44 protein-coding genes and 1 riboswitch (2 of these 45 running past the window's edge) are annotated in these 50,596 nt (G+C 42.1%); of the genes, 43 read left to right on the forward strand and 1 reads right to left on the reverse strand.

Annotated features, from left to right (window positions below; translation table 11 throughout):
- From bhn_RS03070 to bhn_RS03230, 33 genes are all read left to right on the forward strand, one after another.
- Window positions 1–1,089, forward strand: partial view of a DUF6077 domain-containing protein gene (locus tag bhn_RS03070; RefSeq protein WP_257786647.1) — the 3' portion only. The gene continues 207 nt to the left of window position 1, outside the view; the window shows 1,089 of its 1,296 coding nt (coding positions 208–1,296); the start codon falls outside the window, past its left edge; the stop codon is at window positions 1,087–1,089.
- A 21-nt stretch (window positions 1,090–1,110) separates the two neighbouring features.
- The gene (locus bhn_RS03075) at window positions 1,111–1,902 is read left to right on the forward strand and encodes a hypothetical protein (RefSeq protein ID WP_071175320.1); all 792 of its coding nucleotides are present in this window, start codon (window positions 1,111–1,113) and stop codon (window positions 1,900–1,902) included.
- 182 nt (window positions 1,903–2,084) lie between these two features.
- A complete protein-coding gene (locus tag bhn_RS03080; RefSeq protein ID WP_071175321.1) occupies window positions 2,085–2,927 on the forward strand; it encodes a LicD family protein in 843 nt (280 codons plus the stop codon).
- A gap of 19 nt (window positions 2,928–2,946) precedes the next feature.
- Entirely contained in the window at window positions 2,947–3,660 is a 714-nt protein-coding gene (locus tag bhn_RS03085) for an IspD/TarI family cytidylyltransferase (RefSeq protein ID WP_071175322.1), read from the forward strand.
- Between the two features lie 26 nt (window positions 3,661–3,686).
- Entirely contained in the window at window positions 3,687–5,222 is a 1,536-nt protein-coding gene (locus bhn_RS03090) for an MBOAT family O-acyltransferase (protein WP_161487288.1), read from the forward strand.
- Window positions 5,223–5,287: 65 nt separating this feature from the next.
- The gene (locus bhn_RS03095) at window positions 5,288–6,370 is read left to right on the forward strand and encodes a hypothetical protein (protein ID WP_193399763.1); all 1,083 of its coding nucleotides are present in this window, start codon (window positions 5,288–5,290) and stop codon (window positions 6,368–6,370) included.
- A 15-nt stretch (window positions 6,371–6,385) separates the two neighbouring features.
- Entirely contained in the window at window positions 6,386–7,357 is a 972-nt protein-coding gene (locus tag bhn_RS03100) for an SGNH/GDSL hydrolase family protein (protein ID WP_071175325.1), read from the forward strand.
- A gap of 5 nt (window positions 7,358–7,362) precedes the next feature.
- The gene (locus bhn_RS03105; RefSeq protein WP_071175326.1) at window positions 7,363–7,746 is read left to right on the forward strand and encodes a transporter; all 384 of its coding nucleotides are present in this window, start codon (window positions 7,363–7,365) and stop codon (window positions 7,744–7,746) included.
- Window positions 7,743–8,087 carry a DMT family transporter gene (locus bhn_RS03110; protein WP_071175327.1) on the forward strand — a complete coding sequence of 115 codons (345 nt, stop codon included), beginning with the start codon at window positions 7,743–7,745 and terminating at the stop codon, window positions 8,085–8,087. The genes bhn_RS03105 and bhn_RS03110 overlap by 4 nt, the downstream gene beginning before the upstream one ends.
- 3 nt (window positions 8,088–8,090) lie before the next feature.
- Complete coding sequence (locus bhn_RS03115) at window positions 8,091–9,614, forward strand: hypothetical protein (RefSeq protein WP_071175328.1); 1,524 nt, start codon at window positions 8,091–8,093, stop codon at window positions 9,612–9,614.
- Window positions 9,615–9,647: 33 nt separating this feature from the next.
- A complete protein-coding gene (locus bhn_RS03120) occupies window positions 9,648–11,153 on the forward strand; it encodes a hypothetical protein (protein WP_071175329.1) in 1,506 nt (501 codons plus the stop codon).
- Between the two features lie 125 nt (window positions 11,154–11,278).
- Entirely contained in the window at window positions 11,279–14,920 is a 3,642-nt protein-coding gene (locus bhn_RS03125) for a glycoside hydrolase family 25 protein (RefSeq protein ID WP_071175330.1), read from the forward strand.
- 21 nt (window positions 14,921–14,941) lie between these two features.
- Window positions 14,942–16,393, forward strand: a complete 1,452-nt coding sequence (locus bhn_RS03130; RefSeq protein WP_071175331.1) for a hypothetical protein — start codon at window positions 14,942–14,944, stop codon at window positions 16,391–16,393.
- A gap of 32 nt (window positions 16,394–16,425) precedes the next feature.
- Window positions 16,426–17,511 carry a dTDP-glucose 4,6-dehydratase gene (gene rfbB / locus bhn_RS03135; RefSeq protein WP_071175332.1) on the forward strand — a complete coding sequence of 362 codons (1,086 nt, stop codon included), beginning with the start codon at window positions 16,426–16,428 and terminating at the stop codon, window positions 17,509–17,511.
- A 21-nt stretch (window positions 17,512–17,532) separates the two neighbouring features.
- Window positions 17,533–18,402 carry a glucose-1-phosphate thymidylyltransferase RfbA gene (rfbA, locus tag bhn_RS03140; RefSeq protein ID WP_071175333.1) on the forward strand — a complete coding sequence of 290 codons (870 nt, stop codon included), beginning with the start codon at window positions 17,533–17,535 and terminating at the stop codon, window positions 18,400–18,402.
- Window positions 18,403–18,436: 34 nt separating this feature from the next.
- A complete protein-coding gene (locus bhn_RS03145) occupies window positions 18,437–18,919 on the forward strand; it encodes a hypothetical protein (RefSeq protein WP_071175334.1) in 483 nt (160 codons plus the stop codon).
- A 27-nt stretch (window positions 18,920–18,946) separates the two neighbouring features.
- Entirely contained in the window at window positions 18,947–19,492 is a 546-nt protein-coding gene (gene rfbC, locus bhn_RS03150) for a dTDP-4-dehydrorhamnose 3,5-epimerase (protein WP_071175335.1), read from the forward strand.
- On the forward strand, window positions 19,489–20,490 hold the full coding sequence (locus bhn_RS03155; RefSeq protein ID WP_236845958.1) for an ABC transporter permease: 1,002 nt from the start codon (window positions 19,489–19,491) through the stop codon (window positions 20,488–20,490). Before rfbC ends, bhn_RS03155 begins: the two co-directional genes overlap by 4 nt.
- Window positions 20,491–20,563: 73 nt before the next feature.
- On the forward strand, window positions 20,564–21,889 hold the full coding sequence (locus bhn_RS03160) for an ABC transporter ATP-binding protein (RefSeq protein WP_071175336.1): 1,326 nt from the start codon (window positions 20,564–20,566) through the stop codon (window positions 21,887–21,889).
- Window positions 21,890–21,908: 19 nt separating this feature from the next.
- On the forward strand, window positions 21,909–23,156 hold the full coding sequence (locus bhn_RS03165; protein WP_071175337.1) for a class I SAM-dependent methyltransferase: 1,248 nt from the start codon (window positions 21,909–21,911) through the stop codon (window positions 23,154–23,156).
- On the forward strand, window positions 23,132–24,067 hold the full coding sequence (locus tag bhn_RS03170) for a hypothetical protein (RefSeq protein ID WP_071175338.1): 936 nt from the start codon (window positions 23,132–23,134) through the stop codon (window positions 24,065–24,067). The genes bhn_RS03165 and bhn_RS03170 overlap by 25 nt, the downstream gene beginning before the upstream one ends.
- 11 nt (window positions 24,068–24,078) lie before the next feature.
- Complete coding sequence (locus bhn_RS03175; RefSeq protein WP_071175339.1) at window positions 24,079–26,190, forward strand: glycosyltransferase family 2 protein; 2,112 nt, start codon at window positions 24,079–24,081, stop codon at window positions 26,188–26,190.
- Window positions 26,191–26,205: 15 nt separating this feature from the next.
- Entirely contained in the window at window positions 26,206–28,260 is a 2,055-nt protein-coding gene (locus bhn_RS03180) for a glycosyltransferase family 2 protein (protein ID WP_071175340.1), read from the forward strand.
- 78 nt (window positions 28,261–28,338) lie between these two features.
- Window positions 28,339–30,078 (forward strand): phospho-sugar mutase, encoded by a 1,740-nt coding sequence (locus bhn_RS03185; protein WP_071175341.1) that lies wholly within the window; start codon window positions 28,339–28,341, stop codon window positions 30,076–30,078.
- A gap of 27 nt (window positions 30,079–30,105) precedes the next feature.
- On the forward strand, window positions 30,106–31,509 hold the full coding sequence (locus bhn_RS03190; RefSeq protein ID WP_071175342.1) for a glycosyltransferase family 2 protein: 1,404 nt from the start codon (window positions 30,106–30,108) through the stop codon (window positions 31,507–31,509).
- Window positions 31,510–31,512: 3 nt separating this feature from the next.
- Window positions 31,513–32,484 carry a glycosyltransferase family 2 protein gene (locus bhn_RS03195; protein ID WP_071175343.1) on the forward strand — a complete coding sequence of 324 codons (972 nt, stop codon included), beginning with the start codon at window positions 31,513–31,515 and terminating at the stop codon, window positions 32,482–32,484.
- Window positions 32,481–33,887 carry an undecaprenyl-phosphate glucose phosphotransferase gene (locus bhn_RS03200; protein WP_071175344.1) on the forward strand — a complete coding sequence of 469 codons (1,407 nt, stop codon included), beginning with the start codon at window positions 32,481–32,483 and terminating at the stop codon, window positions 33,885–33,887. The genes bhn_RS03195 and bhn_RS03200 overlap by 4 nt, the downstream gene beginning before the upstream one ends.
- Window positions 33,888–33,968: 81 nt before the next feature.
- The gene (locus bhn_RS03205) at window positions 33,969–35,312 is read left to right on the forward strand and encodes an LCP family protein (protein WP_071175345.1); all 1,344 of its coding nucleotides are present in this window, start codon (window positions 33,969–33,971) and stop codon (window positions 35,310–35,312) included.
- Between the two features lie 95 nt (window positions 35,313–35,407).
- Window positions 35,408–36,337, forward strand: a complete 930-nt coding sequence (locus bhn_RS03210) for a glycosyltransferase family 2 protein (RefSeq protein WP_071175346.1) — start codon at window positions 35,408–35,410, stop codon at window positions 36,335–36,337.
- Between the two features lie 10 nt (window positions 36,338–36,347).
- The gene (locus bhn_RS03215) at window positions 36,348–37,001 is read left to right on the forward strand and encodes a GTP pyrophosphokinase (RefSeq protein ID WP_071175347.1); all 654 of its coding nucleotides are present in this window, start codon (window positions 36,348–36,350) and stop codon (window positions 36,999–37,001) included.
- Between the two features lie 313 nt (window positions 37,002–37,314).
- Window positions 37,315–37,737, forward strand: a complete 423-nt coding sequence (locus bhn_RS03220; RefSeq protein ID WP_148661906.1) for a hypothetical protein — start codon at window positions 37,315–37,317, stop codon at window positions 37,735–37,737.
- A gap of 23 nt (window positions 37,738–37,760) precedes the next feature.
- Complete coding sequence (locus bhn_RS03225; protein ID WP_071175349.1) at window positions 37,761–39,350, forward strand: LysM peptidoglycan-binding domain-containing M23 family metallopeptidase; 1,590 nt, start codon at window positions 37,761–37,763, stop codon at window positions 39,348–39,350.
- 88 nt (window positions 39,351–39,438) lie between these two features.
- Window positions 39,439–40,728: a UDP-N-acetylglucosamine 1-carboxyvinyltransferase gene (locus tag bhn_RS03230; protein ID WP_071175350.1), complete on the forward strand. Its 1,290-nt coding sequence runs from the start codon at window positions 39,439–39,441 to the stop codon at window positions 40,726–40,728.
- Window positions 40,729–40,764: 36 nt separating this feature from the next.
- Here the strand turns inward: bhn_RS03230 and bhn_RS03235 are convergent, their stop codons facing one another.
- The gene (locus tag bhn_RS03235; RefSeq protein WP_071175351.1) at window positions 40,765–41,859 is read right to left on the reverse strand and encodes an HD-GYP domain-containing protein; all 1,095 of its coding nucleotides are present in this window, start codon (window positions 41,857–41,859) and stop codon (window positions 40,765–40,767) included.
- A gap of 172 nt (window positions 41,860–42,031) precedes the next feature.
- Window positions 42,032–42,149, forward strand: a riboswitch (FMN riboswitch).
- Window positions 42,150–42,262: 113 nt separating this feature from the next.
- On the opposite strand from bhn_RS03235, the gene bhn_RS03240 reads away from it, so the two are divergent.
- The 10 genes from bhn_RS03240 to bhn_RS03285 all read left to right on the forward strand — a co-directional run.
- On the forward strand, window positions 42,263–43,048 hold the full coding sequence (locus bhn_RS03240) for an ECF transporter S component (RefSeq protein ID WP_083385671.1): 786 nt from the start codon (window positions 42,263–42,265) through the stop codon (window positions 43,046–43,048).
- 108 nt (window positions 43,049–43,156) lie between these two features.
- Window positions 43,157–43,594, forward strand: a complete 438-nt coding sequence (tsaE, locus tag bhn_RS03245; protein WP_071175352.1) for a tRNA (adenosine(37)-N6)-threonylcarbamoyltransferase complex ATPase subunit type 1 TsaE — start codon at window positions 43,157–43,159, stop codon at window positions 43,592–43,594.
- A 12-nt stretch (window positions 43,595–43,606) separates the two neighbouring features.
- Entirely contained in the window at window positions 43,607–44,821 is a 1,215-nt protein-coding gene (gene tsaB, locus bhn_RS15665) for a tRNA (adenosine(37)-N6)-threonylcarbamoyltransferase complex dimerization subunit type 1 TsaB (protein WP_071175353.1), read from the forward strand.
- 3 nt (window positions 44,822–44,824) lie between these two features.
- Entirely contained in the window at window positions 44,825–45,751 is a 927-nt protein-coding gene (locus tag bhn_RS03255; RefSeq protein WP_071175354.1) for a ribonuclease Z, read from the forward strand.
- A gap of 14 nt (window positions 45,752–45,765) precedes the next feature.
- Window positions 45,766–46,347 carry a DUF6715 family protein gene (locus bhn_RS03260; protein ID WP_071175355.1) on the forward strand — a complete coding sequence of 194 codons (582 nt, stop codon included), beginning with the start codon at window positions 45,766–45,768 and terminating at the stop codon, window positions 46,345–46,347.
- A gap of 6 nt (window positions 46,348–46,353) precedes the next feature.
- A complete protein-coding gene (locus tag bhn_RS03265) occupies window positions 46,354–47,244 on the forward strand; it encodes a ChbG/HpnK family deacetylase (RefSeq protein WP_071175356.1) in 891 nt (296 codons plus the stop codon).
- Window positions 47,245–47,296: 52 nt separating this feature from the next.
- Entirely contained in the window at window positions 47,297–48,397 is a 1,101-nt protein-coding gene (gene tsaD / locus bhn_RS03270) for a tRNA (adenosine(37)-N6)-threonylcarbamoyltransferase complex transferase subunit TsaD (protein ID WP_071177413.1), read from the forward strand.
- A gap of 281 nt (window positions 48,398–48,678) precedes the next feature.
- Entirely contained in the window at window positions 48,679–49,386 is a 708-nt protein-coding gene (gene ispD / locus bhn_RS03275; RefSeq protein ID WP_071175357.1) for a 2-C-methyl-D-erythritol 4-phosphate cytidylyltransferase, read from the forward strand.
- Between the two features lie 19 nt (window positions 49,387–49,405).
- Window positions 49,406–50,512, forward strand: coding sequence for a glycosyltransferase family 4 protein (locus bhn_RS03280; protein WP_071177414.1), 1,107 nt, complete (start codon window positions 49,406–49,408; stop codon window positions 50,510–50,512).
- A gap of 17 nt (window positions 50,513–50,529) precedes the next feature.
- Window positions 50,530–50,596, forward strand: the 5' portion of a protein-coding gene (locus bhn_RS03285) for an acyltransferase (protein WP_071175358.1). Its footprint extends 440 nt past the window's final position; 67 of the gene's 507 nt are visible here — the first part of the coding sequence; the start codon lies at window positions 50,530–50,532; its stop codon lies off the right edge, out of view.

The following is a 50,596-nucleotide window of genomic DNA, read 5'->3' on the forward strand; positions in this document are numbered from 1 at the left end:
TACAATGCGTTCAGTTACTGCGTGAAGTATTATGTAATCTTGGCATGGGTATTGATGATTCCAGGAATCATTAAGACAGCACTGGCGGTATTTAAAGACAAAAACTTGAACAAGCTTTTCTACGTAAGGAAAGCAGATGAGAGAATAAATGATACAAAGAACAATGGAATGAATGTAGCATCTAGAAGTAGCGTAAGTAGTGATGAATTTGAAGCTGCAGATCCAGAAGTAGCTAAGAAACATAAGCTTGAAACCTACATTTACTGGGGAATTTTCTTTGCACTTCTTGCATTCCAGATGGTGATGGCAGTGCTAATGGCGAGTTTTGATGGGGATGACGCTTACTACGTTGTTGAGTCACTTCTTGCACAGCAGGCAGATGTTATGAACACTATCCTGCCATACACAGGAATATCTACATCTCTTGATATTAGGCATGCGCTGGCGGTTATTACAATGTGGATCGCGTTCATTGCCAAAGTTTCAGGCGTTCATGCAACGATCGTGTCACATACGGTTATTCCGCTGATAGTGATACCACTTGTTTATCTTGTTTATGTAGAGATTGGCAAGAGCTTATTTAGAAAAAAGCAAGAGTTTGTACCTGTTTTCATGATTATCGTAAGTTTTCTTTTGATGTTCGGAAATGTGTCAATCCACACACCAGCTACGTTCTTCCTTATGAGAACATGGCAGGGCAAGGCTATAGTATGCAACCTGGTATTTCCCCTTATCTTCTGGATCTTCCTGGAAATGATGGAAAAGAAGGAAGACAAGACAGATGAAAAGAAGGAAGAAAAGACAGACAGTGCTGGTGTAGAACATACTACAGAGAAGGTAGTAGCCAAGGCTGGAATCAGGCAGAAAATATCTACATTTTCCTTCGGTTGGATAATGCTGATATTTGTAAACATGCTAGCTGGAATGTGCACAGCAATGGGTGTAATATTTGCAACAGGACTTATTGGACTTCTTACGCTGATACTTCTTTTCATCAAAAAAGACTGGAAAGTCCTGATTGGAGCATTTATCTGCGTGATACCTAATTTTGTTTATCTGGCGCTGTACCTTTCAATCTGGAGTAGTTAATTACAATTACGGAGCATTTATATGTACGGAATATTTATGGAATGCTGGGTCGATCTTAAGTTATATGGTGGAAATGGCGCGATACTGGCGCTTTTGATCATATCATCCATATACCTCATCGCCTCAGAAAAAGACCTGAAAAAGAAAATATTGTTTGGAATCCTGCCGCTGGTGATCCTTGCGGGGTTCCTGTTACCGATCACCAAGATTGTTTATGTGGCGGCTTTTGAAGATGGTAAGGATACTTACTACCGCATTATGTGGCTGATACCAACCTATGTGACTATTGGTTATGCCGCAACAAGAGCTCTTTCTCGTGTGAAAAGAGATACTGTAAGGAGGTGTCTTCTTCCGGTAATCCTGCTGATCATCGTTGTCACAGGATCTTTTGTCTATACAAATCAGTACATGCAAAGAGCGGAGAATGCCTATCACATTCCACAGAACGTTATCGACATTGTGGATGAGATTGCACCTGCAGAGGGCGAACCTAGAGTAAGAGCAGCATTTCCTTCAGAGCTGGTGCACTTTGTAAGACAGTACAACACTGATATCTTGATGCCTTTTGGCCGCGAGATGGTGGTAACTCAGTGGGATTACTACAATGCAGTTTATGAGGCTATGGAAAAGCCCAAGGTTATCGATGCTAAGGCTCTTGTGGAAGCTACAAGGCAGACCAAGTGCACATATATCGTGATGCCAGACAATAGAACGATAAAAGGAAGCCTAACTGACGAAGGGCTGACAATAAGAGCCAACATTGATGGCTACACAATCTACGAAGATCCGCAGGTTGAAGCATTTAATGGATAATAAAGTCCAAGAACCGGAACATTAAAAAGCAACATAGACGGATATACAATCTATGAAGATCCACAAGTAGAAGCGTATAATGGATGATCATCCGAAGCAAAAAGCATATAATGACCTGGTGATAATGGCAAAAGCTAGTACACAGGCTTTATAGATATAAGTTTTACGAAAGAAGTAGTTTTATGGAAAAAGAAGTACAAGAATATTTAGACAGAGTGCATGACTCGGACTTTGCCATGCTCTCAGAGGTTGACAGGATCTGTAAAAAGCACGGCATTCAGTATTTTTTACATGGAGGCACATTCCTTGGTGCAGTAAGACATCAGGATTTTATTCCATGGGATGATGACGTTGACATCCTGTTTTTGAGAAAAGACTATGAGAAGTTCCTTGAGGTCTTTGAATCAGAGGCAGACAAGAGATTTAAGCTCCTTAGATTTGAGAAGTACCCACAGTTCTTTGATTTTATCACTAAGATTGCTGATCAGGACCTTACATACGAAGGCACAAGCTTTGGTGCAGAGGACTTTTACGAGAACAGATACTCTCATCCAACACTGGACCTTTTCGTGTTTGATATCGAGGCTGGGCACCACAAGTGGCAGCTTACAAGGATGAAATTTCTCTACGCCCTTGCCATGGGCCACAGACCATATATTGATTACAGCAAGTTTGACGGCGCTATGAAGACTGTAGCCAAGGTTCTTGCTGGAATCGGACGCGTGATTCCATTTAAGGTAATCGCAAGACAGTACATTAAACTTCAGACTCTTGGCGGACTTGCGGAAGTTCACGGGGAAAAGAAGACTCTTTTCATATCAAATGAACAGCCAGATCCAAGGTATTGGGGCCTTGATTTTGGACCAGAGCATTTGATCGATGGACCAGACACAGGAATTATCAGGGGAAAAGAGTTCCCTATTCCAAAGCTTCACGACAAGTGGCTTACAAAGACATATGGCAACTTTATGGCGCTTCCACCAGAGGACAAGAGAGTGCCAATGCACGTAAATATTATCAAGTAATTTTATAAGGAATTAAGTTATGAAAACAATCGCACTTATTATCGCAGGTGGAACTGGTGCAAGAATGCATCAGGATATTCCAAAGCAGTTTTTAACAGTAAATGAAAAACCAGTAATCGTCTATACTCTTGAGGCGTTCCAGAATCATCCGGAGATAGACTCTATCGCTGTTGTATGCGTTGAGGGCTGGGAGCAGATGCTCTCTGCTTATGCAAGACAGTTCAATATTACTAAGCTTGAGCACATCGTACCTGGCGGAGAAAATGGCCAGGGCTCTATCAGAAACGGAGTATACGAGCTGGAGAAGTTTTTTGAAAAGGACGATATCGTGCTGATTCACGACGCCATCAGACCTATGGTTTCAGCCGAGATCATTTCTGATTGCATCATGAAGACCAAGCAGTACGGTAACGCCATCACTGCAATCCCTTGCGCAGAGGCTATGCTCACAACTGAGGATGGCGCAAGCTCAGAGGAGACCTATTCTAGAGACAAACTTAAGAGAACTCAGACTCCACAGGGCTTTAAGCTGGGTGAGATCTGCGAGCTTCACAGAGAAGCCCTCAAGAAGGGCATTACAGGATCAGTTGCTTCATGTACACTGATGATCGAAATGGGTAAAAAAGTCTTCTTTTCCGAAGGCTCTGAAAAGAACATAAAGCTTACAACTGTTGATGATATCGATATTTTTAAGGCACTTCTTATCAGTAAGAGAAGTGAGTGGCTCAAATAAAAATGCTTTTTAATTCTTACAGTTTTATGCTGGCCTTTTTGCCGGTATTTATAATTGGATACTACCTCATAAAGAGGAACTTTAGAGATGATGAGAAACTAATGAAACTGCTGCAGGGCTGGACCGTGGCAGGTTCGTTAGTTTTTTATGCTTTTTTCGGCTACCAGAATGCAGTGGTGTTTGCAATCAGCATTCTGTGGAACATCAATGCCATCAACGTCATGAGGGTAAATAAAGTAAAGGCTGCAAAATTCGAAAATGATTCAGAAAATAGCAAGTGCGCAAATGCAGATAATTCTGTGGATAAAGATACCAAAAAAACAGCAGACAGTGGAAAACTCTGGCTCTTTGCAGGCATCTTTGTTAACGTTGCTCTTCTTTTGTTCTTTAAGTTCAGCGGCACATTTTTCCCTGTGGCTATCAGCTTTTACACCTTCAATCAGATCTCATACCTTGTGGATTACTACCGTGGCGACATCGATGAATTCAGGCCTCTTGAGTATCTGACCTACATTATGTTCTTCCCTAAGCTTCTTCAGGGACCTTTAATGGGCTACGGCGATTTTGTAAAAGAACTGAAGAAGTCCGTAAAAACTAAATTTGATTACGAGACGATTCTTAGAGCGCTGCTTCTCATATCCCTTGGTATGTTCAAGAAGGTGATCCTTGCAGATACTATTGGAAAAGCAGTTGATTACGGCTTTGAAAACCTTGCTATGCTTGGAAGCCTGGAGGCTATCCTTACGGCGGTATTTTATTCATTTCAGCTGTATTTTGACTTTAGCGGATATTGCGACGTGGCAACAGGAATCTGCATGATGATGGGCTTTGACCTGACACTTAACTTTGATTCACCTTACAAGGCAGTGAACATCATAGATTTCTGGAAAAGATGGCATATCACACTTACTAAGTTCTTCACAAAGTATGTGTACATCCCTCTTGGAGGTAACAGAAAGGGAGAAGTAAGAACCTATGTGAACTTCATGATAATCTTCCTTTTGAGCGGCCTCTGGCATGGAAGTGGATGGACTTTTATTGTATGGGGCGCCATGCACGGAATTCTGTACGTGATCACAAGACTTGTGCAGAAAAAGCCAGGACAGAAGACAACAGCAAATGTAGAAAAACAAAAAGCAACAGCAAACCAGGGAAACCCAGTTATCAAGGGGATCAAAATCATCCTTACCTTCATTTACGTAACTGCAGCCTGGGTATTCTTTAGAGCAGAAACCCTTTCGGATGCCATACTTCTTTTCACAAGAATGTTCACAGGCGGCAAGAAGCCAATAGCCATCAGCATGGCAGCAAGCTTCCAGCTGGACGAACTGTGGTACATCATAAAAGTCACACCTATCATGAAGCTTAGCTTTGCGTGGGATGTCTGTTTGTGGATGTTCCTCATAGGCAGCGCGGTAGTGATCTTTTTTGGCAAGAATGCCATCGCCTACGCAAAAGAGTGCAAGATAAGCCTTAAGACAACTCTTTTAACAATAGTGCTGCTTGCCTGGACTATCGTTAGCTTTGCGGGAGTCAGCACATTCCTTTATATGAATTTCTGATGGATATGTGGACAAACACTTGAGATACAAAGAGATTTGTGGATAAAAAGATGAAAGAAAACAAAATGGAAAAGAAAAACAGAACATATAGAAATCTGTTCATACTGTTCGTTGCAGGGATGCTCACAATTGCTGTGGTGTTTGCAGGCACCATCATTTACGTGGATCCATTCTTCCACTATCACGCGCCTCTTAAAGGCTTTCCTTATGTGGTGGATAATCAGCTGAGCCAGAATCCGGGCATGGCAAGGAACATGTGCTATGAGGGCTGCATTATTGGATCTTCTATGACAGTTAATTTTGATACAGATGATTTCAAAGAGCTTCTAGGCACAGAGACTGTGAAGCTTAGCTACAGCGGCGCATATCCAAAGGATGACTACAATATCCTGTCTATCGTCTTTGATGAAAGTAGCTACGCAAGGCAGAACTGCCCTGTTAAAAAAGTCTTTTTTGCCATGGACATTCCAACCATGACGGCAGACCTGGAGACTACCAAGTATCCGCTTCCTGAGTACCTGTACGACGCAAACATTGTAAATGATGTAAAGTATGTCCTTAATAAAGACGTGCTCTTTCAGTACATCATGCGTCCTGTGGTCCAGGGGAAGGGCTCTGACCTTTCAGAGATCTACTTTAGCTGGTGGACTCCGGATTATTACAACATTCAGTGGGTTATGCACACTTATGAAGAACCTGAGAAGGTAGAAAAAGAACTGGGGGCAGAGGAACTGATCCCTCAGACTGAGGAAAATCTCAAGGTGAACATCCTTCCTTTCGTGGAGGCACATCCTGATACGGAGTTTTATTTCTTTTTCCCACCTTATAGTATTCTCTATTGGCACAACGTTATGCAGGAGAATACCTTTGAGGCTACCTTAAAGCAGTATCAGTACGTTGCTGACAGGCTCCTGCCCTATGACAATGTGCACCTGTTCTATTTCCAGGATATGGAGGAGACGTTAGACCTCAATAACTATGCGGACTATTCACATTATAAGCCCGAAATCAATAGATTTATGGTAGAATGCTTTAAGGATGGAAATTACGAAATTCATTCATCCGAAGAGATGGCAAAAGAGCTTTCGAAGATGCGCCAGATGATAGATGGCTTCGATTATAACGAGCTCTTTTCTAAAGAATGGTAAAGGCGGAAATTAACTATGGATAACGAAGAAAAGTTTACTATACCTAAATGGGTTCATATTACAGCAATTTCAGTGATCGCGCTGGTCCTTATATTCTCAATCTACAAGCTTGTCAGATGGAACATGGGAACAGCCAAGACTGAGGGTGTTACAGGAGAGAGCTACGAGGTTGAGGTTCTTGACCAGATATTCCTTCTTCCAGATGAAAAGAAGGCTGGACATGAGGATGACGGTGTTGAGACAATTCTTTTCCTTGGAAATGATGCTATTACTTATGACGTTGGAGATACAGGTGTTGTTAAGCAGATTGGTTCAAAGCTTGGAGGAGCAAACGTGATAAATGCTGGCTTCCCTGGTTCAACAGTTGCTCTTAAGAACGCAGATTACAGCGATGACTACGTTCTTGATACATACAGCTTCTATAATGTTGCTAAGTGCATCGTAAATGAGGACTTTACACCACTTAAGGATAAGACTGGAAGTTTTGAAGACAGTCAGTACATCTTAAGTTCTGAAGCTCTTGAGGAGACTGATTTTAGCAAGGTTGATACACTGGTTATCTATTACAATGCTCAGGATTATCTCAATCTCAGAGTTGGTATGAATCCAGATAATGACAGCGACCCTGTTACATTTAGCGGAGCGCTCAAGGCTGGAATTCAAATGATCCAGGAGAAGTACCCATACATAAGGATCGTATGTATGTCTTTTCCTATGTGTTATGCCTATGACAGCACAGGAAGCCTTGTAAGCGGCGACAGATATGACTTTGGAAACGGCAAGCTCACAACATACCTTCAGTTTATGATCGATGTATCAGGAGCAACAGGTGTGTCCTTTATTGATAACTACTACGGAACGATCCATGAGGACAACAGCTCCACATGGCTACTTGATAACATTCACGTAAACGCTGAATGTAACGCCCACATCGCAGAGCATTTCGTGAGCGCAATCTATCCTTCAAACGGAAACGAGGAGAACTGATCTTAATGAAAAAGAAAATACGAGTTGTAGACTTACTGCTCCTTCAGAGCGCAGTTGTGATCTACTCACTTTCAACAGTTGCGGCAAATCTTGCCTCCAAGCATGAATTTTTATCCTTCGGATACATCGCCTTTTTTGGCCTTGAGTTCGTGATCCTTGGAATTTATGCCATCGTTTGGCAGCAGATGATCAAGAAATTCCAGCTTTCAGTTGCTTACGCCAACAAAGCTCTGACCCTCATGTGGTCTATGCTCTGGAATTTCCTTATTTTCAGCCAGGGTATCACACCATTTAAGGTTGTGGGCGTACTCCTAGTAGTAGCCGGAGTTATCGTTATGAATTCTGGTGCTATTGCAGAAAAAGAGCCTGAGAAGGAGGAAGAGAAATGATCAATATTTACTTCCTTCTGATGATACTTGCTGAAATCATCGCATCATCATCACAGATGCTCCTTAAGCTCAGCGCAACCAAGAAGTACCCTAACTTTATCAGAGAGTACTTAAATGCACTTGTTATTGGTGGATACTGCCTCCTTGTAGTATCAATGGCTATCTCGATCTTTTGCTATGACGGCCTTGGATACATGGGCGTAGTAGTAATGGAACCGATTGGATACATTATAGTAATGTTCATGTCCAGAGTTTTCTTCAAGGAGAAGTTTACTCTTCGCAAATTTATAGGAATGGTGCTGATTCTTTCAGGTATAGTTGTATTCTACGCATTGGGATAAATTATGAAAAAAGATAGGTTGACCGAATATATAGCGGCGGTACTACTTGCAGCTTCAATAGTATCGCTGGTGTTTGTCTTTGCAAATGCCAATATAAGCCACTACACAGCCAGGATGGAGTCTGATATCGCATCAGAAACATTGCTGGCTACAGTGCTTTATGAGAATAATTTCATTCAGCCAGATTCCTGGTACGCATCAACAGCCATCAGACTTATATCCACACCTAACCTTGCGGCATTTATTTATCCACTTGTAGGGTGTGACGCAAACCTTGCAATGGGCATTTCCTGTACGGCTATGATGGTGATCATGTTGGTGGTTATGGGACTTTACTGCAAACAGACGGGCTTTCCTGTTCTTGCAGCTCTTTCATCCATCCTGCTGGTCCTTGCGTTTACCAAGCCATCTGATGAATGGCAGAGGATGATCTTTGTCTATGCATCCTACTACGTAAGTCACATTATTACGCTTTTTATGATCCTGATGCTCTATAACAGGGCAGTTCGCAAACAGAAAGTGGAGCTCTGGGTATTTGCTTTGTCCATGCTGGTTGCGGTAGTGAACGGCCTTCAGGGCATGCACGGATGCCTCTTTATATATTTCCCGCTTTTGGGACTTGAAATTGTTAAAAGAGTTATCTTCAGGATCCAGACCAGGAAGCTTGACAGAAAGCGCATCTTTGCATGGGTGGTGCTGATGACTGCAGTATCTATCATTGCATCCAAGCTCACATCATCAAACAACATTGGCGCCAGCAGGAATATCAGAAATGCCCTTCCTAAATTCAGGGATGAGGTGTGGCCTAGCATAGTTGATATGGTAGCTCTTGATAATTACGGGACTCTTAGAGTTGTTATCATAATTGCTGCTATTCTTGGATATTTGATGGCTCTAGGCAAACTCTTTGGAAGGGAAAAAGAGGACAGTGTAAGATTTTCAGTACTTCTTTTCCCGGCAGGATTTGTGGTATGCCTTCTTCTTACAACATTTACTACAGTTGAAGTTGCAGGCAGATATTTCCTAATGCTCCTATTTACTATCGCAGTTGGAAATGCTCTTTTTATCATGAACGTGAAGAATAAGAGCATCAAAGTCTTTGTGGTATTTATTGCGATCTTTGGTATCTTGCAGGCATCGGGATTTAATAATGAGCTTGTGGCACATGATGATTCTGAGCATCTTGATGTATATAAGGTCGCAGCCTGGATGAATGAAAAAGGCTACGAGTATGGCTACAGCTCTTTTGACCACGCAAACTGTATAACCGTTATGGGTAACAATACTGCTAAAGTCAGAGCAGTCAACAACATGAAGGACATGAACGGCTGCAAGTGGCTTACTGATGTCACCTGGTATCCTCCTGTTAAATCAGAAGAAGGACCTACCTGCTATGTGGTTACGGATTATCTTGCTCAGGACTTTAATGAATTCATGGATAGAGTAGAGCCAGAGGTGCTTGAAACAGCGCAGGTTGGCGTTTATACCATATATGTACTTGATCATGACTACACAGTGTGGGAATGAGCAGGTATTAACACGTAATGAGAGGAAAGATGAATGAATAAGACAGTAACCAAAATACTGAATATCGTGCTGATCCTTGTAATGATCGGGGCCCTTGCGTCTCCGCTTATAGGAACAGCGTTTACATATCCAAGTGAGGATGATTTTTCCTATGAATCAGGCGGATCTGCCGGAGCTGCGGAGTTTGGCTCATCACTTATTGGCTCACTTTACAAGGTGACAGTTATCTACAAGATGCAGCAGGGCTGCTATACAGCGATGTTCCTTGATCATTTCATAAGGCCATACTCAAGATTTGGTCTTCCGGGATTTCACATTGCGATCATTGGCTACATGGTTCTTTTCATCTGGGCTACATGGCTTGTGTTTTCAGCTCTTTCCAGGAAAAATAAGACTGTGAGCTATTGCGCCATGGCAGCAGCTATGCTCAGTACCTTTACAATGACAGGTTCTGTCCATGACACCAAGCTCTTTTACTGGTACACAGCAGTTGTTGGCTATACTTTGATGTTCACCTTTTCTATGTTCGCGTTATATTTCAGCGTTCTTTCAGTGCAGGAAACTGATAACAGGAAGGTGAATCTTTTCCTTGTTTTATCTGCTATCTTTGCATTCCTTGGAAGCGGCGGATCACTTGTTATCACTTCACCAACCTGTTCATTTTTGCTGGCCGTTGTCATTGTTTCTTTTGACAGGGTAAAAGAGAAAAAGAAACTCCTGATACCTTTTGTATTTGCCATGATCGGTGCCCTTGTGAACGTTGCTGCACCTGGAAATTATCAGAGAGCCAGTGCAGATCTGAAGGAAGGTCACACAACAGTGTTTGATGCTTTTAGAGATGCTTTTGTTTTCTATCTTAGCGAGATGAAAAAAGTCTTTGATCCAATATTTATCGCTGTTATACTTGCTGTGCTCCTGATCGGAGTTCTTTATAAGGTAAGAGTACGTGAAAATGGCATCAGCAATAGACTTATGGGAATCATATTTGGCGGAGTTGTTTTGATCCAGTACTTTACAGTATTCCCTGCGGCATACGGATATCATACCAATGAGCTTAGTACCCACGTAACAGGAATGTACGACATTATCGCACGATTCACATTTATTTTCCTAGGACTGTGCATAAGTCAATGGCTTGGTGAGACAGTTGTGGATAAGCTCACCGGAAAAGTAAGCATTGGTGGAAAAGTAGATGCAGATCATGTTGTAAAATACGCGCTTGGTGCTTTGACAGCGCTGGCACTTTTACTTGCGCTTGTTTTACCTTCTGCTCATGCAATTGTGAAGGATAGCTTTACAGCTAGAACTTTTAGGGATTTTAAGAACGGAAGATTTGCTGATGTATACCGCATCAGAGAGTATGAGCTTACAACCTTTGAGCTTGCAGAGGAGGGCACTGATTGCATCATCTATATCCCTTGGGATGTGGAGTGTGAGTCTCTTCCAGGACTTGGTATTGGCTCAGATTCAGAATGGTTCACCAATGTGAGCGCCGCTCACCTGTTCAATCTTCATACCACAACGGTATTGATGCCTTGATTTTTGCCCATTGTTGACAATGATGGTAAAATGTACCTCAGATGTAGTGTGACATTTTGGGGAATGACTACATCTGGATATATTAGTTAGAGAGTTTTAAGTTTTTTTATTTTTGGGAGTAAAGTATGAAAAGAAGTACAAAAAAAGGTTTAGGCCTTTTTGGTAAGAAATCACGTACCAAGAGACACGACGAGAGAATTGATTTTGACGAGCAGTATGATCAGTACGAGGATGATTACGAAGATTACGATCCTGAGTACGATGATGATTATGATGATCGTGAATATGAAGATGACGATTATGACAGGGATGATGATCGCGAGTATGAAGATGACTACGACGATTATGATCGCAGGGATGATCGCGACTACGAGGATGAAGACTATGATGATGTAGAGCGCGACGACTACGAAGATGACGATTATGACAAAGAAGAGAATCGTTACGAAGACGAAGAGGAAGAAGATCGTTACGAGGACGAACCAGAGGACGATGATCGTTACGAAGATGATGTAGATGACCGCGAGTATAACGGAATTCCAGACGATGAGTACGACCGTGAGTATGAAGACGAGTACTACGAGGATGAGGAAGACTACGATCGCGATGATGATCATTACGACGAAGACGACTACGATAGAGATGACCGCGGTTATGAGGATGATGATCGTTATGATGACGAGTATGACCGTGATGATCGCTACGATGATGAATATGACCGTGATGATAGTTATGATGACGAGTATGATCGTGATGACCGTTATGACGATGATGAGGATGATGATTACGCTCCAGTAAGAGGACGTAGAGATAGAAACCGTGGCGAAAGAGATCGCAGAGATAGAGGCAACAGAAGAGATCGTTCCAGAGGCCGCAGAGAATCTGGCGCAGCAATCTTTTTTGCTGGTGCTTTAGAAAAGATCAAGAATACATCTGCAGTAGAAAGAATTGCGGCAGCAGTATTTCTTTTCCTTATTGCTGGTGCAGTTGCTACTGGCATATTCTACAAGGCAGCCAGTACCAAGAATGAGCAGATCAGCTCTTTTGCAGATGTAGGAACAACTCTTGGCGAGGTAGAAGTTGTAGGCGAGAGCGGACTTCTTGCTATGGCTGACGCTGAGAAGGCTAAGTCTATGACAGCTCAGATGATCGAAGAAGAGGAAGAAGAGGAAGAAATCGCTGATGACGCTAAGGGCGTAACAGTTCAGATGACTCTTACTTCTATTAAGAGCGACATTAAGATCAAGTTCATCAACTCAGAGACCAAGAAGCTTGTTGGAAATGTTCATTTCGAAGTTTCTGTAAAGTGCCCGGACGGAAGCACTGTGACTTATGATGACCACGATAAGGACGGAATCATCTACAAGAAGGATATCAAGGCCGGCAAGTACACAGTTACTCCAATGGCTCTTTCTGATGAGTATTCAACATACACACTTGATTCCTCAAGTAAGACTATCACTGTAAAAGACACAGTTGAGATGAAGGCAGTCGATGTCAGCAACGAGGTTAAGAAGGAATCTCAGGTCAACGCTGCTAAGGAAGATACTCAGGTTAAGACTGAGGTCGAGTCTCAGCTTAAGGATACAGTTGAGTGGGTTGAGAGTACAAAGACTCCTATCGGTGAAGCTTCTGATGGACAGTACAGCTATGATGAGATTAAGAAAGAGGATATCACTCCTCCAGGAACTACAGCTAAGTTAACTGCTGGAAGCTTCATGAGAATGGCTGGTAGAAGGGGGCCAGATACTACCCCTAAAACTGATAATAATGACCAACCCTCTACTTCAGAAGGAGGAGATGATAATAAGACTTCTACAGGTGCTAATGGTTCACAGAACCAGGAGGGGGCTGGCGATAATGGTGGAAACGGCAACAACTCTGGAGATGACGGAAAAGGTAATGATTCTGGCAATGGTGGAAACGGCAATGATTCTGGAGAGGGCGGCGGAAGCACAACTCCTAAGGAAAAGACACAGATTGTAGCAAGTGTTGATAAATCTGATCTTAAGGTTGGTGAAACAGCTACTATTAGTATTACAACTGGACCAAGCTCAGTTACATGCACTTCAAACGACAACAGTGTTGCAACAGTAGATGGTAAGACAATTACTGCTAAAGGAAAAGGTTCAGCTAAGATTAAGATTAGCGGTGGTGATGATTATAAGGATGCTGAGGTTACAGTAAATGTAAGCGAAGTGCCTAATAAAGACATGACTGTTTCAGCAGATAAAACTAGCATCAAAGTTGGAGAAACGGCAAATATTACAGTTACAGGCCCTTCTAATCCAAAGCTTGAGATTGTTGAAGGGGCAGGAAATGCTGAACTTTCAAACAAGGTAGTAAAGGGTAAAGCAAAAGGTACTGTAAAGATCAAAGTAACTGCAGATTCAGAGCATTATAATCCTGCTGAGATCACTATTACAGTACAGGATGCAGATAAGAAGAATTTCGAGACTTCTGCAAAAGAGATCACTGTTAAGGAAAAAGAGTCTGTAGATATTGCGTCAGCTCTTTCTCTTAAGAATGCACCATCAGATATTAAGTACACATCATCTGATGCTGGCATCGCTAAGGTTGAAGATAACAAGAAAGTTACTGGTGTAACACCTGGAAAGAGTACAACAATTACACTTACAGCTAATGGATATAATGATTATCCTGTAACAGTTAATGTCGTAGGCAAAGATACAGTTCCTGTATCCTTCAATAAGGCAACTGTTGTTGAAGGCCAGAACCTTAAGATCACAGCGAATAATAACGTTAAGATCACTAAGGTTGTTTCAAGTGATACTAATAAAGTAACAGTTAATGGCGACACAATTACTGGTAAGGCAGCAGGTGATGTAACTCTTACAGTTTCAGCTGATGGTTACACAGATGCCAAGATTGAAGTAAAGGTAGTGGGCAAGGGAACAGTCCTTAAGGATAAGAGTGGAAACACTGTTTACGTTAAGGATGGCGATAAGTATAGAGAAGCTACTTATCAGGATTACTACGATGGAAACAAGAAGTTCTATACAAGAAAAGCTGCTACAGCCTTCAAGTACACAGGTTGGCAGACACTTGATGGCAAGACTTATTTCTACGACAAGAACGGTGACAGAGTTAAGGGCGAGCAGGTAATCCAGGGCGCTAAGTACACATTTGATAGCGACGGTGCACTTGTTAAGTCACCTGGTGCAATGGGTATCGATGTCAGCAAGTGGAACGGAAACATTGACTGGAACGCAGTTAAGAATTCGGGTGTTAACTTTGTTATCATCAGATGTGGATATAGAGGTTCTTCAGAGGGAACACTTATCGAGGATCCTAAGTTCAGAGCAAACATCAAGGGAGCTCAGGCAGCAGGACTTAGAGTTGGTGTGTACTTCTTTACTCAGGCGGTAAATGAGGTTGAGGCTGTCGAAGAGGCTTCAATGGTTATCAGCCTTTGCAAGGGATACAGCCTTTCATTCCCTGTATACCTTGACGTTGAGGGAAGTAACGGTCGTGGTGACAGGATCAGTGCTGAGCAGAGAACTGCTAACATAAAGGCATTCTGCGGAACTATCAAGAATGCAGGCTACCAGGTTGGCGTTTACGCAAACAAGACCTGGTTCACAAGCAAGATCAACACTTCACAGATCACAGGTTACAAGATCTGGCTTGCACAGTACGCTTCACAGGTTACATACACAGGTTCAAGATATGACATGTGGCAGTACACTTCAAAGGGCAAAGTAACAGGTATCTCAGGAAACGTTGACATGAATATCTGCTACTAAGCTTTGTTAGAAAGATATTAGATGGACAAGAAACGTTTTAAGATCATTTCAATAATAATACCGTTTGTGTTTTACATAGGTATGGCGATTATCGATGGAACGGTGTGGTGTGTGGATTCTGCAAGCTACACCTCCATGGATTTCTCAAGAGAACCGGTTTATCCACTGTTTCTTTTGGGAATCAGAAAGTTCTTTGAACTTTTTGATTTCGCCGGAACTATGTACGGACAGCCTTCTTATCTGTTCTGCGTTGTGATCATCCAGAGCTTATTGTGGGTTTACACCGCAGCAAGGCTTGGAATCTACATGTATGACTACACGCTGGAACAGAGATACTCAAGGCAGAGAGCGACTATTGTAGGCTTTATGGGACTCTTTTCCCAGATGGCAGTTGCAATCCTCAACAGATTTGTGGCAAACAGAGGCTCCATGTACTCTGAATGCATCATGACAGAAGCTCTTGCAATGCCGCTGTTTGTGCTGTTTAGCATAAGGCTCTTTGAACTTTTTAGGAACTACTCAGCGATGAATATGTTGGCGGTATTTCTTTTGAGTGTCTTGATTTCAAGCATCAGGAAGCAGATGCTCATTACAATCCTGATCATGGGCGCAGTGTCACTGATCATTCATCTTATTGTTAAAAGAACTAGAGACCCCAGAAGGCTCCTTTCTATAGTCATCATGGGAATCCTTGCGGTCATCAGTATTGGCGTCATCGATAGAAGTTACAACTACGCTGTAAGAGGCAAGTTTGCTGAGCACGTAGGTAATAGCAAGGGAACTCTTTGCACGGTTCTTTATACTGCAGAAGCTGAGGACGTCCACATCTACGACAAGTATGAAGACTCTCAGGAATTTCCGGAGCTTGGAAGCCTGTACACCCGCATCTATGATGAATGCGTGGCAAAAGAGCTGACGATTTCCTACGCTCCTTCTCAGAACTTTGATTCTACCTGGCTTGAAATGACAAGCCACTACGCAGAAGGCTATGACATAATAGGCTTTGATATTGTGATCCCGTATTGCCAGCAATATGTATCCGAGAAATTTCCTGAACTTTCAGGACCGGAGTTTGACATAAAGGAAAATGAAGTTGAAGCAGTTCTTGCAAAAGAGCTTCTTTTAAAGGATATAAAGGGGATATTTACCGGTAAGTCGCCTGAGTTTTTGTACGTTCTGGTGGCAAATGTGGCAAAGGCACTTGTGATATCTGTGGCAAATAATCGCCCTGCGATCCTTGTTAAGGTTTCTATATTTATTTATCTCTTTTATCTGATTCTTTTTAGCGTAAGGTTGATAATGAAGAAGGATGAAAAGAGCAGAGAGCTGTGCCTGTTTGCACTTATCGTATTCATGGGAATACTGATAAACTCTGTGGTTACAGGCTCTATGATATTCCCACAGCCGCGCTATATGTGCTATGGAATGGGACTCTTCTACTTGACGATTGGTTGTGGTATACTATACCAGTAAATTTTTCAAATAATTAGAAATGAGGCAAAAAAATGAGAACTTATCTTGTAACTGGAGGAGCTGGTTTCATTGGTTCCAACTACATACACTATATGTTTAAGAAATATGATAACGAGATCAGGATCATCAACGTTGACGTGCTTACATATGCCGGCAATCTTGAGAACCTTAAGGATGTGGAGAACAGAGATAACTACACATTCATAAGAGCTGACATCTGTGATAGAGATGCCATAAATAAGATCTTTGAGGAAAATGATATCGACAGAGTAGTTCATTTTGCTGCAGAGAGCCACGTTGACAGATCAATCGTTAATCCAGAGGTCTTTGTACAGACTAACGTTCTTGGTACAGCTACAATGCTCAATGCTGCCAAGAAGGCATGGGAGCTTCCTGACGGAACATTCAAGGAAGGCAAGAAGTTCCTTCACGTTTCTACAGACGAAGTATATGGTTCACTTGATGATGATCCAAATGCTTTCTTCTATGAGACAACTCCATATTCACCACACAGCCCATATTCAGCAAGTAAGGCTAGCTCAGATATGCTCGTAAAGGCATATATGGATACATACAAGTTCCCAGCTAACATTACTAACTGCTCAAATAACTATGGACCTTACCAGTTCCCAGAGAAGCTTATTCCTCTTATCATCAACAACGCTCTTGCAGGCAAGGATCTTCCTGTATACGGCGATGGTAAGAACGTACGTGACTGGCTCTATGTAGAGGATCACGCCAAGGCTATCGACATGGTTCAGGAAAAGGGACGTCTCTTTGAGACATACAACGTTGGCGGTCACAATGAGAAGCAGAACATCGAGATCGTTAAGACAATCATTGATACTCTTAAGGAAGTTCTTGATGACTCTGATCCTAGAAAGGCACACCTTTCTTATGACCTTATCAAGTACGTAAGTGACAGAAAAGGTCACGACAGACGTTACGCTATCGCTCCAGACAAGATCAAGGCTGAGATTGGCTGGGAGCCAGAGACAATGTTTGCTGAAGGTATCAAGAAGACAATCAAATGGTACTTCGACAACATGGACTGGATGCAGAACGTAACAAGCGGTGATTACGAGAAATACTACGAAAAGATGTATTCTAACAAATAATAGAACCCAAGGAGAAATAAAATGAAGGGTATAATTTTAGCTGGTGGTTCAGGCACCAGACTTTATCCACTTACTAGGGCAATGTCTAAGCAGATGATGCCTGTATATGATAAGCCAATGATCTACTATCCACTTTCAACTTTGATGCTGGCTGGCATCAGAGAAGTGCTTATCATTTCTACACCACGTGATCTTCCTATGTTTGAGGAACTCTTTGGTGATGGATCACAGCTTGGAATGCACTTTGAATATGCTGTTCAGGAACAGCCTAGAGGACTTGCTGATGCATTCATTATCGGCGCTAAGTTCATTGGCAGTGATTCTGTTGCCCTTGTTCTTGGAGACAATATTTTCTATGGACAGAGCTTTTCTAAGCTTCTTAGAGAAGTTGCATCCAGAGAAAAGGGAGCTACTATCTTTGGTTACTACGTAAGAGATCCTAGAGCTTACGGCGTTGTTGAGTTCGATGAGAACGGCAAAGCTATCAGTATCGAAGAGAAGCCTGAGCATCCAAAGTCTAACTATGCAGTACCTGGACTTTATTTCTATGACAATCAGGTTGTTGATATTGCTGCAAACGTTAAGCCTTCAGCAAGAGGCGAGATCGAGATCACAAGTATCAATAACGAATATTTAAGCCGCGGCGAGCTTCGCGTAGAAACTATGGGAAGAGGCTTTGCATGGCTTGATACAGGCAATCACGATTCTCTTCTTGATGCATCTGATTTCGTATGTGCATTCCAGAAGAGACAGGGACTCTACATTTCATGCATTGAAGAGATTGCTTATAAGCGTGGATTCATCGACAAGGAGCAGTTGCTCAAGCTTGCCGAGCCACTTATGAAAACAGACTATGGTAAATATCTGGTTGAGGTCGCTAACGGGCTGTGAACACCTGGCGAGGTTTTGATAACGGGAGGAGAACGTGGATAAAAGAGTTTTCCGAATGGCAATACTTACCATCATAAGTGCCTTTATTTTGGTACTTGTCATTGTCTATGCTACTAACACCCAGAAGATCAACGAGCTTTTTGGCTGGGGATCCAAGGAAAGTGATGAAGCTGAGACCGCTGCATCCTACTATAGTGGTGAGCAGGTTTACGGACAGCAGATCGGTAGCAATCTAGACGGTTTTTTAAGCGATGAAGATTTTTTTGATGAGACAGAGAAGATACCTTCTGTTGTTGTGATCAAAAAAAGTTCAGGCTCTGCTGAAGAGAGTTCAGAAGCTTCAAGCCTTGGCAGTTCAGTTAGTGATGATGAGCTTCCTGGAATGGCAGTTGTAGGCGAGCTTCAGAATCCTGGAGGATATGTTCCGGGAATGGGTGGCTCTTTTGACAGCAGTCTATATGAATACAATGGTGTTATGCCAACTGCGCCTATTGAGGGCACACCAGTTGGGCAGTAATGCTATAGAAATATTAGGAGATATAAAATGGGAAAGATAACTGTTGAAACATGTGAGATAGAAGGACTTAAAGTTATTACACCAAAGGTTTTTGGCGATGCCAGAGGCTATTTCATGGAGACATACAACAAGAACGACTTTGTAGAGGCTGGAATTGATGTTGAGTTCGTACAGGACAATCAGTCAGCTAGTAAGCAGGGCGTACTTAGAGGCCTTCATTTCCAGAAGAACTTTCCACAGGACAAGCTTGTACGTTGCATAAACGGTGAAGTATTTGATGTAGCTGTTGACCTTAGAAAAGGTTCAAAGACTTATGGAAAGTGGTTTGGCGTTAGACTTTCTGCTGAAAATAAAAAGCAGTTCTTTATCCCTAAGGGATTTGCTCATGGCTTCTATGTAATTTCTGAGTATGCTGAGTTTGCATACAAGTGCTCAGATTTCTATCATCCAGAAGACGAGGGTGGTCTTAAGTGGGACGATCCTGATATTGGAGTAGAGTGGCCACTTGTAGAAGGCGCTGAGCTCAACCTTTCCGAGAGGGATACCAAGTGGGGAGGATTTAAGGAGTTTTGATACAGGGATTGAGAAAACTTCCCAAGCGAGTAGGCTTGGGCATTTTCTATGTAATGGCGTTTATTTTGGCGCTATTACTTATTATGCACACAAACCAGCTTGCAGACCCGCATACAGAGATGCTCAAGAAGATATGTGGATGTATCTTGATCGGCATCAGTTGTATACTGGTCTTCTTTTGGTATGACAGATTATTAGTGCTTCCAGTTGAGCTTTTTCATTCTAGAAAGCTCATCAAGAGGCTTTCACTTAACGATTTCAAGAAAAGATATGCTGGTTCATACATGGGAATCGTGTGGGCCCTTGCTCAGCCTGTAGTTACAGTTGCTATGTACTACATCGTTTTTGACAGAATCTTCCAGTCAAGAGCGCAGTCAGTTTCAGGCGGAATCGAGGTTCCTTACGTTCTCTTTTTGACGGCAGGTCTTGTTCCATGGTTCTTTTTCACAGAAGCTCTTACCAATGGAACAACTTCACTTCTAGAGTACAACTACCTTGTTAAAAAGGTTCTTTTCAAGATAAGCATACTTCCTATCATCAAGATCATCGCAGCTATGTTCATTCACGTGTTCTTTATCTGCGTGCTTCTTGTGATCGCATGTGTGTATGGTTACTATCCAAATGTCTATTGGATCCAGCTTATTTATTATGTGGGCTGTGAATTTATTTTGGTATTGTCTATAAGCTATGCTACTTGCGCAATCGTAGTATTCTTTAGAGATCTTCTTCAGATTATCAATATCGGACTTCAGCTGTTCCAGTGGTTTACACCTATTCTTTGGAACATTAACATTGTGCCTGATAAATATAAGTGGATCATCAAGCTTAACCCTATGGCATATATCGTTGAGGGTTACAGAAATGCAATATACGGCGATACATGGTTCTTTGAACACTTCTACTCATCAACCTATTTCTGGTTGTTTGTAGTGGGTGTATTCTGCGTAGGAACGCTTATCTTCAAGAGGTCCAAGCCTCACTTTGCAGACGTGTTGTGATACTAGGGATGTAGGATTGCGAGAACGAAGTGGAGCAATCCGTAGTATCATGAGAATAATATAAGGAATTAACATGGAAAAAGACGTAGCTATTGAGGTAAAACACCTCACTAAACTATATAAGCTCTACGACAAGCCTATGGACAGGCTCAAGGATTCCCTTGGACTTTCTGGTAAAAAGAAGTACAAGGAACACCTTGCTCTTAACGACGTTAACCTTACTGTCCACAAGGGCGAAACTGTCGGAATCATCGGAACTAACGGCTCTGGTAAGTCAACTATCCTCAAGATCATCACAGGAGTTTTATCTCCAACAGAGGGTGAGGTTAATGTTGATGGCCATATCTCAGCTCTTTTGGAACTGGGTGCAGGCTTTAACATGGAGTACAACGGAATTGACAACATCTACTTAAACGGTATGATGATTGGTTTTTCTGAGGAAGAGATCAAAAAGAGGATGGATGCGATCCTTGAATTTGCTGATATCGGAGACTATGTATATCAGCCAGTCAAGACTTATTCAAGTGGTATGTTTGTCCGTCTTGCTTTTGCGGTTGCTATCAACATTGATCCTGAGATTCTTATCGTTGATGAGGCCCTTTCTGTAGGTGACGTATTCTTTCAGGCTAAGTGCTATCACAAGTTTGAAGAGTTCAAGAAGAGAGGCAAGACTATCCTCTTTGTATCACATGATCTTTCCAGTATTAGCAAGTACTGCGATAGAGCAGTTCTTTTAAATCAGGGTGTGCTCCTTGGCGAGGGAACACCAAAGAAGATGATCGATATCTACAAGCAGGTTCTGGTGGGACAGTATCCACTTCCTATGGGCGAAGGTGAGAATCTTCTTGACGATGATCAGATCCGTCAGGCTGCAGCAGATGCAGACAAAAAAGCTGATGACAAAATAAAGAAAGACGATAGTGCAAAGAAAACTGCCGCTGAGAATCCAGATACATTGGAGTACGGCGACGGCGCAGCTACTATTACAAACTATTTTGTCACAGATAACACAGGAAAAGAGACTAACTCTATCATCAAGGGTACTGACTTTACAGTACACATGAGAGTTAAGTTTAATAGAGATGTTGCAGCTCCTATCTTTGCCCTTACCTTCAAGAACATCATGGGCATTGAAATTACAGGAACCAACTCAATGGTTGAAAAGGCTTTTCTGGAGCCGGTTAAGGCTGGCGAAGAGAAGGACGTCACCTTTACGCAGAATATGTCACTTCAGGGCGGAGAGTATCTTCTTAGCTTTGGAGTAACAGGTTTTGAACAAAATGATTTTACCGTGTATCACAGACTCTATGATGCACTTAATGTATCAGTAGTATCAGACAAGAACACAGTTGGCTACTATGACATGAATTCTAAATGTGTTGTTACTGATGTTAAATAACTCGTAAGGAACGAGCAATATGCAAGAAAACGTTAAAATTGGTAATGTTACCCTTAATTTCAAACACTACTCAGGGGTTGATCTCTACAGCGATGGTGCTATAGAGAACGACCTTCTTGAGATTGTAAAAAAATACAAAAAGGAAGAGTATCAGAAGGTTATCGAGGAGAGGGCAAACTGGCCTATTCTCTACCATCTTTCTGAGCAGAGGTCTAATATCGTTGAGTGGATCCCTATGGATAAAAACGCTAAGGTATTAGAGGTTGGCTCTGGATGTGGTGCTATCACAGGTATGCTCTCCAAGAAGGCTGGCGAAGTAATTGCCTGCGATCTTTCAAGGAGACGTTCTGAGATCAATGCCACCAGAAATCAGGAGTGCGACAACGTAACTATCCACGTTGGTAACTTCAGGGATATTGAGCCGGATCTTCCCAGAGATTTTGACTATATCTTCTTGATCGGTGTATTTGAGTACGGTCAAGGCTATATTGGAACTGACAATCCTTACGAGAAGTTCCTTAGGATGCTTCAGAGACATCTTAAAAAGGGCGGAAGGATCGTAATTGCTATTGAGAACCGCCTTGGACTTAAGTATTTTGCCGGATGTGCTGAGGATCACCTTGGAAGCTACTTTACAGGTATTGAGGGATACTCACCAGACAGCGTTGCCAAGACTTTTACCAGAAATGGACTTATCAACATCTTCAAGAAATGTGGCATGAATGAGTACCATTTCTATTATCCATATCCTGACTACAAGCTTATGACACTTCTTCATTCAGATGATTATCTGCCTAAGTTTGGAGAACTTCAGGACAATGTTCGTAACTTTGACAGGGATAGATTAGTTCTTTTCAATGAGAAAAGAGCTTACGAGGACCTCTCAAAGGACGGCCTCTATCCAGAGTTTGCCAATTCCTTTGAAGTTATCCTTGGACCTGGCTTTGATACTATCTACAGTAAATACAGCAATGACAGAGTTTCTGAGTTCAAGATCAGAACTGATATTGCTATCGATAAAGCTGGCAGAAAGGTTATCAAAAAGTTCCCTCTTACAGAGGAAGCAAGAGAGCACGTATTTGGTATCAGAGATGCTTATCTTGGCCTTGTTGAGAAGTATAGAGGCGGAGACCTTGAGATTAACGACTGTCAGATAAATGAACAGGAAGGCTGCGCTATTTTTTCTTTGTTAATGGCGTACCGCTGGCTTCACTCCTTGATCAGTGTATTGATAGAGATGACATGGAGGCATTTGAAGCTCTTTTGAACGAATATCTCAAGCGTATCAGGTACAAGGAAGACTATCCTGTATCAGATTATGACTTGATATTCTCTAATATTATGGTTAATGGTCCTATTTGGACTATAATAGATTATGAGTGGACCTATGGTAAGTGTATACCTGCCAAGGAGTCCATGTGGAGAGCACTTTACTGCTACAGATTAGAGGATAGGAAAAGAGAAAAGTTTGATCCTAAGCCTCTTTTTGGCAAACTTGGTATTACAGAAAAAGAGATCCAGGTTCTCCTTGATGAGGAGTACGCCTTCCAGAAGTATGTAACTGGAAACCGCAAGTCAATGGTAGAGCTTTGGAAAGATATAGGCAGAAAGGTGATCGTTCCTAAGGAGATCACAGCTACTGCCAGCGCTGCAAGGCCTGATGACCAGATCCAGATCTATCTTGATAATGGCGAGGGTTACTCTGAGGATGAGTCAATGTTCCCAGAGGAGCAGTACGATGACAAGAACACAGTAACTCTGGATATCAGAGTTGATGATACCTGCAACACAGTCAGGATCGATCCTGCTTTTGCGCCATGTATGGTCACTATCCTGAACGCTACATGGAACAGCCTGAATATCTCAGAGGGTGGTGCAGATGTAAGTATTAATCCAGTAAATGGTGAGTGGATCTCAGATGATTCCATAATCTTTAATTCTGATGATCCTAACATTGAGTTTTCACTTACAAGTGACAGGCTCGGTGTTAAGAAAAAGAACCACCTTGTAGTTAAGCTTTTGATGACTCTTATTCCTAAAAATGCTGCAGATGCAGTGATCAGTTCACTTCCTGAACCGGAGGTTTCTGCTCCAAAGGAAAAGAATATTATCAAAAAGCTTGGAGAAAAAATAAGCCAGAAACGCGAAGCACGATACTATAAAGATGATGAGGAGTAATTGTTAGGGGAATGCTGAAGGACTTAGCCAAGAAAACTCTTGCGACAAGGAGAAAAACTAAATACAACAGAGTAGTAAAAGCCAAGTCTTCTGCTTATGATAAGTGGCAGCGCCAGGGTGAAAAAGAGCCTGTGATCAAGGCTGAAGCTCCTGTGTACTACGAGGAGAATGAAGACGGCACTTTGGTACCTTACAAGAAGCCTGAGCCAGAGGTTAAGGTTGTGCCTTATGCCAAGGTTTGGGAGGTTTCTGATACCAAGAACGATGAGAATGTCGTTTACGTTTTTGTCAGCCCTAAGGGCAGACTTACCAAAAGAGCTACTGAAGTTATAAAACAGTATTTTGTAGCTCACCCTGAGCATGAAATTGTTTATGGTGATGAGGACGAGATCGGCAAAGGTGGAAAATATATTCATCCATTCTTTAAGCCTGACTGGTCCCCTGATTCATATTTAAACGCTTTCTATATTGGCAGCTTTTTTGCCTGCAGGGCAACGACCATGCATGCTGCTGCATCTGAGTACGACAACGCAGTCAGAATGCTTGGCGGAACATCCAACAAAAAGAATTCACCAGAGCAGGTGGGACTTGAAGCATCTCTTTTATCTGCAGATGTATTGTTCTGCATGCTTGCTATACATGTGAGAGCTTTTGCCAAGAGAACCGGCATGGAGCTTCCTATTGGACATATCAGAGAAGTATTATTCCACAGAAACTCTGAGCAGGATGTCTTTTACGGAAGAACATTCCACAATTCCAAGCATATGCTCTTAAGACCAGCTACTGTCAGCATAATCATTCCTTCCAAGGATCATCCTGAAGTGCTGCAGCAGTGTCTTAATTCGATCGTAAATACAACTGGTGGTGACAACATCAAATACGACATTGTCATCATTGATAATGGTAGTTCAGCTGCTAACAGAGTTAAGTATGGTGTTTATTGCAGCCGTGCCGAGAGAAAGAACGGACTTACCAAGATAAATTACATTTACAAATCTCAGGAGTTTAACTTCTCCGCTATGTGTAACCAGGGCGCTAGAGCCTGCAGCGGTGAGTATCTCCTGTTCCTTAACGATGATATTGAGGCGGTAAAAGAGGGATGGCTTCGCGAGATGCTGTCTCAGGCTCAGCTTGGCCATGTGGGCTGCGTAGGAACCAAGCTTATTTATCCTGACACAGACCTTATTCAGCATTGCGGAATTGCCAATGTTAGACGTGGTCCTGTGCATAAGCTTCAGAAGATGCACGATGGCAAGAGCCACTACTTTGGATACAACAGAGGTGTCCACAATTTCATCGGTGTAACGGCTGCTTGTCTCATGATCAGCAGAAAGAAGTTTAACGATATAGGAGGCTTCCCTGAGGAACTTAAGGTTGCCTTTAATGATGTGGATTTCTGCTATACAGTAATGGAAAAGGGCTACTATAACGTATGTTGCAACCATGTTTATCTATATCATCATGAGTCTCTTACAAGAGGTCTTGATAACCTTGATCCAAAGAAGATGGAGAGACTTGCAGTTGAGGGTGACACTCTTATGAAGAGGCATGCGCACCTTTATAACTTTGATCCATTCTATAGTCCACACCTTACAGAGGATGAGACGATCTCAGCTATTATTCCACGTGAGGATTACACTGCTGTGGAGGATATTCCTTATGCCAGAGTTTCAGTTCACGAACATGGTATCAGGGGAGCAAGGGAAGATCAGTGTCTTAGAATTGGATGCGAGTACAATGGCAGCCTTCGCAACTGGCTGTACGGAGTAACTGCAGAAGGGTACGATGATGGCTACTATCTCAAGGGATACAGCTTTGTCATTGGATCTGATAATGCAATTTATGAAAAGAGATTGCTCCTTCGTCTTGTGGAAAGACATGAGGATGGAGCAGGCCCTGTGGAGCCTAAGGTATTTAGCGTGCCAACTTATGTATGGTACAGACCGGATATCAAGGTTCGTCTTCAGGATCAGGTAAATGTAGACTTAACTGGTTACAAAGTTAAGATCAAGAAGGGCGACTTAGTTCCAGGCTACTACCAGATTGGTATGTTAGCGGTTGATAAAACAAGCCACTTAAAGCTTGTAAACTGGGTTCCTAACATTCTTAATGTGAAAAAGTGATTTAAGAGGTTATAAATGAGCGAGTTGGATTATAAGTCAGCTTATGAAAAAGAAAAACTAAAGAGTGCAGAGCTTGCTGGTAGGATAGCTGAACTTGAGGATAAAAACCAGGAATTAGAGTTTAAGCTTAATAGGATTAAAAACAATCCTATCTGGAAAGCCAGCACTCCAGCACGTAACACAATGCACTGGGTTATCAGACAGAGAGACAGGATCAGGAATCAAGGATCTCTGAGAGGGGTTATTGCCAAGATCAAGTACAAGCAGATTGAAAAGAAGGCAATGACTCACTATGGAACAGAGTCTTTTCCTAGTGAAGAGACTAGAAAAGAGCAGGAAGAGGCAGTATTTGAGAAGATGCCTCTTATTTCAATCTTAGTTCCTCTTTACAATACTCCTGAGAAGTTCCTTAGAGATATGATAGAGTCTGTTCTTGCACAGACTTACGGCAATTGGCAGCTTTGTCTTGCTGATGGATCTGATGAAGCTCATATTTCTGAAGTATCTAGGATTGTAGAAGAGTACCAGAAGGATGCGAAGGCTCTTTTACCTGATGGAAAGTGCAAGATTGCTTACAAGAAGCTTGAAAGGAATGAGGGAATTGCAGGAAATACCAACCATTGCCTTGAACTTGCAGAAGGTGAGTATCTGGGACTTTTCGATCACGATGATATTCTTCATCCAGAAGTATTATACTGGTATGTCAAAGCTATAAATGAAGAAAATGCAGATTATATCTACTGTGATGAGACAACCTTTAAGGGCGACGACATCAATAAGATGATAACCATGCACTTCAAACCGGATTATGCTATCGATAATCTGAGAGCCAACAACTACATCTGCCACTTTAGTGTCTTTAAGAGAACTCTTCTTGATGGAACAGAGCTCTTTAGAACTAAGTTTGATGGAAGCCAGGACCATGACATGATCCTTAGACTTACTGATAGAGCAGAGCACATCGTACACATTCCAAAGCTTTTGTATTACTGGAGATCTCATGCTGCATCTGTTGCATCTGACATAAGTGCCAAGCCTTACGCTATTGAGGCTGCAAAGGGCGCTGTGGCAGATCATTTGAGGCGCCATGGATATGACCACTTCAAGATCACCAGTACAAGGGCATTTGAGACTATCTTTAAGATCACCTATGAAGTTCAGGGAAGTCCTAAAGTCAGCATCGTAATTCCTAACTGCGAGCACGCAGAGGATCTTAAGAGATGCATCACTTCAATCTATGAGAAGTCTGTATATGACAACTACGAGATCATTGTTGTAGAAAATGGCAGCACTGGTTCTGAGATAAAGGGCTACTACGAGGAGCTTAGAACAGGTAATCTCAAGGATGTTGTCAAGGTTGTTGATTATTATGAGAATGGTCAGCACCTTACAGCAGATGGCAAGAAGCCACCATTTAACTATTCAGCAGTTGTGAACTACGGCGTTTCAAAATCTGACGGCGAGTATGTAGTTCTTTTGAACAATGATACACAGGTTATTACTGTTAACTGGATCGAGGAGCTTCTTATGTATGCTCAGAGACAGGATGTGGGAGCAGTTGGAGCTAAGCTCTATTTCCCAGACAGAAAGATCCAGCACGCAGGTGTAGTACTTAAACTTGGAGCACATAGAACAGCAGGCCATTCTCACTACGGCCAGGCAGGTATGAATCTTGGATATATGGGCAGACTTTGCTACGCTCAGGATGTGAGCGCAGTTACAGGGGCTTGTCTTATGGTTAGCCGCGCTAAATACGACGAAGTTGGAGGCTTTGCAGAAGACTTCCAGGTTAGTCTTAATGATGTGGACTTTTGCCTTAAACTCAGAGAAAAAGGATATCTCAATGTATTTACTCCTTTTGCTGAGCTTTATCACTATGAATCTCTTTCAAGGGGCCTTGATCTTGAGGGTGAGAATGCAAAGAGATATGAGGCAGAGTCAGAGCATTTCCGCACCAAATGGAAAAAAGTTCTCGATAAAGGCGACCCGTACTACAACCCTAATTTCTCCCTCGACAGGAGTGATTACAGCCTTAACGTAGAGGGTTATTCAAGTCTTAGAACTCAGTAAAAACCTGATGCATAGGTTTTTTGAATTGGGGATATATGATATAATTTTTGTGGTATATGTGCACAGGAGGACAATGTAATGAGTGAAGCAACAAAACAGTTTGAATATTGGCTTAATGATTCATACTTTGACGATGATACAAAGCAGGAACTTATGGCAATTCGTAACAACGAGGCAGAGGTAGAGGATCGTTTCTACAGAGAGCTTGAGTTTGGTACAGGCGGACTTCGTGGTGTTATCGGTGCCGGAACTAACAGAATGAACAAGTACACTGTACGTAAGGCTACACAGGGACTTGCTAATTATATTAAAAAGAATGGTGGAGCAGATGCTGCAAAGAAGGGCGTAGCAATCTCTTATGACTGCAGAAGATTTTCACCTGAGTTTGCTGAGGAGACAGCTCTTTGTCTTGCAGCTAACGGAATCAAGGCTTATGTAAGTGATATCCTTCGTCCTACTCCAGAACTTTCATTTGCTCTTAGAGAGTTTGGATGTATCGCAGGTGTTATGGTAACAGCTTCTCACAACCCACCTGAGTACAATGGTTACAAGGTATACTGGCAGGATGGCGCGCAGGTTACTCCACCTCACGACACAGGCATTATCAAAGAGGTCATGTCTATCACTGACTACCACGAAGTTAAGACAATGTCTAAAGAAGATGCTGTTGCCCAGGGACTTTATGTTTCATTTGGCGAAGAGATCGATGACAAGTATATGGTAGAACTTAAAAAGCAGATCATTCATCAGGATGTTATTGATGAGATGGCTGACAAGTTCACTATTGTTTATACACCATTCCACGGAACAGGAAATCTTCCTGTTAGAAGAGTGCTTAAGGAACTTGGATTCAAGAATGTATTCGTAGTGCCAGAGCAGGAAGCTCCAGATCCAGATTTCACAACTCTTGCTTATCCTAATCCTGAGGATCCAAAGGCATTCGAGCTTGCTCTTAAGCTTGCAAAAGAGAAGGATGCAGATATCGTACTTGCAACTGACCCTGATGCAGATCGTCTTGGAATCTATGCAAAAGATACTAAGACAGGCGAGTATATTGGATTTACAGGAAACATGTCTGGAATGCTTATCGGCGATTATATCTTAAGAGAGCGCACAGCTACAGGCACAATGCCAGCTAACCCAGCATTCGTTACTACTATCGTTACAACAAATATGGCTAAGCCAGTTGCTACCAAGTACGGATGCCACTATATTGAAGTTCTTACAGGATTTAAGTACATCGGTGAGCAGATCAAACTCTTTGAAGAAAATGGCCAGTCTCACAACTATGTATTTGGTCTTGAGGAGTCCTATGGATGCCTTGCTGGAACACATGCAAGAGATAAGGACGCTGTTGTTGCAGTTATGTGCCTTTGCGAGCTTGCAGCTTTCTACAAGAAGCAGGGCAAGAGCGTATGGGATGCTATGATAGATCTTTACGAAGAGTACGGCTACTACAAAGAGGGCCAGTATTCAATCACTATGAAGGGTAAAGAGGGAGCTGAGCAGATTGCTGCTATCATGGACAAGCTTCGTAAGAACCCTCCAAAGGAATTTGGTCAGTGGAAGGTTGAAGAGTTCAGAGACTACAAGACTGGTAAGACTCTTGATATGGCTACTGGCAAAGAGGGAGAGACAGGTCTTCCTACATCAAATGTTCTTTACTTTGCACTTAACAATGATTCCTGGTGCTGCGCAAGACCTTCAGGAACTGAACCTAAGATCAAGTTCTATATGGGTGTAAAGGGCAAGAACCTTGAGGATGCTGAGAAACTTCAGGCAGAATTAACACAGGCTGTTAAGGATGCAGTAGGCTAACTTCACTATAAAAAAGGATAGACAATTATGGGTATAAAAAATGCGGCTAAAAAAACAATAGCATATGCTAAGCGCAACGGTGCTAAAGCCGCATTTTTTGCTGCCTTTGAGAGAGTTTCAGATACTTTAAATGAAAAATATGATTATATTCCTCTTTCTGAAGACGTATTAGAGGAACAGAAGAGGGAATATAAGTCACTTGCAGAATCAGGAGGCGCTATGCGTTTTAGCATTGTAGTGCCTCTTTTTAATACTCCTGAAAAGTACTTAAAGGAGATGATAGATTCTGTTGTGGCTCAGACCTATGGCAACTGGGAACTGGTACTTGCTGATGCGTCTCTATCTGAGTCAGAGACTGTCAAGGAATACACCAGGGTTGATCCCAGGATCAAGTACTACCATCTTGGAAGCAACGATGGAATATCAGAGAATACCAATAAGGCTATTGAGAAGGCAAAAGGGGATTATATAGGTCTTTTGGACCATGATGATACTCTTACGCCAGATGCCCTATATGAGGTGGCAAGAGTTATCAGAAAGAGCATGAAGCAAAATAAACTTGCCCAGTTCTCTGTATGTCCTATTCGCCTTATCTACTCAGATGAGGACAAATATGACGATGGCAAGGGTGCCTACTACGAGCATCACGCCAAGCCATCTTTTAACATGGACTATTTATTGTCCAACAACTATATCTGCCACTTTGCAGTTATGAGGGCAGATATCCTGAAAAGACTCAAACTTCGCGGCAAGTACGACGGAGCACAGGATTTTGATCTCTTCCTTAGATGTTGTACAGAGGCAGCTTTGTCCATGACAATGGCAAGCGGCCAGATTGCACATATAGATAAGGTTTTGTATCACTGGAGATGTCACAGAGGCTCAACAGCAGCAAATCCTGCCAGCAAGATGTATGCTTATGAGGCTGGCCAGAGGGCTGTAAGAGATGTTCTTCATGAAAATGGCGTTAAGGCAGATGTGGCGCAGATGCCTCACCTTGGATTTTACAGAGTCTTGTACGAGCCTGATGTCTTTTCACTTAGAAGCGATGTGGGAATCATCGGCGGCAAGATACTTAATAAAAGAGGCAGGATCGTTAGCGGCAATTTCAAGAAGGACGGAAGCATCAGGTACAAGGGACTTCCTCTTGGATATAGCGGCGGATTTCAGCACAGAGCTGTTCTCCAGCAGGACTGCGCAGCTGTAGATGTGAGATGCATGGCAGTCAGGCCTGAACTTCGAGCAGCCTACCAGCAGATCACTGGATTTGAATACAAGGACACCTTCTATGAAGGCGGAGAAACAATAGATGATAGATTTAAGGCTTTTAGTGAGGAGACAATTGCTGCTATGAGTCTTAAACTTGGGGAAGAGGCCAGGAAGCAGGGCTTCCGCGTTATGTGGGATCCTCAGGTTATCAAAAGGGTTTGATATATGAGTAAAGTTACCGTTGTAATACCAAATTATAATGGAAAAAAATATATTCCAGATTGCATAAAGAGCCTTAAAAAGCAGACTTTTAAGGATTTTACAGTGACTGTTGTGGATAACGGCTCAACTGATGGAAGCATTGAACTTATAAAAAAGGATTTTCCTGAAGTTAAGGTTATTGAGCTTAATGACAACACAGGCTTTGCTAATGCAGTAAATGTGGGAATAAAGGATGCTGACAGCCCTTATGTATTTCTTTTAAATGATGATACAAGGTGCGACGAAGAGGCAATTGAGAAGCTTGTTGCATGTATGGACAAGCGAAAGAAAGTGTTCAGCGCTCAGGCCAAGATGCTTCAGTTTAAGGAACCACACAACATTGATGATTGTGGTGATCTTTACTGCGCCTTTGGATGGGCATTTACTCCTGGCAAAGACAAGGATAACACGCATTTTAATAAGATAGATGCTGTTACTTCTGCCTGCGCTGGTGCAGCTATGTACAGAAAAGAGTACTTTGAGATAGTTGGCTATTTTGACGAAGCACATTTTTGCTACCTTGAGGATGTGGACCTTGGCTATAGAGCAAGGCTTAAAGGATTTGTTAATGTCTGCGAGCCTTCAGCCATTGTTTATCACGCTGGAAGTGCTTCAAGCGGATCAAGATACAATGCATTTAAGGTTGAACTAACTGCAGGAAATAATTTATACTTAATCTATAAAAATATGCCTGTATTTCAGATAATATTAAATTTGCCTCTGATATTACTTGGCATTATCATTAAGCATGTCTTTTACGTGAAAAAAGGACTTGGAATGGCTCATATCAAGGGGATAATGAAGGGCTTTTCCAAGATATTTGCCGGCTCTCAAAAAAGAGTCAGATTTGGCAAAAAAGAACTGTTTGGCAGCTTGAAGATGCAGCTTGAACTGTGGATCAACCTGGCCAGACTAGTTGGGGTAGTTTTACTATGATCAAGGACAATCAGGTACATTTAAATAGAGCGCACGTAGTTGTGGACGGGCTTATCGTAGCCGGTTCCTACGTGGCATCATATTTTGTAAGATTCGGACTATTATGGGGGGACAGAGATCACGCGGAGCATTTACCAATGCTTACGTACTTTTCTGTACTCTATTTTTTAGTCCCTGCGTATCTGTTTTTGTATTATATGGTTCAGCTCTATACTTCCAGGAGAGCACTTAGGCTTTGGGATGAGTTCATGGACATTGTCAAAGCCAATATCATGGGAATACTTAGTTTTCTTGTGATCTTGTACATGATCCATCAAAACAACTTCTCCCGTGGAATGATCGTTATATTCTTCTTTATTAACGTTCTTCTGACGACAGTTTCGAGAGGCTTCCTCAGGAAATTCCTCAGATACATCAGGAAAAAAGGTTATAACATGAAGCATATCCTTCTTGTTGGCTATTCAAGGGCAGCAGAGGGGTATATCAGCCGAATTTTGGATAATCCTCAGTGGGGATATGAGATTGCAGGCGTTTTGGATGACTTTGTGCCAATTGATACAAGTTATCACGGTATCAAGGTAGTGGGCAAGATCGAGCAACTCTCAGAATATCTTGAAAACAACAATTACGATGAGATCACTATCACGCTTCCTCTGGATGATTACGACAGACTTGAAGAGCTTGTGGCTCAGTGTGAGAAATCCGGCGTTCATACCAAGTTCATTCCGGACTATTCATCTCTTTTTCCAAGCAATCCGTACACAGAGGATGTTCAGGGACTTCCTGTTATCAATATCAGATACGTTCCATTATCAAACTCTTTTAACAGAATGGCTAAAAGAGCTGTGGACATCGTGGGTTCACTGTTTGCAATCATCTTATTCTCACCAGTCATGCTGATCGCGGCTATTGCAGTTAAGACAACCAGCAAGGGACCAATCATTTACAAGCAGGAGAGGATCGGACTTAACGGTGTTCCATTTAAGATGTACAAGTTCAGGACTATGAAAGTCCAGTCAGAAGCTGAGGAAAAGAAGGGTTGGACTACCAAAGGAGATCCACGAGTTACTAACGTTGGGGCGTTTCTTAGAAAGACAAGTATCGATGAGATGCCTCAGTTCTTTAATATTTTGTTTGGCCAGATGAGTATTGTGGGCCCTAGACCGGAGAGACCACAATTTGTTGAGAAGTTTAAAGAGCAGATACCTCGTTACATGGTAAAACACCAGGTTCGTCCAGGTCTTACAGGCTGGGCTCAGATAAATGGATATCGTGGAGATACATCAATTAGAAAGAGAATCGATTATGATATCTATTATATTGAGAACTGGTCTATGTCTTTTGACATAAAAATTATGCTTGGTACCATCAGATACGGGTTCATTAATAAGAACGCATATTGATAAGGGTTGTATATTTTGCACATTTGTGGCATAGTATACTAATGGTTTACAATACATTTTGTTGGGACAAGGAGAATTATTATGTCAAATCGCGACGATGAGTACTACGAGAGAGACAGCAGAAGATCATCTCGAAATGATGACAGATATAGGGATGATAGAAGACCATCTCGAAGTAACGACAGACGTTATAGGGATGATTACGATGATTATGGAGACAGACCTGCAAGGAGATCTGAAGGATCCAGCAGATCACACAGTTCATCAGCAAGTAGATCAAGAAGCTATGATTCAAGAAGTTCAGCATCCAGAAGCTCTTCATCAAGAAGCAGCAGTAGCAGACCTTCTTCATCAAGAAAGTCTTCAGGATCAAGGAAGAAAAAGAGTAACAAGAAAGCAATCGCTATTCTTATTGCAGAAGTATTGATCGCATGCATCTTAGTTGTTGTAGCATACCACGTATTCTTCAAGGTTGACGTTACCAAGGTTGGTAAGGTTAACATGAACGAGGAAAAGATCACAAGCTCCATCAGTGAACAGGCTGCAGCCAATGAAGAGATGAAGAGCTACACTAATATCGCCCTCTTTGGTGTTGACTCCCGTGAAGGAGCACTTACCAAGAACACAAGATCAGATACTATCATGATTGCTTCTATCAATAATGAAACAGGCGATATCAAGCTTTGCTCAGTATATCGTGATACATACCTCAATCTTAGTAACGACAGCTACACAAAGTGTAACGCAGCATACGCCGAGGGCGGTCCAGAGCAGGCTATTTCAATGCTTAACATGAACCTCGATATGGATATTGAGGATTTCATCACTATCGGATTCAGAGGTCTTACTGATGTAGTAGATGCTCTTGGTGGTGTAGAGATCGAAGTTACAGATGCTGAGATCCCTCACCTTAACAGTTATCAGCAGACCATGGCTACAGAGCTCAAGCTCAACTATACACCTGTTACTTCAGCAGGCAGACAGACACTTAATGGTCTTCAGGCAACAGCTTACTGCCGTATCAGATATACAGCAGGTGATGACTTCAAGAGAGCTGAGAGACAGAGAACAGTCCTTATGGCTTGCCTTGAAAAGGCTAAGGGCATGAGCTATTCACAGCTTGAGACAGTTGCCAACAACGCATTTAATGAGACATATACATCACTTGATCTTTCAGAGATCCTTGATCTTCTCAAGAATATCGCTAACTACAATGTTATCGATCACGGCGGATTCCCAGAGGAGAGCATGAGAGCTACTGGAACAATCGGTAAGAAGGGAAGCTGTGTAGTAGCAGTTGACCTTGCTAGCAACGTTAAGTGGCTTCACCAGTTCCTGTTCAATGACAGCAACTATGAGGTATCTCCTGACGTTCAGAAGTACAGCGACAAGATCAAGTCTGATACATCCCAGTATCTGAACTAAAGTTTATACTTTGATTTACTAATGGGGCGGGGTCTAGATAGAAAGAGCCCGCCCCATTTTACGTGAAAGCGCTTACGCGCAAAGGATAAAGATATATGAACACTATTGATGTAATTATACCTACCTACAAACCTGATCATTCTCTTTTCACTTTGATCGATGATCTTGAGAAGCAGTCCGTAAGACCTGATCATATCATCATTATGAATACTGAAAAGAAATATTGGGATCAGCTTTTGGAAAAAACAAAAGAGAATCCGCAGGATAAGTATGATAATATTATTCTGGAACATGTGACAAAGAAGCAGTTTGATCATGGAAATACTAGAAATGAGGGAGTAGCTCTTTCTAAGGCTGATTACTTCCTTATGATGACTCAGGATGCATTCCCTAGGGATAAAATGCTGATCGCAAGCCTTTCTAAGGCTATGGACAGCGATGTAGCTGCAGCTTATGCAAGACAGTACCCAAAGACAGATTGCAACCTTGCAGAGAGATATTCAAGAAAGTTCAACTATCCAAATGAGCCAATGAAGAAAACTCAGAAGGATGTTGAAAGGCTTGGTATCAAGACTTACTTCTGTTCTAATGTATGTGCAATGTACAGAAGAGACATCTATGAAAAACTTGGCGGATTTACCAAAAAGACAATCTTCAACGAAGATATGGTCTATGCAGGAACAGCCTGTCAGAATGGTTATGCGATCTGTTATGTTCCTGAAGCTGGTGTTATTCACTCACACAACTATAGCTGCAAGCAGCAGTTTCACAGAAACTTTGACCTTGGTGTATCCCAGACTGATCATCCAGAGATCTTTGGAGGAATCAGCTCAGAGGCTGAGGGCAAGAAGATGGTGAGACAGACTATCGATCATTTCAGACATATCGGAAAGTCTTATCTGATCCCACATTACATTATTATGTGTGGCAGCAGATGGCTTGGTTACAAATTGGGAAGGAACTACAAAAAGCTCCCACGTTCATTTATTCTGGCTTGTACCATGAATAAGGACTACTGGGTATGAGGGATTACTTATGGAATTGGATTTAGCAGCAAGTAGTACAAATATCACAGATGACATTAATACTTGGGAAGAAGTTAACCTTCTTTATAATGCTGCTCTCAAACAGATCACTACCAAGATCGAGATCTTGAATGAGGAGTTTCAGGAGGTTCACAGATATAACCCTATCGAGCATGTTAAGGCAAGGGTTAAGGCTCCAGAGAGTATAGTTAAAAAGCTAAAGAGAAACGGATATGAGTCTACTATCGGCAATATGGTTCGTTACGTCAATGATATTGCCGGTATCAGAATTATCTGTTCTTTTACTTCAGATATTTACAGGATTGCTGAGATGATCAGTAATCAGAAGGATATTCAGGTCATTACTGTTAAGGATTATATTATGAATCCAAAGAACAGCGGATACAGAAGCTATCATATGATAGTTTCGCTTCCTGTATATCTTTCAGACAGAATCGTGAACGTTAAGGTTGAGATCCAGATCAGAACTGTAGCCATGGATTTCTGGGCTTCACTTGAGCACAAGATCCAATACAAGTTCGAGGGAAAAGCGCCTGGACATATTAACGAGGAACTTACTGAATGTGCGGAAATGGTTGCTAATCTCGATGCACGCATGCTTCAGTTAAATGAGGAAATTCTTGCCATAGAAGGGGAGCATTGAGCTTCCCTGTGGCTTTTGACATAAGCTCTTTTGACAGAGCCCATTAATGAGGAGTGGCCAGACACGGTTTCCCGCACCTGGCCTATTATGAAAAAATCTATCTTTCTTATTCAGTATTGCCGTATCGCTTTCGGCTATGTTATTAATATACAAGGTAATTATGAACAAATTATGAACTGATTATGAATAAATAGTAAAAGTGTACAACAAAAGATTTTTTTCAAATATAATCTTGTCTAATTTGCATAATGAATGCTAAGCTATTATGTATGCAGAATAGAAGGAGAAGTAACTTATGTTGGGAGGAAATATTGTGGATAACATTATGGATAAACTTGCGCAGAAGTTAAGTGCTCAGGAAATGATCAAGGCTAATTCACAGGCTGAGGTCGAGTCTGCTATAAGTGATGCTACAGAAATCTTTACCAAAAAGATGGATGAAGCCACAGATTCTTTTACCAGGAAGGTAGAAGATGCTCTGACCAAGAAGATGGAAGAGAGCGACTCCAAGACTCATGATGTCGGAGTTCAGACATATCGTAATGTACAGGCTCTTATAAATAAGCAGCAGGAGAAGACTGCAGAGGAGTTTAAGGAGTTGGATTCCAAACTTGAGACTCTTCAGTATGCAGTTGAGAGCAAGAATAGTGGTCTTTTACCACTTATTATCGTCACTCTTCTTGTTGCGGGAGCTGATCTTGTAATAAATATTTTGAGAATTTTTGGAATTCTATAATTACTACGGAAAGATTTTTTGCTATGAATTTTAGAAATACGGTTTTTAGAAATAAGATTAGAATATGGTTTTTGCATTCTACTCTTATGGTCATATTTTTGTGGATATTGCTGATGCCCAGCATGGTTAAGTACCAAAGGGGCGGGAACAACATTTTTACCATCCTGATGAATGGACAGCCTGTAGGAACAGTTGCCTCCAAGGATGATGCGTATGATGCCTACAGAAGAGCCAGGAGAGCTATTGCCTCAAAAAGTGACGAGCTTACGCTTGCTACATCAGATCTTGCTATAGAAGGCAGCAATGTGTTATTTGGTACTGTTGACTCCACACAGGAAGTTGCTGACAACATGACAGAGGTTTTGAAGGGAAGTGTCAAGTCAACTCTTAACAGAGCTTATTCTATCAAGATCAATGAGTTTTCCGTTAATCTTGCTGATATCAGTGAGGTTATGCAGCTTCTGGAAACAGCTCTTTCTAACTATGACACCGATGATGAGTATGATGTTGATCTTGTGCTTGATCCTACAAGAGAAGTAAACGTATTAACTCCTGTTGTTCTTAGCAAAGAGGAAGTTGAAAAGAAGGAAGAGGACGAGAGAACGGCCCTCCCTGAAGCAGGCGTTTCACAGATGCTGACACAGACAGTCAAGGAAGCTGCTCCAATTGCTTATGACAAGGATTTCTCAGACTATGATCTGGGACTTATGAGCATCGACTTTGGTGACAAGGTTGAGATCGTAGAGAGTTACCTTCCTGATTTCGAGATCACTGACCTTGGGACTGCTGTTGATGATGTTACCAAGGACAAAGAGACAAATCAGATTTATGAAGTACAGGCAGGCGATACACTTAGTACTATCGCAGCCAAGTATGATCTGACTGTTGCAGATCTGATCGCAATGAATGAGTCCCTGGAGGATGAGTTCACAAGGATCAGAACTCAGGACGAACTTATTGTTACTGTTCCAGAACCTGAACTTTCAGTAGTTTATACAGTTCAGGAGTATTATGAAGAGGACTACGAGGCTGAAGTTCAGTACGTGGACAATGATTCATGGTACACAACCCAGAGCAAGGTTATTCAGGAGCCATCTGCCGGACACAGAAAGGTAGTTGCGCAGATCACATATACAGATAAGAGTGAGACTTCTAGAGAGATCGAGAAGGAAGAGATCACTTACAAGGCTGTTCCTAAGATCGTAGAGAGAGGGACTATCGTTCCTCCTACATACATCAAGCCTATTTCTGGTGGACGTCTTACATCAGGATTTGGTAAAAGAAACAGACCTACCAAGGGCGCTAGTTCTTACCACAAGGGTGTTGACTGGGCTACTCCAGTTGGTACAGCTGTTCTTGCTTCTTCATCAGGTACTGTTACAAGAGCTGGTTGGGGAAGTGGATACGGTTACTGCGTATATATCAAACATCCAGATGGAAGAGAGACCAGATACGGACATCTGTCTAAGGTATTAGTAACTGTTGGACAGAGTGTAAGTCAGGGACAGAAGATTGCACTTTCAGGAAATACCGGTGTTTCAACTGGACCACACCTTCATTTTGAGATCCTTGTAAATGGTTCTCAGGTGAACCCGCTTAATTACCTGAACTAAGTCCATTTCTTTGACACACTACTAATATTGTGATATTAATAGTATTTGGCGAATATGTTAATTTTGTGAATTTTGGGATGGGAGTCCTATGGAAAAATATGTAATAAAAGGCGGAGTTCCGCTGGTTGGCGAGGTAGAGATTGGCGGTGCCAAAAACGCAGCTCTTGCTATCCTTGCAGCCGCAACCATGACGGATGAGACCGTATATATAGATAATATGCCAGATGCTTCTGATACTAATGCTATGTTACAGGCAATCGAGAGTATCGGTGCATTTGTTGAAAGAACTGGCAGGCATTCAGTCAAGATCAATGCCTCACAGATCCGTAATTATACAATTGAAAACGATTATATCAAGAAGATTAGAGCATCTTATTACCTTTTAGGAGCCCTTCTTGGTAAGTACAAACAGGCAGGAGTTGCTCTTCCAGGCGGATGTAACATTGGACTTCGTCCTATTGACCAGCATATCAAGGGCTTTACTGCTCTTGGAGCTAAAGTTACTATTCAGGACATCATCCATGCTAAGGCTGATCGTCTTGTAGGTAGTCACATCTACCTTGATGTTGTCAGCGTAGGTGCTACTATCAATATCATGATGGCTGCAGCTATGGCAGAGGGCAAGACTATCATTGAGAACGCTGCCAAGGAGCCACACGTAGTAGATTTTGCTAACTTCCTTAACAGTATGGGAGCTAATATCAAGGGTGCTGGTACAGATGTTATCAGGATCGTTGGTACCAGCAAGCTTCACGGTACAGAGTATACAATCATTCCTGACCAGATTGAGGCAGGAACATTTATGCTTGCAGCAGCTGCGACTAAGGGTGATATAACAGTCAAGAATGTTATTCCCAAGCACCTTGAGTCTATCAGTGCCAAGCTCATAGAGATGGGATGTCAGATACATGAATCTGATGATGCTGTCAGAGTAGTGGCTACTAAGAGACTTACTAACACACACGTTAAGACTCTTCCATATCCAGGATATCCTACAGATATGCAGCCACAGATTACTGTAGCACTTGGACTTGCAAGTGGTATCAGTATTGTTACAGAGAGTATTTTCGAGAATAGGTTTAGATACGTTGATGAGCTTACCAGAATGGGAGCCAGCATCAAGGTTGAGGGTAGCACAGCTATCATCGAAGGTGTAGACAAGTACACCGGAGCTACAATCTCAGCACCAGACCTTCGTGCTGGAGCAGCACTTGTAATTGCAGCTCTTACAGCAGAGGGCTATTCAACAGTAGAGGATATCAAGTACATTGAGAGAGGCTACGAGGACTTCGATCAGAAACTCCGTGAACTTGGCGCTCATATCGAAAAGGTTGATTCCGACTACGACGTACAGAAATTTAAATTAAAGAACGCTTAAAATAATAGAACCTAGGACTTATGTCCTAGGTTCATTTTATAATATTTCCTCAATATAGACGTTGTGCGTCTTGGAAAGGTCTATGTATTGATTTCCAATCTTAATAGTTGGTTTGGATAAGTTATTGCGGTTTATGAAGATGATCTCGCCAACTTCGCCGGTGTTTAGACGAACTGTGTCAGAAATGTAGGTGTTAACTATGTTTTGAAGGAAGGCTAGTATCATTTCTGAATCATATTTTTGGAAACCGTCCTCTTCAAAAGTTGCTATGGCAATAAACGGACAAAGGGGGCCTCTGTAATAACGGGCACTAGTCATGGCATCATATACGTCTGCAATTGCTATAAGCTTGGCAAATTTGTCCATTTGAGGGCCTGTGAGCTTACTTGGATAACCTGTGCCATCACATCTTTCGTGGTGCATAAGAACAGCATTTTTGACGTGATTACTAAGAGGAAAGTCTTTGATGCAATCGTAGCCAATCTGAGGATGCTTTTTTATTTCGTCATATTCTTCAGCGGTGAGCTTGGTTTTCTTTTTGATAATGGAATCCGGGATCATCAGCTTTCCAATATCATGGAAAAGACCTGCCTGAGTAGCAAGTTCGATCTCATCTTTATCATATCTGAGCCACTGAGCCAAAATATTGGAAATCAGGGCTACATTTATGCAATGAGCATAGGTTGCGTCATCATATTGTCTTAAATTGTGGAGCATATCAAAAACAGAATTTGTGTTTTTGTTTTTACTCATAAGCTGATAGATTGGAGCCATCAGCTCATCTAACTCAAATTCTTTATTCTTTGCCAAAATGTCATTTAAAGTATGAGCATACTTTTCAGTACAGTTTTCAAAGTCCTGTTTGAATTCTCTAAACTCTTTTGAGGCTTGTATCCTCTTTGATCTGGTTTCTTTGTGGAGATTTGGAAGATCAGGCGGAGGAGTAGGGGTACTTTGCACAGGCTGCGTCTCAACAGATACTTCATTTACAGAATAAAAAGTGAGCCTTGCAATATCCTTACTAGAAAGAATGTCGCCTTTTTCAAATAAAGGTATTTTATTTTCACTAACAAAGACATCTTCTGCCAATATCATTCCAGGCATCAATTCTTTGACATCAAATTTTTTCATAAGTCACCTTTAGACGATAAAGCATATATACTCAGTATAAATATACGCAAAAGCCTTGTCAAACAAGACATGGGAAAGAAATTGGGGAAAAGACAACTTGATTTAGTGTATGCTTATTGCACAACACTCTTGACATAATTGCAAATACCAACTATCATTTCTATTAGAAAATATAATTCTTCGGGGCAGGGTGTGATTCCCAACCGGCGGTATAGTCCGCGACCCACTTAGGTGGCTGATTTGGTGAGATTCCAAAACCGACAGTATAGTCTGGATGAGAGAAGAATGAGTATGAGCTTTGTTTGTAGTGCCCCGAGTCTATTAATTAGACTTGGGGCTTTTTTATTCAATTATTACAACACGACAAGGCGCAGTTTCATTCCCCGAACCTAAGGAGGAAGAAATGAAAGAAAAACAGAGTCTATTTAGCCTGATCACAGGCAACTGGCAGCATTTCCTTGCGCTGGTAGTACTAATGGTGATTGCATTTGCAGTCAGCATCTTTGCGGAGAAGCTTGCTTCCAAGAAGGATTTGAAGGAAGGCAAGGAACCAGAGAAGCTTCTTAGCATCAGAAAGGTTTCCATTATTGGAGTCTTTTCAGCAATAGCATTTGTGCTTATGCTTATTGAATTCCCACTTCCAATCGCACCATCTTTTTATAAGTTTGACTTTAGCGATATTCCAGCTCTTGTTGTTGGATTTGCAGCAGGACCATTTGCAGGTGTTATGGTTGAGTTCATAAAGGTTACCCTCAATATTCTTTTACAGGGAACCACATCAGCTTTTGTCGGTGAGATTGCAAACTTCCTGATTGGAGCATCCTTTGTATCAGTTGCATCTATCATTTACAGATTTAAAAAGACAAGAAAGACTGCACTTATTGGCTGTCTTGCAGCAACGCTTTTTATCACATTTGCAGGAGCATTCCTTAATGCGTATTTCATGATTCCAGCTTACGCCCTTATGTTTGGCGGAGTTGAGAATATTCTGAGTGCAGGAACAGCAATCTATTCATTTGTAGATAATGTCTTTACATTCTGCCTGTTCTGTGTAGCACCATTTAACCTTGTAAAGGGAATCGTTCACAGTGTTATCACTTTCCTTATTTATAAACAGCTAAGTCCAATCCTCAAGGCAGAGGCTTTTGGACCAGCAAAGAAAAGTAAGACAGTAGCAGCAAACGAGTAATAAAGCAAATTCCACCTATAATGTTTAAAAAGGGCTTCGGTTATTTACCGAGGCTCTTTTTGTGATATACTACAAGTGGATTATTATGACTTTTTTTGCGAGGAAGATATGGGAATTGTTACTAAACTCGAGACCTTCAGTGCGGAGGAGACCTTTGAAGTCGGAAAGAGAATAGGTGAGAGCGCTACTCCTGGAATGGTGTACACTCTTGTAGGCGACCTTGGAGTCGGCAAGACAGTGCTTACACAGGGAGTTGCCAAGGGACTTGGAATTGATGGCCCTGTCAGCAGTCCGACTTTTACCATAGTTCAGGTACACGATGGCGGAAGACTTCCATTTTATCACTTTGATGTATACAGGATCGGTGACGTCAGTGAGATGGATGAGATTGGCTATGAGGACTATTTTTATGGCGATGGCATCTGCTTTATCGAGTGGGCCAATTTAATAGAAGAGATCCTGCCTGAACATTATACAGAGATAGTTATTGAAAAGAACCTTGAAAAGGGCTTTGACTATCGACTTATTACAATGACCAAGAAATGATGTGAGAAAACAATGAAGATTTTATCAATTGATACATCGGGGCTAGTAGGTGCGGTTGCCATTACTGATGGCGATATGCTTGTCTCACAGTTCTCGATACAGTACAAAACTACACACTCAGAAATTTTGATGCCTATGCTTGATAATATGGCAAAAAAGATCAATCTTGACCTTTCTACCATTGATGCAATAGCTGTGGCTATGGGCCCTGGCTCTTTTACCGGACTCAGGATTGGAAGCGCGACCGCCAAAGGTCTTGCTCTTGCCCTTAATAAGCCCATCATACCAGTGCCTACTGTTGATGGAATTGCTTATAACTTATATGGAATTGAGAAGATCATCTGTCCTATGATGGACGCCAGAAGGAATCAGGTGTACACAGGTCTTTATACCTTTGTGCCCAAGACACCTGAGGGAAAGAGCCTTGAGAGGACCTTTGATATGATGGTTCTCCATGAGCAGTTTGCTACATCTGTTGAGAATATCGCAGATGAGATCAACAAGATTGGCAAGCCGGTAGTTCTTTTGGGGGATGGCGTTCCAGTTTATCATGACAAGCTTGAGGAACTCATCAAAGTTCCTTATTCTATAGCACCGCTTCACCAGAACAGACAAAATGCAGCAGCTCTTTCTGCTCTTGCAGCAGTGTATGCTGAGGAAGGCCGCATGATATCTGGGGATGATTTTGCACCTGATTACTTGAGACTCTCACAGGCTGAGCGCGAAGCCAAGGAAGGTAAGGATACTGAGGCTAAGCCTGACAAGGCTAGAAATGCAGCTCCTGGAATCATCAGAGTTCGCGAGATGACTGCAGAGGACATTGATGATGCCTACAATTTGGAACAAATGAATCTGGGAAAAGAGGCGTGGAACAAGAAGCAGCTTCTGGATGCCCTTACAAGAGACGATACCATTTACCTTGTTGCTGAAAAGGCAGGAAGGATCGTGGGACTTTGCGGAGTTCAGAATATATCAGGCGAAGGCGAGATCACAAATGTGTCTGTTTCTCCTGATACCAGAAGAGAAGGCGTGGCCTACAAGATGCTCAGACAGCTCCTTGAAAGGGGCAAGGGCATTGGAATTGAGAGCTATACTCTGGAAGTTAGAGCAGCTAATGCACCTGCCATAGCTCTTTATGAGAGACTTGGATTTGTCAGCGAGGGAGTCAGACCTGGCTTCTATGACGAGCCCAAGGATGATGCTGTTATATATTGGAAAAGGAAATAATTTATGATAGATGTATGTTTGCTTGGAACTGGCGGAATGATGCCTCTTCCAAATCGTTTTCTCACTTCTTTGAATGTGAGATACAACGGCAAGTGCGTGCTGATCGATTGCGGTGAGGCTACGCAGATTGCCATGAAAAAGAAGGGAATAAGCGCAAAGCCTATTGATATTATCTGCTTTACTCATTATCACGCAGATCACATCAGTGGCCTTCCTGGTCTTCTTCTTACAATGGGAAACGCAGAGAGGACAGAACCTCTTTTAATGATAGGACCAAAGGGACTTGAAAAGGTAGTTAATTCCCTTAGAGTCATTGCTCCGGAGCTTCCATTTGAGATTAAGTTTAAAGAGCTTACGGAACCGGAAGTCGAATTTGAGCCAGATTCTGAGAATATGCCGGGATTTAGTATCAAAGCATTTAGAGTTAATCACAACATTACCTGCTATGGCTACAGCATGTCCCTTAAGAGACAGGGCAAGTTCAATGTAGAAGCGGCACAGGCAGCAGGTATCGACAGAAGATATTGGAATAGCCTGCAGAAGGGCGCAGAAGTTACAACAGAGGATGGAAGGGTGTTCACGCCAGACATGGTTCTTGGTGAAGCCAGAAAGGGCATCAAGCTTACCTATGTTACGGATACAAGACCTACAGACAGCATTGTAGCTAACGCGGCAGGCTCAGATCTTTTCATATGTGAAGGTATGTATGGCGAGCCAGACAAGATTGCCAAGGCAAAAGAATACAAGCACATGACATTCTATGAGGCAGCCAAGATGGCCAAGAGTGCAGAGGTAAAAGAGATGTGGCTTACTCACTACAGCCCATCACTTGTTAATCCTGCAGAATTCATGCAAGAGACCAAGAAGATCTTTGCAAATACAGTGGCAGCCAAGGATGGACGAAGTGTTGAACTACGTTTTGAAGACTAGAAAGTGAGGGGAACATGGAAAAGGGCGGTACAAAATCAGCAATAATAAAGTCAATTGTCTTAGTAATGCTGGCAGCGATCATTATTCTTGGATTCTATCTTCTTTTAACCAGGAACAAAAAAGCTCCGGATGAGGAAAACTATGTTTTGACCACAGTTGATGAGATCACAACAACGGATCTTAGCAAAAACTATCCTGCTAATCCTAGAAAGGTTGTAGACCTCTACGCCAAGATCATGCAGACTCTTTACAAGGAAGAGTATACAGACGAGCAGGAGACCAAGATGATTGATGTTCTGGGCGGCATTTTTGATGATGAGCTTAGAGAGAATCAGTTCAATCTTCAGTCTTCTATCAAGAATGAGGTTTCAAGCAGAAAGGCTGAGGACTACGGCATTTCAGCCTATGCTGTTCAAGAAAAGAATCCGGAGATCTTTACCAAGGATGGCCGCGATATCTGTTCTGTTGATTGCCTTTTTACCATGAGAAAAGGAAGCCAGAGAATCCTTCTGTATTATCAGTTCGTTTTGAGAAAAGACGATGAGGGCAGATGGAAGATTCTGGGCTGGATAACAAAAGATAACAACGAGGGTTAAGTAAAAGTGATAGAGTATCATGCTGATGATTATGGCCTTTTTCCAGAGCAGAGTAGGCACATAATCGATTGTTACAGGACGGGTGCGTTAAATGGCATTAGTATCATGCCAAACAGCCCATATTTAAAAGAATGTATGGATGAGATCGCTGACATTAGGGGAAAGCTTCTTGTTACGGTCCATCTTAATATAGTAGAAGGAAAGCCCTTAATGGACGACAAGGTTCCAAGACTTATCGACAAGCTTGGGAATTTCAATGACAGCTTTGTGAAGCTTTTTTTCATAAGCTATATTCCGGTTCTAAGGCTTTTTTACCGCAGAGAACTAAGGAAGGAGATCGCTGCACAGATAAAGGCCTGTGAGCCATATATGAACGGCGATAGCTTCAGAATTGACGGACATGTGCATTATCACATGATTCCTGTGGTCTTCGATGCACTTATGGATGTCATCAAGGAAAAAGAGCTGAAGGTTTCGTATATCAGATTCCCTAGAGAGGAAATTTCTGTTTACCAGAAAGCCAAGAAGAACATCAAGGACGTGAAGCTTCTTAATATTGTGAAGGTTATGGTCCTTAATTGTCTTGTTCGCAGAAATCAGCGCAAATACGCTGAAGATCTTGCTGGAATGAACCTTGAGAGGAAGATGTTCATGGGAGTTATGTTCTCTGGACATATGTTTTATGAGAATGTTAAGGCACTTTTGCCTATCGCAGCTGATACCATGGCAGATAAGGGCTTTAATGAGATGGAGGTTCTTTTCCATCCTGGCGATGTGTCCCTTGAAACGGACATTATCCAGCTTACCAGCAAGGATGACAGAGAATTTTTGACAAGTAGTAATAGGTTAAAAGAGGCAGAGGCGCTAAAGAAACTTGGAAGTAACCTTAAGCGCTGAGGAATTAGTAATGGAAATTAAGAAAAACGTAGAAGATGACGGTGTTATCTTCATGTCTATAAAAGATAATAAGGGCGAGGAGGCCAAAGAGTCTGTTTCTAAGAAAGAAGGAGACGTGACTATCCTTGCTATTGAGAGTTCATGTGATGAGACAGCGGCAGCGGTTGTGAGAAACGGCCGCGAGGTTCTGTCTAATATCATATCTTCGCAGATCGCTCTTCATACTATTTACGGCGGCGTTGTACCGGAAATTGCATCCAGAAAGCATGTTGAGAAGATGAACGGATGCATCAAGACTGCTCTTTCTGAAGCAGGAGTTACCCTTGATGATATTGATGCAGTTGCTGTAACCTACGGACCTGGCCTTGTAGGAGCTCTTTTGGTGGGCGTTTCTGAGGCTAAGGCTATTGCATTTGCTACTGGAAAGCCCTTAATTGGCGTTCATCACATTGAGGGGCATATTAGTGCCAATTTTATTGAAAATAAGGATCTGGAGCCTCCATTTGTGTGCCTTGTGGTATCTGGTGGACATTCACATCTTGTAGTTGTTAAGGATTATGGTGAATATGAGATCATCGGTCAGACAAGAGACGATGCAGCCGGCGAAGCTTTTGACAAAGTGGCAAGAGCGATAGGCCTTGGATATCCTGGAGGACCAAAGATCGACAAGGCAGCAAAAGAGGGTAATCCTGATGCCTTCACATTCCCACAGGCCAAGATTGACGATGCGGAGTATGATTTCTCTTTTAGCGGATTAAAATCATCAGTACTTAACTATATAAACCAGGCCAAGATGCAGGGGCAGGAGCTTGACCAGGCTGATGTTGCGGCGTCATTCCAGAAGGCTGTAGTGGAGGTCTTAGTATCTCATGCTATCAAGGCCTGCAAGGAATATGGATACAACAAGCTTGCGATAGCCGGAGGCGTTGCGTCTAATTCCGGGCTTAGAGAACTTATGGAAAAAGAGTGTGCGGCTAACAAGATCAGTTTTTACAGACCATCACCTGTTCTTTGCACGGACAATGCGGCAATGATCGGAGCAGCGGCTTACTACGAATACCAAAAGGGTGTACGTTTCGGCCTTGACATGAACGCAGTGCCAAACCTTCCTCTTGGAGACCGCGAACGCAGGTATCATGGAAGGGTACGTTGAAAAACGTTTATTATAAGTGGTTTACAATCATTTCAGGGACGCTTTCGCTCAGCTGTGCTTCGTCACGTTACTAATGTCCTTGAAAAACAGGACATAAGTAACGACGAGCACAGATGCCCTGAAATTGCTTGTAAACGCACATTATAATGAACCTTTTTCAACTTACATCATGAAAACGAATGTGTATAAATGCACATGAGAAATGGTGCATATGAGTAGAAATATATGTGGATAAGAGTATATAGAAGCAAATATATAGTGGATAACTATAGGAGTGAGGTATGAAAACAGTTGCGGTGGTGTTGGCTGCAGGTAGTGGTAGTAGGATGCAGTCGGATGTTAAGAAGCAGTATATGGAGATTGGTGGAAAGCCGCTGATCTATTACTCTTTGAAGGCATTTGAAGAGAGCGTTATTGATGATATAGTGCTCGTGGTCTCAAGAGGGGACGTTGAGTATGTTCGCAAGGAGATTGTGGAGAAGTTTGGTTTTCAAAAGGTTACTGCAATAGTTGAGGGCGGCCTTGCGAGATATCACAGTGTGAGACTGGGATTACAGGCAGCAGCTCCTGATTGTGACTATGCATTTATACATGATGGTGCCAGACCTTTTGTGACAGAGGATATTATTCTTAGGGGACTTCATGCGGTTAAGGAGTATGGTGCCTGTGTAATTGGCATGCCTGTTAAGGATACCATCAAGATTGCAGATGACAAGGGCTTTGCTAGCATGACACCAGACAGGGACAAGACATGGCTTATTCAGACGCCACAGATCTTTTCCTATAAGATGATACTTGACCTTTATCAGAGGCTTGACCGCGAAGAAGGCGAGCTTATTGAAAAGGGTATCAATATTACTGATGATGCTATGGTGGTAGAGTATTTCTCAGATAAAAAGGTTAAGCTTGTTGAGGGCTCCTATACTAATATAAAGATCACTACACCGGAGGATATTCCTGCAGCGGAAGCTATTCTTAAAAATATGTGAGCTGCATGGTGCGATGGGGATGAACACTTTAGATAACAACAAAAAGAGAATATGTATGATCGTTCAGCAGCCGGACGTGCAGGGCGGGATAGCAGCGGTTACTAGCGGCTATTACGGAAGCGTCCTGGAGCAGGACTACGATATACGTTATGTGGAATCTTATTGTAATGGCTCAAAACTTAAAAAGCTTACTAAGGCTCTTAAGGGATATGCAGAGTTTTCAAAGGTTTTAAAAGAGTTTAAGCCTGAACTGGTTCACATGCATACTTCCTTTGGTGCAAGCTTTTATAGGATGCAGCCATTTCTTTTTATGGCTAAAAAACGCGGCATTCCGGTAGTGGATCACCTTCACGGGGCAGATTTTAAGTCTTTTTACACAGAGGCATCAGATAAAAAGAAATCTACTATCAAGAAGATATACGGCAAATTCGACAGGATAATCGTGCTATCAGAAGAGTGGAAAACTACCATGTCTGAAGTCGTTTCTGTGAATAAGATGACCGTTATCGAGAACTACTCCAAGCCTCTTAAGGAGGATGAAGTAGAACCATTAGTAGACAAGCGTTTTGCAGACAAGAAGGTTCTTTTCCTGGGAGAGCTTGGGCAGCGTAAGGGCGGATATGACTTTGCTGATATTGTAAAAGAGGCGCAGTCAAAAGATCCTGATATCAAGTTTATATTCTGTGGAAGCGGCTCTGAAGCAGATGAAAAGGCCATAAAAGAGGCTGTATATGGAGCTTCAAAATCTAATAGAGAAAAAATCTCTTTTCCGGGATGGGTTCGAGGCGCAGATAAGGACAAGTTCCTGAGGGAGGCAGCTCTTTTCATGTTGCCTTCATATCAGGAAGGGCTTCCAATGTCTATCTTGGATGCTATGGGCTATGGACTTCCTATCGTATCAACGGAAGTTGGCGGCATTCCACAGCTGGTGGATGAGGGCGTGAGCGGAAAGTTGTCTAAGGCAGGAGATACTAAGGCTATAGGATCAGCTATTGCAGATCTGTTAAAAGATAGATCTAAGTATGAAGCGGCTTCTAAGGCTAGTTTGTCTATCGCCAGAGAACGTTTTGGATTTGATGCCCATGTGGAAAGGCTTGAACGAGTGTACGAGGAAATCTTGAAATAAAGAATGTGAGGGACTTTATGAGATCACCGTTTTTGTATTTAAAAAATGCAATAGGAATGGGATTTAGAAAACTCAGATTTGGCG

This window comes from Butyrivibrio hungatei, assembly GCF_001858005.1.
GTDB lineage: Bacteria > Bacillota > Clostridia > Lachnospirales > Lachnospiraceae > Butyrivibrio > Butyrivibrio hungatei.

Coding starts and splice junctions, on each gene's coding strand:
- bhn_RS03075 (WP_071175320.1), top strand. CDS start 1,111: ATGTACGGAATATTTATGGAATGCTGGGTCGATCTTAAGTTATATGGT.
- bhn_RS03080 (WP_071175321.1), top strand. CDS start 2,085: ATGGAAAAAGAAGTACAAGAATATTTAGACAGAGTGCATGACTCGGAC.
- bhn_RS03085 (WP_071175322.1), top strand. CDS start 2,947: ATGAAAACAATCGCACTTATTATCGCAGGTGGAACTGGTGCAAGAATG.
- bhn_RS03090 (WP_161487288.1), top strand. CDS start 3,687: ATGCTGGCCTTTTTGCCGGTATTTATAATTGGATACTACCTCATAAAG.
- bhn_RS03095 (WP_193399763.1), top strand. CDS start 5,288: ATGGAAAAGAAAAACAGAACATATAGAAATCTGTTCATACTGTTCGTT.
- bhn_RS03100 (WP_071175325.1), top strand. CDS start 6,386: ATGGATAACGAAGAAAAGTTTACTATACCTAAATGGGTTCATATTACA.
- bhn_RS03105 (WP_071175326.1), top strand. CDS start 7,363: ATGAAAAAGAAAATACGAGTTGTAGACTTACTGCTCCTTCAGAGCGCA.
- bhn_RS03110 (WP_071175327.1), top strand. CDS start 7,743: ATGATCAATATTTACTTCCTTCTGATGATACTTGCTGAAATCATCGCA.
- bhn_RS03115 (WP_071175328.1), top strand. CDS start 8,091: ATGAAAAAAGATAGGTTGACCGAATATATAGCGGCGGTACTACTTGCA.
- bhn_RS03120 (WP_071175329.1), top strand. CDS start 9,648: ATGAATAAGACAGTAACCAAAATACTGAATATCGTGCTGATCCTTGTA.
- bhn_RS03125 (WP_071175330.1), top strand. CDS start 11,279: ATGAAAAGAAGTACAAAAAAAGGTTTAGGCCTTTTTGGTAAGAAATCA.
- bhn_RS03130 (WP_071175331.1), top strand. CDS start 14,942: ATGGACAAGAAACGTTTTAAGATCATTTCAATAATAATACCGTTTGTG.
- rfbB (WP_071175332.1), top strand. CDS start 16,426: ATGAGAACTTATCTTGTAACTGGAGGAGCTGGTTTCATTGGTTCCAAC.
- rfbA (WP_071175333.1), top strand. CDS start 17,533: ATGAAGGGTATAATTTTAGCTGGTGGTTCAGGCACCAGACTTTATCCA.
- rfbC (WP_071175335.1), top strand. CDS start 18,947: ATGGGAAAGATAACTGTTGAAACATGTGAGATAGAAGGACTTAAAGTT.
- bhn_RS03160 (WP_071175336.1), top strand. CDS start 20,564: ATGGAAAAAGACGTAGCTATTGAGGTAAAACACCTCACTAAACTATAT.
- bhn_RS03165 (WP_071175337.1), top strand. CDS start 21,909: ATGCAAGAAAACGTTAAAATTGGTAATGTTACCCTTAATTTCAAACAC.
- bhn_RS03170 (WP_071175338.1), top strand. CDS start 23,132: ATGGAGGCATTTGAAGCTCTTTTGAACGAATATCTCAAGCGTATCAGG.
- bhn_RS03175 (WP_071175339.1), top strand. CDS start 24,079: ATGCTGAAGGACTTAGCCAAGAAAACTCTTGCGACAAGGAGAAAAACT.
- bhn_RS03180 (WP_071175340.1), top strand. CDS start 26,206: ATGAGCGAGTTGGATTATAAGTCAGCTTATGAAAAAGAAAAACTAAAG.
- bhn_RS03185 (WP_071175341.1), top strand. CDS start 28,339: ATGAGTGAAGCAACAAAACAGTTTGAATATTGGCTTAATGATTCATAC.
- bhn_RS03190 (WP_071175342.1), top strand. CDS start 30,106: ATGGGTATAAAAAATGCGGCTAAAAAAACAATAGCATATGCTAAGCGC.
- bhn_RS03195 (WP_071175343.1), top strand. CDS start 31,513: ATGAGTAAAGTTACCGTTGTAATACCAAATTATAATGGAAAAAAATAT.
- bhn_RS03200 (WP_071175344.1), top strand. CDS start 32,481: ATGATCAAGGACAATCAGGTACATTTAAATAGAGCGCACGTAGTTGTG.
- bhn_RS03205 (WP_071175345.1), top strand. CDS start 33,969: ATGTCAAATCGCGACGATGAGTACTACGAGAGAGACAGCAGAAGATCA.
- bhn_RS03210 (WP_071175346.1), top strand. CDS start 35,408: ATGAACACTATTGATGTAATTATACCTACCTACAAACCTGATCATTCT.
- bhn_RS03215 (WP_071175347.1), top strand. CDS start 36,348: ATGGAATTGGATTTAGCAGCAAGTAGTACAAATATCACAGATGACATT.
- bhn_RS03225 (WP_071175349.1), top strand. CDS start 37,761: ATGAATTTTAGAAATACGGTTTTTAGAAATAAGATTAGAATATGGTTT.
- bhn_RS03230 (WP_071175350.1), top strand. CDS start 39,439: ATGGAAAAATATGTAATAAAAGGCGGAGTTCCGCTGGTTGGCGAGGTA.
- bhn_RS03235 (WP_071175351.1), bottom strand. CDS start 41,859: ATGAAAAAATTTGATGTCAAAGAATTGATGCCTGGAATGATATTGGCA.
- bhn_RS03240 (WP_083385671.1), top strand. CDS start 42,263: ATGAAAGAAAAACAGAGTCTATTTAGCCTGATCACAGGCAACTGGCAG.
- tsaE (WP_071175352.1), top strand. CDS start 43,157: ATGGGAATTGTTACTAAACTCGAGACCTTCAGTGCGGAGGAGACCTTT.
- tsaB (WP_071175353.1), top strand. CDS start 43,607: ATGAAGATTTTATCAATTGATACATCGGGGCTAGTAGGTGCGGTTGCC.
- bhn_RS03255 (WP_071175354.1), top strand. CDS start 44,825: ATGATAGATGTATGTTTGCTTGGAACTGGCGGAATGATGCCTCTTCCA.
- bhn_RS03260 (WP_071175355.1), top strand. CDS start 45,766: ATGGAAAAGGGCGGTACAAAATCAGCAATAATAAAGTCAATTGTCTTA.
- tsaD (WP_071177413.1), top strand. CDS start 47,297: ATGTCTATAAAAGATAATAAGGGCGAGGAGGCCAAAGAGTCTGTTTCT.
- ispD (WP_071175357.1), top strand. CDS start 48,679: ATGAAAACAGTTGCGGTGGTGTTGGCTGCAGGTAGTGGTAGTAGGATG.
- bhn_RS03280 (WP_071177414.1), top strand. CDS start 49,406: ATGAACACTTTAGATAACAACAAAAAGAGAATATGTATGATCGTTCAG.